This window comes from Bacteroides sp. AM41-16 (assembly GCF_003603495.1).
Lineage (GTDB): Bacteria > Bacteroidota > Bacteroidia > Bacteroidales > Bacteroidaceae > Bacteroides > Bacteroides uniformis.
The window spans coordinates 57,672-115,000 of record NZ_QTNE01000018.1 but is presented as its reverse complement, the minus strand read 5'-3'; the positions used below and the strand labels follow the sequence as shown (position 1 = coordinate 115,000).

Sequence of the window (57,329 nt, the reverse complement as noted above, 5' to 3'; positions counted from 1 at the left end):
CAAGCTTCGGGGTTTATCAACGACCATCTGACGGATTGCATTTGCCGAAATCAGAAACAATAAAACAAAGAAATATACAGAAGCAAGCAAAACATCAACACAAAGCGGTCACCCTCCCCCATCGGAAAGGCGACCGCTTCAGTGTTATAAAATCTGTTTCTCAGTATGTAATACACTGAGAAGAAATGTTATTCTATTCCGATACTATGGCATACGGGAAAAAGGATGAACGTAAACTCATAATCAGCGTATGGCACCAGGTATTCCGGACGGGCTATACGTCCCCAACTGTCTTCGCAACCCAGACCGGCTTGCACCTTGTCGATACAGAGATTAGTCAAATCAGCTTCATCCACCTCTTGCGAGTGTCCTTGCTCTTTGCTCCAGCCTTCATCTAAAGACTCGATGGTATAGTGCAAGGCAGATGCGGAGAAGGGAGCGGCTGCCACAATCTTGATGCCATTACCAGACTGATCCAACATCTTCCACCAACGAATATCGGTCTTTGTTCCATTTTCCTGCGGACGGATGTAGGGATAGAACTGCTCAGCCACACTTTGGCGATAAATGCCTAAGTCGGCGCAATGATTACGGTCAATATAGTTTTCAACCGGACCGCGTCCATAGTATTCAACGGTTTCAAAGCTGCGCGGCATAGGCATCTGCAGACCGAAACGGAACATGTTCGATACTTTGGCATTCTTGTCGGCAGTCAGCTTCTGGGTCACCTTGACGGCACCGGCATTGTTGATGACATAAACAAGGTTCAGCTTAGCTGAAACACCCGGCATGTCGTAAGCAGATTCTACAATCACCTGATTGTTCTCCGTGCGCTGTTTGAAAGAGGTCAGTTTGATTTCCGGATTCTTCCAAGCGATATATTTGCGTTGCAGATTGGCACCGTAGTCGTTGTCAACAGGCGCACGCCAGAAGTTTGGTTTTAAAGCCTCGCCGTCTTTAATCATATCCCGGCCATTCACTTCGTACTTAGTCAGATAACCGTTGTGCTTGTTGATTTCTACACGGAAAGCATCACCGGAGACGATGAGGTAGTTCCAATCGTTATCCTGTACTTGGGGAGCCGTCATCTCGATATTGCTCTGTTCGCAGTTCTTCAATTCCATGGAAGGAGCTTGGTAAGGATTGAGCGTCAACTGGTCTTTTGCCACTACATGTCCGGCGGAAAGCAATCCTTCACGGTTCTTCAGCTTATAGGAAACATTCAGCAACCACTCGGTGCATTGGCAAGTCTTGCCCAAGTCCAACTTGATTTTGGCTGTCTGTTGGGGAGCTACATTCAGATTATCCACACGACCGGTCCGTATCACCTTACCGCCTTTCAGTACCTCCCACTCCATATAATAGGCAGAAAGATCACGGAAGAAGTATTCATTGAACACATTGATTTCGCCGTTCTTCAAGTCGGCCGGAGTAGTCCAGATGTCCTGATAGATACGGCCTACCTCATACATGTGGGGATTGGGCACACGGTCGGGGCTGATAAGACCGTTATCGCAGAAGTTACCGTCGCTGGCATCAAAACGGTTAAAGTCACCGCCGTAGGCATAAATCATCTTACCGTTTTTTCCTGTCCAACGTACAGACTGATCAACAAAATCCCAAATAAAGCCACCTTGGAATTTGGAATATTTACGCACCAAATCCCAATATTCTTTAAAACCTCCTTGCGAGTTTCCCATCGCATGAGCATATTCGCACTGAATCAGGGGCTTTGTCATAGAATCATCCTCACTGTATTTCTTACATCCGTCATAGCCATAATACATCGGGCAATAGATGTCTGTCTTGCCTGTTTTACCGGCTTGTTCATATTGTACGGCACGGCTCGGGTCTTCAGCCTTTATCCAATCGTAGGCAGCTTCGAAATTAGCGCCATAGCCGGCTTCGTTGCCCAAAGACCAGAAAATGATGCTGGGATGATTGAAGCTACGCTGCACATTGCGCTGGTTACGCTCCATATGTGCTTTCCTATAGTCCTCACGTTTGGCAAGTGTCTCTTCCCCATAACCCATTCCGTGGGATTCGATATTGGCTTCGGCCACTACGTAAATACCATATTGGTCGCAGAGGTCGTACCAGAGATTATTGTCGGGATAGTGGCAGGTGCGCACGGCATTCAGGTTGAACTGCTTCATCACCTGAATATCCTGAATCATGCGTTCGCGAGAAATGACGTAACCACCGTCCGGATCCATCTCGTGGCGGTTGGCTCCCTTGAAGAGAACGGGCTGGCCGTTGACAAGTATCTGACTTCCTTTCAGCTCTATCTTTCGGAAGCCCACCTTTACGGGAATCACTTCACTGCTGCCTTGCAAAGTGGCACGCAGGGTATACAAGTAGGGCGTTTCTGCCGTCCACTTATGAGGATTCTCCACATTTATCAAGGCAGTAGCGTTACCTTTGGCGACAGCTGTAGCCACCTGTTTTCCGGCAGCGTCCAGCAGTTCAAGACTGATATTGCCGCCACCCTTCACATCAAGCTGTACTTTCAGGGAACCGTTCTTATAAGCAGTATCCAAATCGGGAGTGACACGGATGTCCTGAATGCGCTTTTTGTCACGGGCATACAAGTAGCAATCGCGCCCTACACCGCTATAACGGAAGAAGTCCTGGTCTTCCAGATACGTCCCGTCACACCAGCGGAATACCTGAAAGGCTATCAGATTCTTTTGTCCCGGCTTCAAGTAGGGTGTCAGGTTGAATTCAGCCTCCAGTTTGCTGTCCTCACTATAACCTACGTACTTGCCGTTTACCCACAAATACATATTGGAAGTCACGGAACCGAAATGAGCCATGATGTCCTTACTCTTCCAGTCGGCAGGTATTACAATCTCACGACGGTAGGAACCTACATTGTTATTCTCCGTTGGCACCTGCGGTGGATTGTTCTTGAACTGATTGCGCCAGGCATATCCGGTATTCACGTAGATAGGGTCGCCGAAACCGTTCAGTTCCCACATACCGGGAACGGCCATATCGCTCCATCCCTTGTCGTTGAACCCCACTTTCCAGAAATCCGTGGGACGGGCATCGGCATTCTTCACCCAGAAGAATTTCCAGATACCGTTCAGAGTCATGTAATTGGAAGAATGTTCTTTTGCTCCACGAGCCGCAGCATCTGCCGACTCATAGGCAAAATAGTTGGTGTGCATCGGAGCACGGTTCACGGCATTCACTTCAGGGTTTTGCCATTCAGTGAAGGACTGTGCGCTTGCGGCAATGGCAAAAGTCGCAAGCAGTCCGGTAATGAAATGTTTCTTCATGGTAAATAGTTTATAAAAATTAGCAACGGCATACAAGCAGAACCGGTATGCCGTCACAAAGATACGCCTATCCTATAATTAAAAGGAAGAATAATCGTTCAAAAAAGGCTGAATTTAATTCTTTAAATAAGTGTTCATAACTAGTTCACATAATTAAATTAGGTGACTAAATGGGAATTTATTTTGATTGAGTACTTATCCGCAAACGATAGACTCCGAACGAACGGGGCTGAAGCTCCAGGCTCAGAGAACGGGAAGCCACCTCCACCGGACGAATACGTGGAACAATAGCCTCCTGCTCCAGTGTATTCTTGGCTTTCCAGTCATCACTTTGCAAATAGGTGCAGGAACCCGAGACAAGCTGCCGCTTCTTCAATCCGCTGAACTCTATCTGTACCTTCTCCGATCTGCTGCCCGCATTGACAAGCTTCAGAATTACTTCTCCCGTAGGAGCATCCAGCACTGCCGATGCATAAAGGCTGTCCTGCCCCGTCACGGGTTTTCCGTCCATTTGCAGGTTCAGCACATCTGTTCCGGCATTCATACCGTACATCTGCTGTACGTAATAGTTGGGAGTCCGCATCATACGGAGATTGTCGAACCAAATCAAATCGGGATTCCACTGCCAGGCATCCACATGGGCAAACAACGGAGCATAGGTAGCCAGGCGCACCACATCAGCATTACGTTCCAGTCCCGTCATAAAAGCTGCTTCGGACAGTGCCGCCAAGAAATTATTGGCTTTCCCGGTGGGGTGGTCATGCGATGCATATTCACCGGCAAAGACTTTCGGTCCTTTACGGTCATAGTCATCATAGCGGGCAGCATTGGCAAAGAACCAGTCGGGAGCCATATAATAATGCTCGTCCACCAAATCCACCCCGATGCGTTTCATTTCGGGCCAGAGGTAATCGAACTTGTCCCCATCTGCACTCGGACCGGAAGAACCTACAATCTGCATATCGGGATATTCCGCACGGATGGCTTTCGTGAACACTTCCAGACGCTCGGGATAGACTTCCCCCCACTGTTCATTGCCGATGGCAATCATTTTCAGACCGAACGGTTCGGGATGTCCCATATCGGCACGCACCTTTCCCCACTTGGAGGTTGCAGCACCGTTGGCAAACTCGATGAGGTCGAGGGCATCCTGCACGTACGGGCCGAGTTCTCCAAGGGGAACCACTTCGTTGCTTTCGTATTGGCAGGACAGCCCGCAGCTCAGTACCGGCAGAGGCTCTGCACCGAGGTCTTCACTCAGCAGGAAATATTCGTAAAAGCCAAGTCCGTAACTCTGGAAATAATCCGGGAAAGCTTTATGCTTGAATGTATAGTTCCAGCGATTTTCGTTCAAAGGACGGTTCTCTACCGGACCCACGGAATTCTTCCATTGATAACGGGTGGCAAGGCTGTTGCCTTCGATGATACAACCGCCGGGAAAACGGAATACTCCGGGATTGAGGTCATAGAGGGCTTGTACCAAGTCGGCACGCAATCCATTCTCACGCTTCTTCCAAGTGTTCACCGGGAAGAGAGAGATGTGGTCCATATCTACCGTACCCTCCGTCTGCAACACAACACGCAGACGCGAGCGAACATCGGTAAAAGGAGCTTTCAGCACAGCCGTCAGCTTCTGCCATTCACTGCCTTTCACTTCCAGTTCCTTCTTCAGGAGATTCTCTCCGTTGGAATTCACCAGTTCGACGGAAAGCTTCATTGGTTTGGTATCCGGCGTACGGACATAGGCGGAGAAACGGTAATCTTCTCCTTTTTTCAGGCCGATGCCACGATAACCTTCATTATCCAGTCCGGCACGCAAAAGACAGCCGTCATTGGTAATGCGCACATAATGCGGATTGCGGTCGAAGCAGGGCCGCTCGTCCTGTACCGTCACCTCGCCGAAAGGTATCCACCCCACCAGCGGCTGCGGGAACTCAAAAGAGCGGTTCTTTACCAGTTCGGCATACAAACCACCGTCCGCACCGAAATTAATGTCTTCGAAGAAGATTCCATACATGGCAGGATTTATCCGAGCCGTCGGTTTTGATACATCAACAGTCATCACATGCTGTTGCGCCTGCATGCCAAGAACAACGAACAATGTCAATAGAAATAAAAGTCTTTTCATGGTTTTAATCTGTTTATAACGATAGCATAAGCTAAATTATGACGACATACTTACCTATTCTACATCAATCCTATTTACCGGCAACCATACATCCATCTTGCCCTCACCCCGGTGTGCCCATGCATAATAAGGTATCAGGGTCAGCGTCACATCTCTGGTTGCCAACTTTCCGGCAGCATCAAAACCAAGAGCCTGCACTTCTGTGGTAATTTCGTTGATGCCATACAGCAGTTCGGGCTTCTCCGTCACCTGGAATTTCGGATGACGGTTCAGGATGATATTCTGTATATTAAAATCATTATCGGCCCACTCGGCACAATAAACGATAGGACCACGCTCAACGGCCACCCGTCCACGGTCGGCAACCACTTTTTCATTGGCTTTCACCACACGGGGTTGCATGTCGAAATGCACCTCTACCACATCCCCTTTCTTCCACTTCCGGTCTATCCGGAGATAGCCTTTACGAAGTTCACCGGTCACCTCCTCGCCATTCACCAATACACGATAGCCCAACTTCAGGTCGTCGGCATACGAATAAAGGTCACTCGGAAGTACACTGCCGCGCACCCAACCCGGAATACGGATATTCATCGTAAACGGCAGGTTGCCCTGAGCCACCTTCACACGAATGTCTCCGTTCCAGGGGTATCCGGTTTCCTGCTCCAGCACCACTTTCTTTTCATTCAACTTCAGCTCGGCACGGTTGGACAAGAAAAGGTTGACGTACACCTGATTGTCTTTCACGGCATACACATATCCCGGCAAAGAAGGAATGAACCGGCTGATGTTGCTGGGACAGCAGGCACAACCAAACCACGGCTGACGTGTAATCGTATGGTCGGCATTAAAGTGATACTTACCATCGCAAGACAACGGATTGGGATAGAAGAACTTGCCTCCGTCCAATGAAACGCCGGAGATTAATCCGTTGTAAAGCGTACGTTCCAGCACGTCGAAATACTTGGAATCGCCATGCAGCAGAAAGAGGCGGTAATTCATGTAAACATTGCCGATGGCGGCACAGGTCTCATTGTAGGCAGTCAGATTCGGCAATTCATAGTTATCACCGAAAGCTTCGCCCGCATGACGCGCACCGATACCGCCGGTAATATATATCTTCTTGCCGACGATATTCTCCCATATCTTGTCGATAGCCTTGATGTAGGAGCTGTCACCCGTAATGGCAGCCACATCAGCCATACCGGAATACATGTAACCGGCACGTACGGCATGTCCCACTGCCTCTTCCTGCTCCAGTACAGGCTTGTGCGACTGCAAATAGATGTCCTTGCGTGCCGTAGTGCCGCGCGCGTCGAGGAAGAACTTGGCCTGGTCGAGATATTTCTTATCTCCTGTCACGGTATAGAGGCGTACCAATGCCATTTCGGCAATCTGATGTCCGGGAATCACACGCTTCTGTCCGGGGCCTTCACCGATATTCTTGCATACGCAGTCGGCATAACGGATAGCTATATCCAGGAAGTTCCGCTTGCCTGTAGCTTGATAATAAGCCACAGCCCCTTCCACCATGTGACCCAGATTATAGAACTCGTGGCTCAAATTCTCCACCTCCGACCAGCGTTCCGGCCCCGACCAATCGTGCGGATGCTTGGGATTCATGGCACGTGCGGTGTAAAGATACCCGTCCGGTTCTTGGGCGGCGGCCACTATGACCAATACGCTGTCGATATATTCTTCCAGTTTCTTGTCCGGGTAAGTCTGCAAGGAGTAACTTGCACCTTCAATCGTCTTATAGACATCCGTATCGTCAAAGGAGAAGCCTCCCACCTTATACTCATCACTGGGATGAGTAGCTTTCACAAAGTTTTCATAACGTCCCGTTTCCTCACACTTACTGAAAGCCAACGGGATGGTTACCTCGCGGCTTGCCTTCAAGCGTTGTCCCCAGAAACTGTCCGTCACCTTCACTGAAGTGAAAGGAACCGGGTCGATGGGATAACCGGAATGCAAAGTCTGTTGCTTTTGTGCCGACACACTGCCGGTCATGGCTGCAACAAGTGCCAAAGTCAATAATCGTTTCATATCTTTTAAATTTTTAAGTTCCCACGCACGGAATTACACGGATTTATCCTTATTTCCCCTTATTCTCATGGATACGTATCACCGTAAACGAATAGGCAGGCAAGGTATAAGGAAACTCCGTACCGCCGATGTCGAAGGTGGAAGTCACGGAACGTGCCTGCTTGTCTTTCGGGTCACCCGTCAGGAGCGTCTTCACTGCCGAGGGATTCTGCAAGTCGATGCCCTTCAGCTTCACTGTAGAGGAAACCTCTACCGGAAGCAGGTTCACCAGCTTTACGATATGGTCACCCGTGGCCTCATCCTTTACCACCGAAATGCCGACGCGCTTGCGGACAGCCTCTTGCCCATTACTCAGTGTGATGTGCGAGGTGATGTACTGCGTACCCGCATTCTGTCCGTACATCTGCTGTGTGTAGTAGCCCACGGTAGGCTTCACTTCCGTGTTATTGAAATAAATCAAGTCGGGATTCCACTGCGTATGGCCTTCCTTCGCCAGCAACGGGGCGTACGAGGTCATCTCCACCACATCGGCATTACGTTCCACCGAAGTCAGATAGAGAGCTTCTGCCAACGCTGTCTCTATGTTGTTGGGACGTCCGGGCAGGTGGGCGGCATATTCGCCCAGATAGACCTTGGACTTGGTGCGGTCATAACGGTCGTAGTAGTCCTGGTTGTGAATCATCCAGCCCGGATCCACGTAATAGTGTTCGTCCACCATGGGCACGCCCAGTTCCGTGGCAAGGCGCCAGCCCTCCGCATAGTCCGCGCCTTCGTAGAAGGGACCTACAGTGCCGACAACCGTAATTTCGGGATGCTTCTCCCTGACAGCCTTGTATATCATGGCAAAGCGCTCCTCAAACACTTCGGTAATCATATCCTCGTTGCCGATGCCGATATACTTCAGATTGAAAGGCTTGGGATGGCCTGCCTCAGCACGCTTCCTGCCCCACACGGTGCGGCGTGCATCGCCGTTGGCATACTCTATCAGGTCGAGCACATCCTGGATATAGGCAGGCATCTCTTCCATCGGGATGCCACCCTGCTGGCCGTAGCGCATCAGTTCCTTGTTGGCCCCCTGCGGACAGTTGTCGGCATAGTGCGAGTGTGTGCCCGAATTCTGGCACGGCACGCCCGCTGCCAATACCGGCAGAGGTTCGGCACCTATATCTTCGCAGAAGCGGAAGTACTCGAAGTAGCCCAGTCCGCGTGTCTGATGATACCCCCACAGATTGCGCAACGGCTTACGCGCTTCGAGCGGTCCGATAGAGCCTTTCCAGTCATAGATATTATCAATGCCGTCGCCATGAGCCACGCAGCCACCGGGGAAGCGGACGAAGCGCGGATGCAAGTCGGCAAGCGTCTGTGCCAGGTCGGCACGCAAGCCGTTCTTATGGCCCTTGAATGTATTTTGCGGAAAAAGGGAAATCATATCGAGATGCAGTGTCCCCACCGTCTGCGGCTGAAGCGAGAGCACGGCGGCACGCACATCGGCGTTTGCCGTCAGCACCGTCTGCTGTTTCTTCCACTCTTTGGAGGACACATTGACGGAAGAGCGGGCAATCTCACGGCCCGTCTGGTCGAGCAGGCAAACAACCACCTTGCCTCCCTTGCTGCCCGGTGCCACGCGGGCGAAGAGAGAGAAATCGTACTTCTCCCCTTTCTTCAAGCTGATGCCGTCGAAACCGTCGTTCTGCAATGTCACTCCGGGACGCGCCTCCAATACGGCATAATGAGGGTTATTGGGATGAATGGGGTCGGCAGCGGCAATGGTAACGGCAGCCGAAGTATTCCCCTCTTTCACCGCCCAGGCATATGTGCCGTCCCAACCTTGGTGTGAACCGTCCTTAGACGAATACTCGAAGTCGCGGTTCTGTACCAGCTCGGCATACAGTCCTCCATCCGCAGCATAGTTGATGTCTTCGAAGAAAATACCTATCAGATGCTTGCTGATGGGTTTTGCACATTCCGTCTCCACTTCGATAGTCGCCTCCACCGGTTTCAGTCCGGCAAAACGTACGGGGTCTTGCTCGGTACGTTCGGCATGGAGTGCCTGGCGGTACTTCTTATGCTCTGCAAAGGAGATGACACGCTGCACCGTGGCATACGGTACACGCTGCATCCAACCCTGCTGTACGGTACCGTTCAGCAGAACCTCCTTCCGCACGTTAGGATAGACCTCCGCCGGCCGGTATTCGGCAAGGCGAGAACGGTCAAAGTATTTCTGCGCTTTCCATTGCAGCAAGTCGGGAGACTCGACGTATGCAAGGGAGTTTCCGCTTTCCGTCAGTTCCCAGATACAGTGCCAACGGTCGTCGGCACGGGTCTGCATCAAGTGCGGTTTCAGCATCCGCTTCATTTGCCCCCAGGGGCCGAAGTCCGAGTTGACAAAGGAGCTGCCCTCTGCCACGCTGAACCATCGGTTGCCATTGGGACTCCAGGCTAGTTTCAGACCGCCACTGCCGTCGGCATGGGAGTAGGAAAAGAGATAGACTGAATCGGGTTCATTCGCCACTCCATTCGTTATAGCCTGCAAAGGAACGGTCAGTGTCAAGAACAGACACAAGGACAATAATTTCAAGAATCCATTCATGGTATTAAGTCGGTATTAATCATTTACATTTAGTTCGATAGTCACAATCAGCCGTATTCTGAATGCCATTCAGTCGTATAGTGAATAGGGTTCAGTCGTATAGTGAATGCCATTCAGTATACGACTGAATCAGGACAATTATAGACCTCTGATAATCAAAGATTTGCAAAAGGAGTAATCCGTTATGATATATCATTACAAAACAAGGGTTGCTCCATGCCTTCTTTATTCCACGATTACCGCCCCTCCCTGCGGCTGAACCGTGAGTTGCAGAGAGCCGTCAGTCTTTATCTTCTGCAGCTTTAATTGAGGCTGCATCTTCTTGTCATCACTATACAGAGACACCTCTTGTCCTGCCAGCACAGGAAGGTCAAGCTTCAGTTTCAATGGTTCCGCCGTTGCATTGACAGCGGCTATGTACCACGTGTTGCCATGACGACGGGCAAGAACAATATATCTCCCCGGATAGCCGTCAATGAAACGGGTCTCGTCCCAAGTAGTGGGCACTTGTTTCATAAAGTCGAGGCAGATTTGCGGAGCATCCGTCAAGTTATTAGGTGCCAAGGCGAAGTTCTGGATAGGATTTTGGAACAGCACTGCCGTTGCCAGCTGAAAGATGTCCGTGGTGCGGCGAATAGTTCCGCCATCGTTGCTGCGGTTCAAACGCTTGTTCAGGAACACACCGCCAAACTCCATGCATCCCACAGCATTGCGGATGAAAGGGTGCAGCGTGGCATTGAAGGCCTCGTTATCACAGAAATGCTGGCTAAATACCAGATTCTCGGAAGCCAGCACCGCCTCGCTGCCTACGTAATTGGGATACATCCGTTCCCAGCCGCGAGGCAAGGTACAGCCGTGGAAGATAACCATCAGACCGTGGTCGTCGGCATCGCTCAGAATCTCCTCGTACAAACGCAGGGTCTCCTGCTTGTCACCGCCGAAGAAGTCTACTTTGATACCCTTCACACCCAGACTTTGCAACCAGCGCATCTCTTGCTTGCGGGCAATGGAGTTATCCATCCGGTTGACGGGACTCTGCTCTATATCGTTCCAGTAACCACTGGAGCTATACCACAAGAATACCTCCACACCCTTGCTACGGGCATACTTGATAAACTGTTCCATGCGGTCGCGACCGATGTTGTTGTCCCACCAGTTGTCAATCAATACATATTCGTATCCCATGGCGGCTGCCAAGTCAACATAGCGCACCTGGTCGTCGTAGTTGATGCTGCCGTCCTGCCAGAGAATCCAGCTCCATGTGCCACGGCCCGGCTTGTAATCATGGGTGGTGGTATAGCGTGGTTCCACTACATCCCAGGGGACGGTGGTTTCCACAATCGGCTTCAAGGTTTCCCCCACCGTCACAGTACGCCACGGCGTGGAGCCCGGCAGGGAAAAGGCAGGTGACACCGTTCCGTTGCCGTTGTTCTCTTCCGGCATGGGGAAAGCAATGCGATACACGCCGTTATCCCAATCACTCAAACGCGAGCCACAATAACGGCTGTCCACTCCGGTTTCACTGAGCAGTACCCAGCCGTCATCCCCCACCTTGAACAAGCAGGGAAATGTATATCCATGTCCATAACCCGAACGTTCGTTCATCGGGGCATCTGCCTTATATTCTTCTTCGTAACTGGGTTTGGTACGCTTCCACCCTATCATGGCGTCGCTCTGCGGACAAAGGAAAGTGGTGGTCTGCGACGGGAAGCGGAAGCCGGTCCGTTCGCTGTTCACCGTGACGCTTCCTTTTCCCTGCTCCCTCGGCAGGGTGTAACGGAAAGCCACGTCATTGTTGCTGACGCGGAAAGTTATCTGCACATTCTTCCCCTCACCGTTGACGAATGAACAAAGCAATTCGTTTGCCCGGTAATGGATGTGCGAAGCTTTGATTCGGGATTGTTCATAAACCGTATCGAAAGCTGTGACTTTATGTTCCTTCAACTGCAATCCTCTATAGAAATCACCCACATTTGTCTCCATCCCCAAGGGAGAAGATTCCAGCATTTGCTTTCCATTGTAGGTGACGGCGTAAGACACTTCGCCGTTGGCTGACGGGCAGGATACCGTAAGCTGCAATTTTCCATCCGGACCATTGACAGATACACTCTGTGCTGCCAGCGGACCTGAGAGGGCAAACAACCAAACCAGTAATTTCAATCTATTCTTCATGGTATTAAATTATTATGTTATATCATTAAATCAAAAGGTAGGCATCACCGGCCTGATGGTTCCGTCTTCATTGAACTCCATCCGGTCTATGCAGACTTCACGATGAACGCCGGGGCCATCTTTCAAGTACCATTTATTAATACGGTGGTAAACGATTCTCCACTCATCTGTACCGGGAATCTGCAATACAGCGTTGTGTGCCGGACCGTAAATTTCCTTTTCCGGATTCTGAATCAGCACAACGGGTTGCTTGGCAACTTCGATAGGACCGAGCGGCGACTTGGATGTACCGTATGCCACATGGTAATTGGGCGAACCGGTATCGTCTACCGACCACATGAAATAGTAGAGCCCGTTGCGATAAAAGACATAGGCTGCTTCGCGGAAAGCATAGTCCTGCAAGGTGCCTCCCGCCGGTGTCATCACCGTAACGGTATTTTCCTTGATGGACACCATATCGTCGTTCAGCTCGGCACCTGCCATGTAGCCGTTGCCCCAGTAAAGATAGGATTTGCCCGAAACAGGGTCTGTAAACACATCCACATCAATCTGTTGCCCGCCACCGACGGGTGAAGCAGTAACGACAGGGCGTCCCAAATCGGTGAAAGGGCCGGCCGGAGAATCGCTCGTAGCCACTCCAATCTGCTTGCCGCCGCCATTCTTGGGGTTTCCACTGTAATAGAAGAAGTATTTATACTTACCGTCCACTTTTTTCTCTTCAATGCAAGGCGCCCAAGCATTGCCATCTGCCCAGGGCACTTGCTCCGACTTCAAGTCCAGCATGACGCCTTCATCCTGCCAGGTCTTCAAATCCGTGGAGGAGAATACGGTGAAATACCAGCCTCCCCAACCCGGCTGTCCGTCCGTAGTAGAATAGATGTAATACTTTTGGGTCTGATGGGAATAAAGGATTTCCGGGTCGGCATGGAAACCCGGCAATACGGGATTGTTGGGCAATGCGCCCAGTTCTGTCGGCTTGCCCCATTCATCGGTAATGCGCAACAGCTCATGGCGGGTAATGGGGATAATGGTCCCATGACGGGGATGGAAGTTCATCTTCACCTCGCTGTCTATCACCTTAAAATTCTTCAAGTCAGTGGTTTCCGTAAACTGATAGCTTCCTTTCATATAGACGTCGTACATCAGGATATACTTATCCTGCCCTATCAGTTTGAAAGTGCCCGCACCCTCTACGGCTTCCTTAGTCTGTTGCTTGTAATCGGGCTCTTCCGTCCATGCCCCGGAGGTCAGGGAACGGGTGGTGGCCACCTTTATGCCGTTTCCATGCCCTTCCGTCTTATAGAAAAGGTGGAAAACACCATCCTTATAGACAATGTCTCCATCGATGCACGATTTCCCGTTCTCCGGCAGAAACAATGGCTTGGGCTCTCCCTCCAAATCCGTAAACTCCGCATTGGCATAAGCATAATATACGACATCGGCTCCATCGCCATGCAGCATGGACCAATACACCATGTACTTTCCCGCCTCCGGGTCGTAGATAGTCTGCGGAGCCCATACACGCTTCAAATCCTCCTGACCTGAATAACGTTTCTGTATATTGATAACGGAGTGGGACCAGTTGACCAAGTCGGTAGATTTCAGCAAAACCATGGCACGGTTGGAACTCCATCCATTGGCTGAAACCATATCTGTCACTACCATATAGAAAGTCTTGCCATCCTCGCAACGAAGGATATGCGGGTCGCGGACTCCCCCGGTGGAGCTGATGACTTTCGAGTCGATTACCGGTTCATTATCATTCAATGCCCAGTAGGTATAACCGTCCATGCTTACAGCATAGCGCACAGCCTCTTCATCGCCACTATTCCCAGTGAAATAAGTGAACAAATAAGCTACATAATCTTTTTCGGGAAAGGATTTTTGCCAGGAATATCCCGGAAGTGCAAACAACGACAATAACATTGCTGCCAAAAGCATCCGGAAAGTGTTTTTCATCCGTACAATCATAATCTTTTTATATTAAACCTTTTAACGGGTGTAAAATTAACACTATATACATTATAATACAAAGAAAGTGTATATGTTGTGTAACATATACACTTATTTAATCTCTCCAATCAGTCGGCATTCAAAAAACGCACCATCTCACAAGCTGCCAGCAGAAATGCCCCTACCCCAAAGTTGGCAGTAGAGTTGGCATCAACCACTTGTCCGGGAATGGCTTTCTCGCCAATCGGCTGTACATACCCTATGCGGCCATCGGGCTGCAAGGCTACAGTAGTCAGATAATTCCACGCCTTCATCACTACGGGTTGATAAGCAGCCTTGTCCAGCAAGCCGTTGTTCATCCCCCATAATAGACCATAGGTAAAGAAAGCCGTACCGCTGGTTTCAGGACCGGGAGCATGCTCAGGGTCGAGCATACTGCGTGTCCAGTAGCCTTCCGGCTGCTGGCAGGCAGCCACGGATTTGGCCATCGTCTGGAAGCGGTCTATGTACTCCTGGCGGTATTGGTCTGTTTCGGGCAGGTCTTTCAGTACCTTTGCCAAAGCAGCCAGCACCCAACCGTCGCCACGTGCCCAGAAGTCTTTCTTACCATTCACACTTTTGTGTTTTGGATAAATATATTTGCCGTCGCGATAGTATAGGCCTTCCTCCGAATCGTACATGATACTGTTGGCATAGGTCCAGTATTCATGCAGTTTCTCCAGATATAACGGATTGCCGGTCAGCTTGTACATCTTTGTCATAACGGGCATTACCATGTAAAGTCCGTCCGCCCACCACCAATAATCGTTCTTGTCCGTACTCATCTGGTATTCCATCACTTCGCGCGCACGGGCTATCTTCCCGGAATCCGGCTTCACGGTATACAAATCCGCATAAGTCTGGAAACAAATCTGATAATCACCGAAAAGCACATAATCATCACTCTCCCCATAGCTGTACTTCCACTCTTCCTTGTTGTCACTCTTCGCGCCTTTCCATTCATTATGTTCTGCCCACGCCTCGGAATAGGCATAGCATTCCGGATTACCGGTCAGGAAGAACACCTCCATGTTTCCCGTATGATAGGCGGCATTGTCCCAGAAAGAGCGCCCATGTTGCGGATGGGTCTCCTGCCAATAGTTGTTCACCCGATTGATAATCTCAATCACTTCTTCCGGTTTCGGCTGCTGAGCGGTGCATGAGAACAGTCCCCAGCAAAAAGCCAAACCCAATAAAAATAAGCATGTCGTTTTCATATACTAATACTGTTCTTTTATCTTATCACTTCCAATACATATACCGGTTGCGGTGCAAACTCCACAACCCGCTCTCCGTCTCCTTGCTTGGCATGCTGCACAAACAGATGCAGCCGCTTCCTGCTCTTCCACAATTCCGTGTCATGAGACGGTTCCCAGGCACCGACAGTGAAGTCGGTCAAATCGCTGATGCTCCACTTACTGTTTGCCACATCCGTAGCGTGCGCCAAAGAGACTTTGCTCCCCCGTTCTTCATCCCTAAATACATAAAATATCTCCCCGCCATCTACTACGATGCGCGGACGGGCCATCGGAATCATCTTCGTGCCTCCACCTTTCAGGGAAAACGGAGTGGTACGCCCGGAGACCTGGCGGCTGTGCCACATCTGCCCGTCATGCCAGACAATCCGGTATTGCGGGACGTCGCTGTCCGGGTCGCGCCAATAGGAAGCAATGTACGGATTGCCGCCTGCATCGGCACTCATGCTGGTCTGGTTTATCAGTTCCGAATTCTGAGGAATGCGGCAGGCATACTCTGCATTACCCAGACGGATGGACAAATCATATTTCTTGCCATTTGCCTTATACCATGTTACGCCATTGTCAAAGGAACGGGCGTAGCATAGGTCATGGTTGGTTTCCACATGCCAAGTCTCGCGCCAGACCCACGACAGATGGATGGTTCCAAGCTCATCTACATATAGCTGCCAGTAAGCATTGCGCTTGTTCTCGCCATCAATCAGTACATCCTGCACACGGCTCCATTTCTTCTCCTTCAAGGAATAGCGGTTCATCACCAGGTTGCCCCGGCCGGAAGAACCGGAACGGTATGCAAACAGCAGGTCGCCTCCGGACAGCAGATAAAACTCCGGATAGGTTACATTGCCTTCATCCACGCCCGTCATGGGCTCCTTCTCACCCAATTCCAGTGAATGGGGTGCAATGCTGCGACAGTAGTTCAAGGGCTGTCCGTGATGGTCGAAGGCTACATGAATATACCCGTCACCATCCAGCATCATGCTGATGACGTTATGGGCATCCTTCACATTCCCTTTATACTGTGTGCGGTGCAGTGTCCACTGTCCGGCATGGAGGTTCCGTTTTCCAAGAGTCAGGAACCCTTCCGCATCATAGTAACTGATGTATTGCTCGTCACCTTGCGTCACCAGCGAATTATTACGGAATACGGCAGTGTTGACGGAAGTCTGGCTGTATCCTTTCCCCACTTCCACCAGATGCGTTTCGGGAAGGACACCGGCAGCACCCTGTGCACAGAGTGCCACCGGAAATCCACCAATCCCCCAAACAATTAATATAAATACTATAAAAAATGAATCAGTCTTACTCATAATAGGCATGGTCTTTGGGGAATTCTTCACCACCCCACGCCTTTTTCGAGGTCCATGCCTGCGGAGCATCTGTCCAGAACGGATGGTCGGCGGGCAAGCCCAGGGGCAAGAATGCCAGGGAAGCCATGTAAAGGCTGCCGTTGTTAGTATACCAGTCGGAGATATGAGGCTGGGAACCATTGAATCCCAATGTCAGAAAACCTTTCTCGTTGAAGTTCCGGTTGTCACCGAACATACGGTTGATGACAGCTGTCATGGCAGCACGTACCTGTCCGTTCGACAATTCCTTGGGCAACCATCCACGCCATGCCAACAAAGCCAATGGTTGGAGGGTACCGGTGCGGTAGGTAATGGAACGCCCGAATACGGGGAAGGCCCCCTCGGGAGAGATGAAACGTTCCAGAATCATGCCGAAACGCTGCATGCGCTTCTGGGCACGCTGGAAATTGCAATCCGGCGCATTCCATATCTTATTTTTTCCACTGTTCGTAAAGACTTCCAGACACTCCACATACATGGGATGGAGTACGAAGCTGTTGTAATAGTCAAAGGCAAATCCCGGTCCGTCGCTATAGAAGCCGTCACCTACATACCACTCTTCCACCTTGCGCAGAGCGGAGACAATACGGTAAGCATCACTCTTGGCACCAGCCTTGCGCAGGAAACATTCTACCGTAGACGAGAACAGCAGCCAGTTGGTATAAGGAGGGTCCACACGGCGCAACTGGGTGAACTCTTCAATGTAACGCCGTTTAGTCAAACTATCCAGAGGCACCCACAAAGCATCGTATCCTCGCAGGAAGCTTTCAGCAACATAAGCGGCATCGACCAGCGGCTGTCCCTCTTTCCGCCAAAGTAGGTAATCCTGACTTTCCGGGTCTACCGCCTGCGCATAACTTTTCAATGCCCACTCGCGGAGCTGCCTGCGCTGCTTGCCTTCGGCAGTGTCATCGTCCGGCAAAGAGAGCCAGGGTGCCAACCCCGCCATCAGACGTCCGAAACATTCCATATAGGTCACCCGTTTGTCGCGTCCATCCCAAGTGGGGCTAAGCTCCACCTGCATATTTTCCTGGAGCTTCCCTTCACTCATATTGCTCAGTACCGGAGCAGCCATTTGATACAACACCCCGGCCCAAAGTTCGCGGTCTGTCACTTCCTTCTCTTTTTTCTTCTTGGCAGCCATTTCCTGAGCGGGCAGCAATAAAACTGCCACCAGCAGCAGCCATAAGTAGTTACTTTTTCTCATGATATTATTTAAGTTTGTTTTTCAATACTGCAAAATTACCCCATTCCCGGTAATTTCGGGGGCACTATTGTTTCAAAAAGGGGTAAATATCGGTCATTAGTACCCCCAAAACTCAGAAATCACAAGAAAAAGCCTAAGATTAAACCGTGCTACGACGGGAGTGAATAAAGTATTTGCCGCTATATTTGTTTCTTCATGAACTGCACCAGTACGAGGGCAATGCAATAAGCTATAATCTGTTCAAACCAAAAGTCAAGTCCTTCAAACATATTACTCATTATTTTAATAGACACCTATTCCTTTTTCTGATAACAAAGAAAAGGAGTTTATTCGGAATAATGAATTTCCATACGACTCAAAAAATGTTCTATTTTTCCGGATTACAGACAAAACTGAGAATACACACCAAGACACTGACTACTTCCATATTACATTAAATGTCCCGAAAACCGATATATTCTCCTGCCAAAAGACTATTTTTGCAACAAATATCCATAAGCATACCATGGCAGGCATCTATATTCATATACCTTTTTGCAAGACGCGCTGTATCTATTGCGATTTCTATTCCACCACTCGCAGCGAATTGAAGCAGCAGTACATCCGTGCCTTGTGCACTGAACTGAAAACCCGCAAGGGTTATCTGAAGGAAGAACCGATAGAGACCATCTACTTTGGTGGAGGAACTCCCTCACAGCTCGCTCACGAAGATTTCGAGCAGATATTCCGGACTATCAAAGAGGTGTATGGAACAGAACATGCCGAAGAAATTACCCTCGAGGCCAATCCCGACGACCTGACGGAAGAATATGTGTCCATGCTGCGCACCCTCCCCTTCAACCGCATAAGCATGGGGATACAGACATTCGACGCCCCCACCCTGAAACTGTTGAACCGCCGGCACAATGCCGCGCAAGCCATCGCAGCCATACACCGCCTCCGCCAAGCCGGCTTCCGGAATATCAGCATCGACCTCATCTATGGACTACCGGATGAAACAGACCAACGGTGGGAACGCGACCTGCAACAAGCCGTCGGCCTTGATGTGGAGCATATCTCCGCTTATCATCTGACTTACGAAAAAGGCACCCGCATCTACGAAATGCTGCAGAGCCATCGTATCAGCGAAGTGGACGAAGAGAGTAGCCTGCGCTTCTTCTCGGTGCTCATGGACACCCTGGGAGCCGCGGGGTATGAGCATTACGAAATATCCAACTTCTGCAAGCCCGGCATGTACTCACGCCACAACACTGCTTACTGGAAAGGCATTCCGTATTTGGGCTGCGGCCCTTCCGCCCACTCCTTCAATGCGGAGACAAGGGAATGGAACACAGCTTCTCTGGAAGGATACATAAAGTCCATTGAAGAGGGGCACCGTTCCTCCGAAACAGAAATTCTGGATAAAGTGACCCGTTACAATGAATACATCATGACTTCCCTGCGTACCATGTGGGGAATCTCCCTGACATATACGGAAGAAGCCTTCGGCACAGAGTTGTGCCAATATTGCACGAAAATGGCAGCCCCCTACCTCCAAAGCCACAAACTGGAGATGCAGGCAGACCGCCTGCGCCTGACCCGGGAAGGTATCTTTGTTTCGGACGGCATAATAAGCGACCTGATGTTCATTGATTAACAGCAAAACCGGGAGACTGCATGACCGAACAAGAAGTCAGACGCTACTTGCGCCAAATGAAGGAAGAAGACTCGGAACGGGCTTTCCACAGTTTCTACAATCTGTGCTACGACCGCTTGTTCCGTATTGCCTGCTATTTCGTGAAGCACGAAGAATGGGCGCAAGAAATTGTGCTCGACGTCTTCATGAAGCTTTGGGAACAACGCGCCCTGTTGCCGGAAGTGAACAACATAGAGGATTACTGCTTTATCCTTACCAAAAATGCCTCCCTCAATTACCTGGAAAAAGAGAACCGGCACCCTACACTCTCGTCCGAACAGCTTCCCGAAGTTTCCGGCCAGGCCGATTCCCCCGAAGACACTCTTATCAGCGAAGAACTGTTTGCCCGATATGTCAAGGCGCTCGACCGCCTGCCGGAGCGTTGCCGTAAAGTATTCATCCGCCTGCGCGAAGAGAAACAAAGCTATGCACAAGTGGCGGAGGAGCTGAACATCAGCACAAAGACAGTAGACGCGCAACTGCAAAAAGCACTCACAAGACTCAAGGAAGCATTGCTGACGGAGTGAACTCTGCTTCATCTTCCTTGCAAGAAGCCGCGTATGCATGTATGAGATGTACATCTCGAGCTGCATGAGATACACATCTCGCACAACATGAGATGCACATCTCGAGCACACCTTCCCTATTGATTGAAACAGAGAAACAAGGAAGTCATACGTAGGCAGGACGGACTTTCACGGACAAAGAGCTTTAGATTAACATTATTTCAGGATATAGGCATAGGGAATTCCTGAAAAGGAGCTGTCTTTACATGCAGAAAAGGAGTCATAGGCTCTTAATAAATTGCCAAAAATGAAAGTGAATAACGAGAATTTCGACAAGGTACTGAACAAACTGGTTGCTTCTACCCGTTCCCCACGAGGACGCTTTACGGCAGAGAACAGCTGGAGGCTGCTGGAAAGCCGTTTGCTAAAGCGCCGCAGCATGAAGCGGTTCTGGATGCGTACAGCCAGTGCCGCAGCCGTAGTCCTGCTCTGTGTAACGAGCTGGGCAGCCTATCAGTTCTTATACGTAGCACCACCACGGGAAGCCATTCCCACAGAAGCCATACATACTACCGAGGAAACCCAAGTAATTCATAGCGTACTGACATTCGATCAGCAACCCTTGCAGGAAATCGTCCGTCAACTTTCCGAAACGTTCCGTACCGATATACGTATCGAAGGAGACAGCCTGAAGAACTATCATATGACAGCTACCTTCCGCGAAGGGGAGAGTCTTACAGAAATCCTCGACCTACTGAAGGACGCCGGCAACTTTACCTATAAAAAAGAAAACAACACTATTATCCTTACTACTAAACTTAACTGACAATGACCAGCTCTACTATCTGTTCGCACCACCGCATCAGAACCGTACTTCTGATGTGTGTGGTTCTTTTAAGCGCCTCACTCCATGCACAGGCACAAAACAAGGAAACACGTATAAACCTGAATATCCGTAACGCAACTTTAGAGAGTTTCGTGAAGCAACTGGAAAATGTAACCGGATTCTCCTTCATCTATGGGGAAGAAGTAAAGCTCACGCACCGCATCACACTGGAGATGAAACAAAAGAACATCAGTGAGATATTGCAACGTGCCTTTGAAAACGAACCCATCACGTTCGAAATATCCGGAAAGCACATTCTACTCCATAAGCGGCCCGTGCCGCAGAAACCCGTTAGCCGTAAGTTCACCATCAGCGGATACGTGACCGACGGAGCGTCTTCCGAGACGCTGATTGGTGCCAATATCCTTGAGAGTCGTCGTTCCACAGGTACTGCCACCAATCCTTTCGGTTTCTATTCCCTCACCCTGCCGGAAGGGGAAACGGAACTGGTTTTCTCCTACCTGGGCTACGAAAGCCGGCATAGCCGGTTCGAACTGACGAAAGACACCTTACTCAACGTCAGGCTGGACAGCAATAACCAGCTGGCAGAGGTCGTGGTGCTCTCGGACAAGCGGGAGGCCGGCATAGAAAGCACAGCCATGGGAGCGCATGAGATACCGATGACACAAATCAGGCATACCCCGTCCATATTGGGAGAAGCCGACCTGCTGAAGACCATTCAGCTGATGCCGGGTGTGCAAGCCGGTATGGAAGGTTTTGCAGGCATGTATGTGCGAGGGGGAGGTCCCGACCAAAACCTGGTTATGCTGGACGGAATTCCTGTTTACAACGCAGACCACCTGCTGGGAGTATTCTCCATCTTTACGCCCGAAGCGGTAAAGAACACCACACTCTTCAAAAGTTCTTTTCCTGCCCGCTACGGCGGGCGTCTTTCGTCTATAGTAGATGTACGGACCAACGACGGGGACATGCATAAATACCACGGCGCATTCAGCATAGGCCTGCTGACGGACAAACTGCATATCGAAGGCCCTATCTGGAAAGAACGGACCTCCTTCAGTTTCAGCGCACGAGCCATCCCCACCCTATTCTTCAAAAATCTCATTGTAGACAAAGACGACACCTATTCCGACAAATACAACTACTATTTTTACGACGTCAATGCAAAGGTCAACCATAAGTTCAGCGACCGTAGCCGCATCTTCCTCAGTTTCTACAAGGGGAAAGACCACTATCATTATGACAGTTACTACCACGGTGACAATTACGACAACAGCATTAAGAATTATTCCAAGGACAACAGCCATCTGAATTGGGGAAACACCATCGCCTACGGCCGCTGGAACTATGTATTCAACAGCAAGCTGTTTTGCAACACCACCGTCTCATACAACAAATATGAGATGGGGCTGGACGGAAACATGGAAGATACCTATACTGTCGCCAATAAAGTACAAGACAGATACTATTACTCCTCCAAGTTCAACTCCGGTATCCGTGACTGGAGTGCGCGTATGGACTTTGACTACACCCCCATGCCGCAGCACCACATCAAGTTCGGTGCAGAGTACATCCACCATACGTTCCGTCCGGGAATAGCTACCTCGAAAATACAAGATATAGATAATGGCGCCCTCCAGGAAGATACGGTTTACAATACCAGCAACAGCCATGCCATACGCGGACAAGAAATCTCCCTTTACGCCGAAGACAATTTCAATGTAAACGCCAGGCTCAGTCTGAATGCAGGTGTACGCACATCGCTGTTCCACACACAAGGGAAAAGCTACTATTCGCTGCAGCCCCGCCTTTCCGCCCGCTATGACCTCGGACAAGGATATTCTGCCAAAGCATCCTATACGTGCATGGCACAGTATGTGCATCTGCTGTCCTCTACTCCGCTGTCTATGCCTACCGACCTCTGGGTACCCATTACCAAAGACATCAGTCCGATGTATGCCAACCAGTTCTCCATAGGAGGCTACTATTCCGGACTGCCGGGTTGGGAGTTCTCCGTCGAGGGATATTATAAACAGATGAAACACATACTTGAATATCAAGACGGTGTATCCTTCTTCGGCACCTCTACCAACTGGGAAGAAAAAGTGGAAATGGGCGAAGGCCGCTCCTTCGGTCTGGAACTGATGGTACAGAAAACATTGGGCAAGACTACCGGCTGGCTGGCATATACCCTATCCAAGACCGATCACCGTTTTAAGAACGGTACCATCAACCAAGGCCGATGGTTCCCCTACAAATATGACCGCCGCCACAGCATCAGCCTCAATCTCAGCCATAAGTTCAGTGACCGCATTGATGCAGGAGCTTCCTGGATATTCAATACCGGTGGATGTATCACTATCCCCGAAAAGGCAACAATCATCATCCGGCCCGATGGCTCTATTGAGGAAACCGGTTACATCTCCCGGCGTAACAATTACCGCCTTCCCGCCAGCCATCGTTTGAATCTCGGCGTCAACTTCAACAAGAAGACCAAACATGGTATGCGTACCTGGAATATCAGTATCTACAATGCATACAATGCCATGAATCCGAACATCGTTTACAGCAAATACAAAAATGGATACAACGTATACTACGATGATTTCTACGAAAGTATTTATCATGGAAATACCGGGCAGAAGAAAGCTCAAACTGTCATCAAGAAAATAACAATACTGCCTTGTATTCCTTCTGTTACCTATACTTATAGATTTTAAAAACAAATCCGGCATATGAAAACAAAAATGAAATTACACCTTATTATATACATAACTATTGTAGGCTTCCTAACAGCCTGCGAAAACGAGATTCCTTACAATCCCGGACAACAAGATCCGCAAATCATCATGAACGCCTTGCTCGAAACCGGACAAGCTGAGAATGATGTCTATCTCCATTTAGGCGAGGGCTATAGTATTGAACATTTGAACGAAGCAACTCTTTTCCTCTACATCAATGGCAAAATAGCAGAAACTCCGAAAGCGGTTTCCCCGGAAGAAATTTATGGGCATCTGGAAGGAGAACTTGATAAGGACATTTATGAATCATTACTGAAAAGTATACGTTTCAAGAAATATCGTCTGACCAGCACACTGCATCCCGGCGACAACATACGTCTGGAAGCCACTGCCGAAAACGGGAAATACCATGCCAGTGCCGAGGTCACCGTGCCACAACCGATAGAGAGCCTGCACGTGGACACTTGCTTGGCCTACCTGCGCGAGTACAGCGGACAAACCCTTTACCGCCAATACAAAATTACATTGCAAGACCGCCCCAACGAGAAGAACTACTACCGGCTGGACATTTGGAATGACCGTAGTTACTATTGCAAATGGAAAGAATACCTGGAAGATGAAAACGGCAGCCTCATCAAAGTGGAAGACGAGGACGGCTCTTGGCATTGGGCCTCCATACCCAGAGACACTACCATCCTTGCTCCCCGACAGAACGAAATCATCAACCGGGAAGATGTTATACTGACTGACGGCCACCCTGGCAACTATGATGATGAAGAAAATGAATTGTTTCCCACCATAAATAACAAATACAACATATTCAATGATAACACTTTCCGTAACTCTTATGCCACATTGAAAGTATACACCCCTCTCTACCAAGATTATTATCCGATAGAGGGACACTACTACGACCATATATCCCGCAAACAAACCATCACCGTACGGTTGCTTAGCATCACTGAAGCCGAATACCGCTATCTAAAAGCCTTAAACTGCCTGGATGATGGGGATTACGACGATGCTTTAATGGAACCTATCAGTCTGCCTTGCAACGTCATAGGCGGATTAGGCTTTGTGGGAGTCTGCTCTGAAAGCAGAGTAATCATAGAATTACCCGAAACTATTTGGCAATAACATTTTGACTAATAAAAATCCTTTTATCCATTACTACAAATATAAATTCAGTTAGTCCACATTACATTCGTATTACAAAAAGCATCTAAACAAAGCATTTTCACACTATAAAATTGATTTAAGTCAAGAAATGAAGGTATAAACTACACTTTTTTACGTATTCATTTTTGTGTTATAAAACATATACCTATATTTGCATAGGTAAAAAGAAAAAGCTAAGCGCTTAGAGAGTTTTCAATAGGTATTAGATTGAGATTAGTTTTTAGGAATAACAATTAAAAAGTAGGTATTATGAAACGTTTAGGATTAACATTAGTGGCAGCAGTCTGCCTGACTGCTACAACATTTGCAGCAGGAAACCAACCTACAACTGCAAAATGGGAAGGTAATATCAACATAACAAAGTTGAGCAAGTATTTGAATCTGGATTCCAACCAGCATGAAGAAGTGGCAAACATCTGCGAATATTTTACAGAACAGATGGAACGCGCTACAAATTCCAAGAAGAATCAGGAGAAGTTACTCCGTAATGCAGTTTATGGTAATCTGAAGTTGATGAAAAAGACTCTGAATGAAAAGCAGTATGCTGATTATGCCAGAGTATTGAACGTCACACTGCAGAACAAAGGTATCGAAGTGAAATAAACTTCGCTTCTGATAAATACGAAAATAGTATTTGATAAATAAAAAGGCATTGGACTTTAGAGGTTCAATGCCTTTTCTTTACGTCAACGCCACCAAAACCTGCGGCGTCAACTCCCTAACCAAATAATTCTTATCACTTTACAAGCAGAATCTGTCTTGCAGCTCTTTCTTATACTTTCTGGAAACCAGCAGTTCCGTCACTTTGTCAAATGGTGGATAAAGCATGCATTTGCTATCCTTTATAATCATCAGATAATCAATATTGATAATATACGATTGATGTATCTGCACGAAACTGGATGAATATTGAGTAATCTGCTCAGCAGTCATTCCGCGACGCAACACCAACGGCGGCTGGTTGTTTAGTATCACCTCCCATTGTTTACGCTCGGAACAATAGCGAAAAAAGCCGATTTCAGCCGGACGCAACGCACGCATATCATTAGTTGGCGTAAATACGATAAATGTCTGTCCGGTATGCAACGGTGCACCAATGGGATATGACATTCTCTGCCCGGCCTCTGCCTGCTCTACAAAACGCGCAAGAATATCCCGCAACTCCTGCTCTTCAAAAGGTTTCAGCAGATAGTCGAACGCAGCCTCCCGGATAGCCTGAATCATGTACTTATCATAAGCCGTATAGAAAACAATCCGCATATTCCACGAAACACTGTCACGTATTTCCTGCAGTAATTCCATTCCAGTCATGTCCGGCAGTTCCACATCCAAGAACAACAAATCCGGCTGTACCTTGGCAATGAGTTTTTTCCCTTGTTTACCATTACGGGCAGTTCCTTTCAAAAAGAAGCGTGCATCCTTTCCCAATTCAAAACTCAGATTCTCAAGAGCCACCTCATCGTCGTCAACTATTGCAACCTTATATTTATCCATGTTCCTTTTATGTTTTTCTTCTCGCGAATATATACATAATCCTACTCCCATACAAAGCAATAGAAGGTCATTTACGGACTATTTGTCTGTAAATATGCCTATCCTTGCAAAAAACGAGATTAAACGGTTCTTTTAAATCCTGTAATCGTAGTTGTCTGGCAACCAGAAAGTCACCTCACATCCCATCTCACCACTCTGTAGAGAGACATTGTGCACTGAAACATCAATGGCCTCCTTATTCTTATTGTTGAGAATCTGAATGGTCTGCATAATGACTTTCATTCCCGTCCCCGTGCCCCGGTTCCGACTGTCCGGACGATAACCGCCACCATTATCCGTTATCTTTATACAGATACCGTTTCCCCGGCGGCAGACCGAAACCCAAAGATTACGTTCACCTTCCTTCTCGCGCAACGCATGCTTCACTGCATTTTCAACCGGAATTTGAATCATCATAGACGGAATCCTTATTTGCTCCGGCTGCACATCCTTTTCTATCTTCAGTTCCGAATGAAAATCCGGACCTAAAGAACGGCGTTCCAGATTAATATATGTTTTCACAAAATCCAGCTCCTCTGCCAAGGTTACACACAGTTGTTCCGCCAATTCCAGATTGCAACGCATCAGTTTTACCAGCGACGAAAGCTCTTGCTTTTCTTCTACATTCCGCTCCGCCATCTCCCTGTTCAGCACATTGAAGATGAAATGAGGGGACAAGCGGTTACGGATATTCTCCAGACGAAGTGTAGAGACTGTGCGATGATTCCGTGCAAGCAACAAAGCACGTTTCTTTTTGCTGTACAGATAAAGGAAAACCGCCGTCAATATAGATACAACAGCTACAGCAAACACGACAAACTGTGTCTGCCTCAGCACCAGCACCTCGTTTTTCTGCTCCTGAAGCAAAACCCGATGTGCCATCAAGGTAGAATCCTGCTGATAACGCAAAGTCAAGTCTGCCGTACGCATCCGGACACGCTCATTCCTGATAGAATCATCAAGCAGGTTGTTCCTCTGCAGATAGTGATAAGCCCTCTTGTAGTTGCCGGTTTCCTCGTAAAACTGCTGAAGGTATTTATTACGGATATGTACCATATCAGGGTCGATGCCCGGAGGGACTACACTCTCGGACAATAAACGACGTGCCTCTTGAAAGTCTTTCTGAAGCAGAGCCAATTCTATTTTCTGCGTATCGATATAATATAGTGCAGTACTTACCCCCATTTCCTCAAAAAAAAGTTGGCATTCATTTATATATTTAACAGCCAAATCAACCATATTCAGTTGAAGATAACAGTCTCCTAAATTCAACCTCCCCAGATTAAGTTCAAAACTCATATCATCATATCCTTCGACTAAATCAATAACCTTTTGGAAATATTTTATCGCTGTCTGGTAATCCTCCCTATAATAGTAAGAAGTCCCTCTATTATTCAAATAAATATATTTTTCATAAGGCAGCATATTGTCATAGCTTTCCCCTGCAAGATTGTAATAGTAATCACACTGTTCAAAATCACGCATGGTAACATATACTTGTGCCAAACCATAATAAATGGGAGGTTTCTTGGTAGAAGCCATATGCAAAGAGTCGCACATCAACAAAGCTCTCCTATACCAAGCTGCCCCTATGTCCAATTTTCCTAAACGGTTATTCGCATCAGCAAGATTCATCAAAATATCCGGCACCACTTCAATCCTAGTCCCTCTCATCCGTAATTCATAAGCCTTCCGGAAGCAAATTTCGGCAGAATCCATATTCCCAACGCGTGCAAAGATATTTCCCTTCATATTGAAACATTCGGATTCCAAATCTGCCATTTGAGAGGAACTATGCTGCCTTTCTATAAAGGCATGTATCTGTTGGATTACAATTTGCGCCGAATCAAGTTGTGAAGTAATCAAATATGTTTTCAGTGTCATTGCCAGATAATTATATTTGACCAAGCTATCCTTTGCCTCTTCCATCTTTTGAAGAGCCTTCAACCTTACCTTGCGGGGCACAATGGCCACAGAATCTCCATTTATACGGGAAAAATCCTCAAAAGCTCTCATCTCTGTGTATACGTCCTCTTTATCTCCGGGCGCACAAGCCCCTAGAAACACAAGCCCTAATATCCAATAAATGTAAAATCGAATTCGCTTATCCATCCTCTCTCCCATGTTTCCCGTAATTAGATTATTTATTCAATACATCTACAAACTTAAAATATTTTTGCGAAATACCATCAAGTATAAGGCGTATTTCTCAGCCATAAAAGAGCATACGTTACCGCTTTATTAAAATGAAACAAAAAAATCACATCATAGTACAATATTTAGCTATATAAGCCATCAAAAATAATGAATAGGGCATTCCAACGTTTGAACTGCCCTATTCACTATTCAAATACTTGATTTTATTTAATCGTCACCATCGTCGCCCCAAATCCATACTCCTGGAACGAAGCATCCTGGTGGCGGCAATTGGAATATTTACGTTTCAACTCATCCAATAACGCTTTACGAAGTACACCATCCCCCTTGCCATGAATAAAGACGATGCGTTGTTCGCGCTTTTTCTTGTATTGTTCCATCACTTCACGAAACTTGTCCAGCTGGTAATTCAATATTTCACTGTTGCTCATGCCGCAGGTGTCATCCAGCAACTCGCCGATATGCAGGTCAATCTCGACAATCCCATTCTTGCCCCCACGTTTGATGACCGTCTGCAGTTTGGATGGAGTATCTGCCGTTTTTTTCTGTATCAAAGCCTCCTTCAGTTCCTCTGCCGAAACATACACCTGCTTGGCAGGCTGGTCATTCCGGACAATATCATACACCAAGGCCGGTGTTTCAAAGAAAACCGTCTGCTGGAATGTATGCAGTTTATAGAACTTTACCATATCTATGCGGACTTCCACACTGACAGCCGGTTTCATTGTGAACGCACGGTTATCTTTGAATGCCACCAGCTGTACCATCACACGTTCACGGTCGTTCAACTCGGACTTTTCGAACTCCTCCAGCAGAAGTTTCGTATTCGGCTCTATCAAACCATGCGAACGGACTGTCCAGGACTTTCCTTCAGCACTCGAATAGGTATAATACATATAATAATTACTGTCGTTCACCAAATATGCCTCGAAAGGTGTAGTGCTGACAGCCTTGATATCCTCCGGAACAAAAGCCAGAAAAACATTCAGGATATCTCCGCCTTTCATCTCGGGCTGACGATAAACAGATATCTGCGGTTTCTCCAAACGGACCGTTTGAGGCTCTGAAACCTGAGACTCCATAGCAGACGGCCTTGCCGCAGTAGCGGTCGTACGCAATTGTTGCTCTTCTTCCCGCTTCTTCTTGGCAGCCGCTTTGGCTGCCGGAGTGGGGATATTATAATCATCGGTCTCTATCACCACACATTCGTTTATGGGCATCGGTATGTCAAAACCGTCGGCATCTTCCACCAACACGATGTTTTTCCCTTGAAATCCTGTCACAACACCACCCCCAACTTCGCTGAGGAAACGAACTTTATCTCCTATCTTCATAGTAACTTATCTTTTAGTTTGTCTTTTCCTACTTTCTTCCTGCAAAGTTAGGAATTATTTCCCTTATTCTTCAAATCTTCCCAAATATCCGTACCTTTGCAGCCGATATAATAAAGAGAAAGCCATCATGAAAGAAGACCCCAGACATATCAGAATCAGCGAATTCAACTACCCGTTGCCGGACGAACGCATTGCAAAGTTCCCATTGTCCGTACGTGACCAGTCCAAACTGTTATTGTATCGCCACGGAGAAGTTTCAGAAGACAGATTCACTTCACTGCCGGAGTATCTGCCATCGGGAAGCCTGATGATATTCAACAATACCAAAGTCATCCAAGCACGCCTGCATTTCCGGAAAGAAACGGGAGCACTGATTGAAGTATTCTGCCTAGAACCTATACAGCCGAACGACTATGCCCTCAACTTCCAGCAAACCGAGCATACCGCTTGGCTCTGCATGGTCGGCAACCTGAAAAAATGGAAAGAAGGCATGCTGAGACGTGAGATGACCGTGAAAGGCAAACCACTCACCCTGACCGCCGAACGGGGCGAATGCCACGGAACCAGCCATTGGGTAAACTTCCGCTGGAATAATCCGGAAGTGACTTTTGCCGACATTCTCGAGGTCTTCGGTGAATTGCCCATCCCTCCCTACTTGAACCGGGAAACCCAGGAAAGTGACAAGGAGACTTACCAGACTGTCTATTCCAAAATCAAAGGTTCGGTGGCTGCCCCTACAGCGGGACTGCATTTCACCCCACGCGTATTGGACGCATTGCGCAATAAAGGAGTAGAATTGGAAGAGCTGACACTCCATGTGGGAGCCGGAACCTTCAAACCGGTGAAAAGTGAAGAAATAGAAGGGCACGAAATGCATACGGAATACATCTCTGTCTCGCGCAACACATTGGAAAAACTCATAGTACACGGCGGCAAGGCAGTGGCCGTAGGAACAACTTCAGTGCGCACATTGGAAAGCCTTTATCACATCGGAGTCACTTTACTGAATAATCCAGAAGCCACAGAGGAAGACTTGCACGTCCACCAATGGCAACCTTATGAAATGTCTGCCAAGGCCACCGCCACCTCTGCAGTAGAAGCCCTGCAAGCCATTGTTGCCTATCTGGACAGACATAGCATGGAGGCTCTGCATACCAGCACTCAAATCATTATCGCTCCGGGATATGAATACAAAATCGTGAAGGCTATGGTGACTAATTTCCACCAACCGCAAAGTACCTTGCTGCTGCTCGTATCAGCTTTCGTACACGGTGATTGGCCGAAGATTTACAACTATGCACTGGCACATGATTTCCGCTTCCTGAGCTATGGAGATTCATCATTATTAATACCCTAAGCACAATGAACCACGATAACAATCAAGAGATGTTCCCCCTTGTCGACGAACAAGGCAACATCACAGGTGCCGCCACCCGTGGCGAATGCCATAACGGTAGCAAACTGCTTCATCCGGTAATCCATCTTCATGTATTCAATTCCAAAGGTGAGTTGTATCTACAGAAACGTCCCGAATGGAAAGACATACAACCGGGGAAGTGGGACACCTCCGTAGGCGGACACGTCGATTTAGGTGAAAGTGTAGAGATGGCGCTAAAACGCGAAGTACGCGAAGAGCTCGGCATTACCGACTTTATTCCCGAAACCGTCATGCATTACGTCTTCGAGTCTGCCCGCGAAAAGGAACTGGTCTTCGTACACAAAACTGTCTACGACGGTGAAATACATCCCAGTGACGAGCTGGACGGAGGACGTTTTTGGAGCCCCGATGAAATCAAGGCAAATATCGGCAAAGGTGTATTCACCCCGAATTTTGAAGGAGAGATAGGAAAGGTCATCAACTTGTAGTGGAAGCTGCTTTCTATCAGTTCGCAAAATATTCCTTCATCTTTCTCCTGACCCGTGGAGCAAGTAACAGCAGTGACGTCATCGTAGGCAATGCCATCAAGGCAAAAGCCAAATCCATGATGGCAACCACTGCTCCCAACGGAATCATGGCAGCCACAACAATCATCACCAAATAGAAGTAGTTATAATACTTGGCATTCTCCGCACCAAACAAGAAGTTGGTGCACTTCAGTCCATAATACGAATAAGAGAACATGGTAGAAAAGGCAAAGAAAAAGACCATCACCATCAACAGATAATGCCCATAGCCGGGAAGGAGCTGCTCAAAAGAATTCAAAGCAATATAAAGGCCTTTTATGCCTCCTTCCGACGCATAGTTTCCAGCTATAAGAATAGGGAAGGCCGTCAATGTACAAACAAGCCCCGAGTCGATGGCCGGTCCAATCATGGCTACCAGCCCCTCACGAATGGGATTGTCATTACGGGAGGCGCCATGCATCATAGAGGCCGTACCTACGCCTGCTTCATTGACGTAGGCAGCACGGCGGGCACCAGTCAGTGCAGTTCCCAAAATTCCACCGATACCGGCTTCCAGGCTGAAGGCAGACTGGAAAATGGAAGCCAACACTCCCGGCAACTTATCAAAATTCAAACAAAGAATAACGAAGACAAGCAGCATATAGCAAGTAACCATCACCGGCACTATTTTAGCCGAGATAACCGAAATACGCCGGATGCCACCGATAATGACCGCCCCTACCACCAGGCTGATGACAATACCCATCACAAAACGCAGGCCGAGTGTATTCTCTATTCCTGCCGGAGTAGTAAATACCGTAGTGACAGACTCGACCAACTGATTGGCTTGCATTACACACAACGTACCTATCAACCCCACCACCGCAAAGAAATAAGCAAACGGTTTCCAGCGTTCGCCCAACCCATGAAGAATGATATACATCGTCCCCCCTTGCGGTTCTCCGGCAGAATCGTGTCCTTTGTACATAATGGCAAGAGCCCCTTCAAAGAATTTGGTGGACATACCCACAACGGCACTTACCCACATCCAGAAAATGGCTCCGGGCCCTCCTACTGTAATAGCGATAGCCACCCCCGCAATATTCCCCATACCCACTGTTGACGCTATGGCGCTCATCAAGGCCTGGAAAGAACTGATTTGTCCTTCGCCCGCCACTTCCGATTTATAGCGCAAGGCCTTTATCGAATATCCGATGCGGCGGAGGGACACAGCTCCGGAATAAAAGAACAAGAAAAGTCCTCCCCCTATCAGAAGGATAAATAAGGGATACCCGCAGACAAAGTCACTGACAGTGGTTATTGCTGAGCCTATAGAATCTAAAATGCCATTCATAGTAGTAGTTTGATGGAGGAGTGCATGGGAAGGTTTAAAAAAAGTCCCACTTCTCTTTCACGGGAAAGTGGGACATTCATTATAACATTTCGTTCGGCCTTATTTAGCCAGGTCTTCAATCACCTTCATAATCTGCTGGCCGATTTCCTCGGCAGCCTCCGGTGTGGCAGCCTCACTATAGACACGGATAATCGGTTCCGTATTGCTCTTACGCAGATGAACCCATTTGTCGGGGAAGTCAATCTTCACACCGTCTATATCATTGATTTCTTCATTCTTATACAGCTCCTTCACCTTGGCAAGAATAGCATCTACATCTGTTTCAGGAGTCAAGTCTACACGATTCTTTGCCATGAAGTATGCAGGATAGGATGCACGGAGTTCGCTCACCTTCTTGCCTTCGTGTGCCAGATGGCTCAAGAACAAGGCAATACCTACCAAGGCATCACGTCCATAGTGACTGGCCGGATAAATTACCCCACCGTTTCCTTCGCCACCGATAACGGCACCTACCTCCTTCATTTTGGTAGTTACATTCACTTCACCTACGGCGGAAGCGTAATATCCTTGCCCATACTTGCGAGTTACATCGCGCAAGGCACGGGTCGAACTCAAATTGGATACCGTATTGCCCGGAGTATGTTTCAATACGTAGTCGGCAACAGTAACCAGTGTATATTCTTCACCGTACATCTTGCCGTCTTCGCAAATCATTGCCAGGCGGTCTACATCAGGGTCTACAACAAATGCAACATCTGCCTTCCCTCCTTTCATCAGGTTCATGATGTCACCCAAGTTCTTTTCCAGAGGCTCGGGATTATGCTGGAAGTTACCGGTCGGTTCGCAATAGAGCTTCTCTACGTGCTGAACACCAAGTTGTTCAAGTAGTTGCGGCAGAATAATACCACCTACAGAGTTTACACAATCGATGGCTACACGGAAGTTTGCCTTTCGGATAGCTTCCACGTCTACAAGGTCAAGCGCCAATACGCTGTCGATATGTTTCTGGTTGTAGCTTAAATCCTGACGGTACGAGCCAAGTTGGTCCACTTCGGCATAATCGAATTCTTCGGCAGCTGCAATGCGGAGTACTTCCTGACCTTCGGCAGCGTTCAGAAATTCGCCCTTTTCATTCAACAGTTTCAACGCATTCCACTGCTTGGGATTGTGTGAGGCAGTCAGGATAATACCTCCACTGGCACCTTCCATGGTTACAGCCAGCTCGGTAGTCGGAGTAGAAGCCAAATCAATGTCCACTACATCCCAGCCCATACCCATCAAGGTACCGACTACTACGTTCTTGACCATCTCGCCAGAGATGCGGGCATCACGCCCTACCACGATTTTGTTACTTTTTACAGTACACGTCTTACGAATCAGGGTAGCATAAGCTGAAGTGAACTTCACAATGTCGAGCGGATTCAATCCCTCGCCAGCACCACCGCCAATAGTTCCGCGGATTCCAGAAATAGATTTGATTAGAGTCATAGGTTAATGATTTAAAATTTATAGGTTAGTTCCAAATTTGGAATTTATGAATATCATAGTAACAAGGATAAACCCTCTCCATAGCTTGTTGTTGCCCCATTTTAGAAGGAACGATTAATTTCACATGCGCCCTATCACGAACGTACTTCAAAGCCACCAGCCAGCCAGCAGGCACAGACGTACCATAGGCAAGACGCATAGAACCCTTTATGAAAATTCCGGCAATAGATGACGAGGTAACTGTATATTTGAATTCATCCAAATAATCTGGTATCGGTATATCCAGATTAGACATTAAATATCCAGACTGCAAGTTCAGCTCTTCATAACGCACCAAAACCAAATCATTCGGTTTTATTGTATCCGCAGGATTCGTCGAACCTTTATCCACAATCTGCATATACACCCCGCTTGCCAGCTGCACATACTCATTCCTGCTTACATCCGTTGTCGAATCTTGCGCATAGAATTCACTTTGAGAAATAACGACAATACTACTGTCTTTGATAAACGCTTTGATGGCATCTTTTTCTTCCTCAAGCATTTCGGCATAAGTTTTAGAATTATCGCATGCCTGGAAGGCTAAACAAACTGCAAGTAAGGCAAAAAAGAATAAAGTAAGTTTCTTCATTTCTGTTATTTAGTAATTTCGTACAAAAATATCTGATTTCCTTGAAAGTTGAAAGCTGCAGATAGAAAGTTCGTAACTTTTAACCTTTACAACTGAACTTTTTTTATCCTTTGGCATTCAGCAGCGGTTTGTATTTCTCCAAAGCCTGCTCAAAGACCTTGCGGGCCTCATCCATCGTTCCATAAAATTCACCGCCGGAAGCATTCAAATGACCGCCGCCGCCAAAGAACTCGGCAGCCAGCTGATTGCAGGGGAATGTACCGACCGAACGTAAAGAAATCTTTATCATCGGCTTCTCCGTATCTTCACGCAGGAAGCAAGAGAAAATCACCCCTTTGATGCTTAAAGGAATGTTCACAAACCCCTCACTATCTCCACGCACATAGTCGAACTGGCTTTGTTCGGCTTTAGTCAGAGAAATTAAGGCTGCATGATAGTCCGGATAGACCTTCATTTGTGACAAGACATATCCCATTAGGCGCAAACGGCTTTCTGAATAAGTATTGAACACCTTGCGGTAAATCTCGTCCTTGTCAATACCTTTCGACAACAGTTCGCTGATGATGAAATAGATTTCCCGGTTATTGGAATTATAGGTGAACCCGCCGGTATCCGTCATCATACCCGTATAGATGCACTCCGCTCCTTCCCTTGAAATGTCACTGAAATAGCCCATACGGCAAATCAGGCGGAAAACCAGTTCCGAAGTGGAAGATATCTCCGGATGGGAAATGATAATCTTGCAGAAATCCTCCGGATGGAGATGATGGTCTATCAGTATTTTTCTTGCCGGGGATGCAAGAACAGCGTCACCCATGGCATCTATACGATGGATAGCATTAAAGTCCAGACAACAAATGACATCTGCCTCGGCAATCAGCTTGTCGGCAAACTCCTTGTAGCGGTCGTACAGAAGGACGTCCTTGCTCCCGGGCATCCATTTCAAGAAGTCGGGAAAGGCGTTCGGCACAATAACATTCGCCGTCTTTCCCTGCGAGCTGAAGAAGTGCCACAAGCCCAGAGAAGAGCCGATGGCGTCCCCGTCGGGACCCACATGTGAAACGATTACTATCTTGTCTGCACGGTCAAACCATTTGGTGAAATGGTCTATCTTGGATTGTTCTATTACTTTGGTCAACATATTTTTATTTACTATTTGACGATTGACTATTTACTATTTGGCGTTTATAACAAATTGAAGGGGCAAAAGTACGAAAAGTTTGTGATTTATAACAATATGCGGTAAGAACCTTTTTGAGAAAGAAGAAGATAGGGAATACCTAAGCGAACGCAATCATTGGCAATCTTATTCTGATAATAGTCTGAAAGAGAAGCGTCAAGCACCACCATGCCCATGGAAAAGAGCGAAGTAAGTTCCTCTATCCCACCTTGATACCCCTTGGAGACATACAAATAATCAACTGAAAGGGGATGGGAAGAGTTCTTGTTTCTCCAACGGTTGTCGGAAAGAAGACAGATGCGCTTACCGGCGTAAGAGACAATCTGGTTACGCATGGATAAGCCGGAAGTGGTATAATCTCCGGCAACCAATCGGGGAGTCTCCAGACGCAGGCGGTTCCAATGCGGAGAAAGGGCACGGCACAGACGCGGCATATCCGGCAAGCTATCGGCACATGCCAACCAAGAATGACGGTTGTCTGCCATACAATGGACAACGGGACAACCTCTCACGCTATAAAAAGCAATCCCCTGCCGGGGAGCATTGGACATGATGGAAAGGGAATGCCAGGAAATCACTGCCAACAATGCCAGCAACGCAAAGCAGACTCTACGTACCGTAAGGCGTAGAAAGCCATAATATGCCATCCCCAAGAACAGATAGACGAGCAAAACACCCCATATATCCAGCCAAATATCATCAACAGCAGCGCCGGGAAGATGCTCTATCCAGCGGAGCACTTCATTCTGGACATGTACCAATGCCTCTACTACCCTTGCAAACAGATGTTGTACAAAAGGCAGCGGCGTAAGCATCAACAGAAAGACAGCAGAATACAGAACGAGTGACACCATGGGAATTACCCAAAGATTAGTCAACAGAAAATGAGTGGAAAAACGGGAGAAATAGAAAATGACCAAAGGGGCCGTGCCCAGCTGAGCAGCCACAGACACTGTCATAAGTCCCCACAAATATCGCAGGAAACGATTGTCAACCTTCCAAAGGGCATATAACTTAGGCTGTACAAGTACAATAGCTGCAACCGCCGAGAATGACAACTGAAAACCGACATCAAACAACCAGACCGGCTTGCACAGCAGCATCAGGAAAGCAGTTGCCGCCAGCGTATTCAGAGTCAGCGGCTTTTCCAGCTGCAAACCGGCAAACGCCAACAAAGAGAACATGACGACCGACCGCACCACCGAGGAAGACAATCCCGTGAAAAAAGCAAAACTCACCAAGAAAAGGACCAGAAGCAAAAGCAACAAAGGTTTTAACCGCCGCCATCGCCTCCACAAAGGACGAAGCACAAACAAGAGCAAAGCATACAGAAAACCTATGTGCAACCCCGAAAGTGCCAGTACATGGCTGGCTCCCGAAACGGAATAGGTCTCCACAATATCATCGCTCAGTTCCTCTTTATCCCCCACCGTCAACGCAGAAAGCACGGCCAATTCATCAGCTTCAAAGCCCAAACTCCGGTATAAGCCAACCACTTTCGCCCTATAATCCAGTGCCACCTGGCTGACAGTGCGAGAGGCATCATGCCCCGTCTTCCGCCAATGTCCGTCAGCCACGTAAGCCGTGCCGCTATAGCCTTTCCGCCTCAGGTAGCGGGCATAGTCAAACTCGTCGGGATTACCATTGTTTGCCGGAGGAACAAGCCGGGTAGATACCAGCAACTCATCACCACGGCGCAAAGTGGCCGTAGCAGAATCTTTCGGAAAATAAGCCAGAAAAAGATGATTCCGGGGGCAACCCGTAACTGTATCCTTCTCTACCTCTCCCAGCAGGGCAACCCTGCACAATATGCTGCGCTCCCTCTCTTCTGGATGCTCACGGATACAAACCCTATAAACAGCAGGTTTGCCCGAAAAGGGAAATACCCTCTTTCCCTGCTGCCAACTCATCAAGCAGCACCCCGTACCACCCAAGAAAAGGTATACCGCCGCTCCATACACCCATCCGGTATGCTTGTATCTACCTATAATAAAAAGAAAAAGCAGAAAACCTGCCACATACTCCCATGCAGAAAGCACGTGTGGAAACGCATCTCCACACAAAATACCAACTACCAACGGCATCAACAGTCGAAGGAAAGGATGCCGTTGCCAGCTGTCGATTATCAATCCAGAAGACGGATTACAGATTCCTTAATGCACGGATGGCCTCCTTCGGATCGGGAGCCGAGAAAACGGCATTGCCTGCCACCAGTACATCTGCTCCAGCTTCTACCAGACGCGAACCGGTTTCCAAGTTTACGCCACCGTCCACTTCTATCAAGGCCTGCGAACCGGTAACCGTAATCAATTCACGCAACTCGCGCACTTTATCAAGAGAATGCTCTATGAACTTTTGTCCGCCGAAGCCAGGATTTACGCTCATTATCAGCACCATGTATACATCATTAATAATATCCTTCAACAAGGATACGGGAGTTGCCGGATTAATTGTTACCGCCGGCTGCATCCCTGCTTCGCGGATTTGCTGCACCACACGGTGCAGATGCGGACAAGCCTCGTAATGCACATTCATGACATGTGCCCCCAGAGCCTTCACCTCCGGAATAAACTTCTCCGGCTGTACAATCATCAGATGCACATCCAAAGGTTTCTGCGACAGTTTTGCCACATACTTCAGTACCGGGAATCCGAAAGAAATATTGGGGACAAACACACCGTCCATGATGTCGATATGTACCCACTCAGCCTCACTTTCGTTAATCATTTCAATGTCTCGTGCCAGATAACCAAAATCGGCAGAGAGAATAGAAGGGGATATGATTGGTTTCATAATGTTATGTTCTAAAGTTTACGAACTTTGTTATGTACAAATATAGAGAAAAGATTTAATTCAGCCTAACATTGGAAATCAAAACTCTCACTGCAAACTTACTGCATACCTTTTGCAGCGTCACTGCAAACGTGTTGCAGTAGCACTGCAAAGCAGTTGCAGTCACACTGCATATTAGTTGCAGCAACACTGCAAAGCGGTTTGCAGTGACGCTGCAAAACGAGTGCAGTAGTTTTGCAGTAGGAAGTCATTGAATGACAATCAGTTATTTCATCACGTATCCTTCCGTCAACCGGAAGCCGCGCAACAGTTCATCCGTTTTCAGTTTCTTCTTGCCCGGAAGCTGGAGGGAGCAGATGCCGACAAAGCCATCTTCGGCAGCAACGCGGATATAGGTCTTCCCGTCTGTCTGCAAGGTTCCGGGAACCAGTTGATGGGATTCCCCTATTTTCTCCGTCTCGAAGATTTTTACCACAACAGATTCTCCACCGGGTTGGACCAGCTCCGTCCAAGCGGCAGGATAGGGAGAAAGACCGCGTATAAAATCGTAAATACGCTTCACCGGGCGGTTCCAGTCAATACGACAAGTATCTTTGAAGATTTTCGGTGCCGGACGCAGTTCACCCACGACGGCCATTTCTTCTTGAGGAATACTTTTCACTGTACCGGCAAGAATGGCATCTACGGTTTCTACCACCAGGCGACCGCCCAACAGCATCAGTTTGTCGTGGACGATACCCACGTTGTCCGTATCGGCAATGGGTACCCGTACCTGCTGGATAACCTCACCGGTGTCAATCTCATGTTTCAGGAAGAAAGTGGTGATGCCCGTTTCCGTATCACCATTAATCACCGCCCAGTTGATGGGGGCTGCGCCGCGATACTGCGGAAGCAGGGAAGCATGCAGGTTGAAGGTGCCCAATCGCGGCATGTTCCATACCACCTCCGGCAACATGCGGAAGGCAACGACTATCTGCAAATCGGCCTTCCATGCACGCAACGCCTCCACAAAAACCTCATCCTTCAGCTTCTCCGGCTGAAGAAGCGGAAGATTATGTTCCAGTGCATACTGTTTCACCGGAGAGAATTGGAGCTTATGTCCCCGTCCGGCAGGCTTGTCGGGCATCGTAATGACACCCACCACATTGTAACCTCCTTCTACCAGACAACGAAGAGCCTCCACCGCAAAGTCGGGAGTACCCATATATACAATCCTCAAATTCTTCTTTTCCACCATTTCATTTACAATTTACCATTTACAATGTACCATTTGCGAGGCAACTCATTTGCCCATTTACAATTTACCATTTACAATGTACGAAGCATCTTCTTTGCGATTTACAATGCCCCATCACCCCGAACGGCAAATAGTAACTTGTAAATAGTAAAATAGTAAATACCAAAAAGTCCTCAGTCTTCTGAAAAATGTACCAATACTTCACGGTACGAGTTGAATATCTTCGACTTGGACACGAAGCCCAAGTATTTGTTTTCCGCATCCACCACCGGCAGATTCCACGCCTTCGTATCATCAAAGGTGCGCATCACCTGCTCCATACTGTCCGTATCATACAGACGTGCCGGAGCCGAAGTCATCAGTTTTCCCACCGTGAAGCGATGATATAACTCCTGGCGGAACATAATGTTCCGGATATCGTCCAACAAGACAATGCCAATCAGCACCCCTTCCTTATCCGTCACGGGAAAGACATTGCGATGCGAGGCAGAAATGGCCTTTACCAGTTCGCCCAAATCCATTTCGGGATGCACGGTCACAAAATCCTTTTCCACCACATTCTCCATCTTCATCAAAGTAAGGATGGCCTTGTCCTTATGGTGCGTCAACAGTTCTCCTTTCTTGGCCAAACGCATGGAATAGATACTATGAGGCTCGAACATGATGATGGTAAGATAGGAACTGACGGAAACAATCATCAGTGGCAGAAACAGGTCGTATCCTCCCGTAAGCTCGGCTATGAGGAACACGCCGGTCAGCGGAGCGTGCATGACCCCACTCATGACCCCCGCCATTCCCATCAAGGCAAAGTTCTTCTCGGGCAGATAAGCCGTCATCTCTATTTCATTGCTGAAATGTGAAAAGACAAAACCGGCAATACAACCCAGATACAACGAAGGTGCGAAGATACCGCCGCAACCGCCCCCGCCATTCGTGGCACTCGAGGCAAAAACCTTGAACAGAATAATCAGTATGAGGTATATCAGCAACAGATTGCCGTGCCCGTAGAAGAAGGAATTATTCATCACCGTGTCCCATTCGGCATTGCTCATCCCATTCAGCAACAATTCTATCGTATCGTAACCTTCGCCATACAACGGTGGGAAAAGGAATATCAGGATACTCAGCATGGCACCGCCCATTATCAGTTTCTTATAGGGAGTTCTCAACCTTCCGAACACGCCTTCCACAGAGTTCATGGCCCGGGTAAAATAAAGGGAAACCAATCCGCAGAAGATACCCAGCATAATGACATACGGAATACGCTCCAGTTCGAAAGCTTGGTCCAGATGGAATTTGAACATGGCATCCGTACCCGTCACGATATAGGAAACAGTTGCAGCCGTCACCGCAGATATCAGCAACGGCAACAAGGAGGACATTGTCAAATCTATCATCAGTACCTCCAGCGTAAATACCAGACCGGCAATCGGCGCCTTGAAAATGCCTGCAACCGCACCGGCAGCACCACATCCCACCAATAGCATCAGCGTACGATGCTCCATCTTGAAGATGGTTCCCAGATTGGAACCGATAGCCGAACCCGTCAGCACAATAGGCGCCTCTGCCCCGACCGAACCACCGAAACCGATGGTAATGGAACTGGCTATGATGGACGACCAAGTGTTATGCCGTTTGATGCGTCCCTGCCGCCGCGAGATGGCGTATAGGATTTTGGTAACACCATGACTGATGTCGTCCTTCACCACGTAGCGGACAAACAATCCGGTCAGGAAGATACCCACTACCGGATAGACCAGATAAAGGTAGTTGGCTTCCGTCGCATTGAAATTATCCGTCAGGAAGTTCTGTATCCAGTGTATGATGACTTTCAGTATCAGTGCGGCGAATGCCGTAAAGATACCTACAAGAAAACTGAGAATCAGTATGAACCGCTTTTCCTTGATATTCTTTTCGCGCCATATGATGAAGCGCTGCAACAAACTCCTCTTGTCCTCTGCCATTTTTCCTTTTATTCGCGAATAATCTTAATGACTCCGCCCTTGCCCAACTTGATGATACTGGACGGTTTCGGGCGTCCCGTTTCCTCCTGGCGGTATCCTACTATATAATCCACCGCAGACTTGATGTCTTCACTTATTTCACTGAAGTTACCGGGAGACGGTTGCCCGCTGACATTGGCAGAAGTAGAGACTATCGCCTTGCGGAACTGCTGACAAAGCCGTTTTGAAAATGCCTCACTGGTGACACGGATACCTACACTACCATCTTCGGCAAGCAAGTTAGGAGCCAGATTACGCGCTCCGGAATAAATTATGGTAAGGGGCTTGTCAGCCAGTTCTATCAAATCCCAGGCAACCTCCGGAACATCCTGCACATAGAAATCCACCTTTACCGGAGAATCTACCAATACCAGCATCGCCTTACTGTCAGAGCGTTGCTTGATTTCATATACACGGCGCACCGCTTCTTCATTGGTAGCGTCACAACCTATACCCCAAATCGTATCTGTCGGATACAGAATTACCCCGCCCTCGCTCATTACCTGGCAGGCTTTTTTGATGTCTTCTATCATTTCTTGATATATAAGTTCACGGATTAACACGCAAAAATAGTATTTTTGCAGCGATTATAAACAAAGTTTAAGAGAAAACAATGGAAGAAATTCAATTTAACCACACCCTGCCCATACAACTACGCTTCAATGACGTCGACAAATTCGGCCATGTAAACAACACTGTTTACTTCTCTTTTTATGATTTAGGAAAAACGGAATATTTCGCTTCCGTATGCCCGGATGTAGATTGGGAAAAGGATGGTATCGTTGTCGTCCATATTGAAGCAAACTTCCTCGCACAGATTTATGGTTCGGACCATATCGCCGTGCAAACTGCCGTCACTGAGATAGGAACCAAAAGCTTCCACCTCGCCCAACGGGTCATTGATACGGAAACCCAAGAAGTAAAATGCGTATGTACCTCCGTCATGGTAGCCTTCGACCTCGCCAAACACGAGTCCAAGCCACTGGAAGAAAAATGGATTGAAGCAATCTGCAAATATGAGGGAAAAGATTTGAAGAAAAAGAAATAAAATCCTATATTTGTCAATTAAGCTAACATTTGTATAAGTAACAATCAGTTACATTTAGTCAACTGCTATGATTCGATTGATATTATTGACCGATTTTACAGAGTCCTTTTCGTACAATCTGCTAAAGGGGGTATTGGCCTATTCCAAAAGCCATGAGCCATGGGTAGTATGCCGTATGCCACCCTCCTACAAAAACAGTCATGGTATAGAAGGAGTCTTGAAATGGGCAAAGACATGGCATGCAGATGCAATCATCGGCAGATTTGACAATGATGACAACGTGGAGCTATTCCGTGAAAACGGAATTATCGCATTGGCCCAGGATTATAAATCAAGGTTCAGCAATATTCCAAACATCACCGGCGATTACCGCAAGACCGGCAGAATGGCAGCAGAGTTTTTTCTGAGTAAAGGCTTTCAGAACTTCGCATTCTATGGTTATCGCGATACGGTATGGTCACAAGAACGTTGCGAGGGTTTCTATGAATGTATAGCAGCCCAAGGGTTTGGAAACAATTTCTATTCTTATCAGGACCAATCCCTTGATGACTTATGGTTTTATGAAGCACCGCCCCTGCTCAACTGGTTAAAGTCATTGCCACAACCTACGGCACTCATGGCTTGCGATGACAATCAAGGTAACCGCATTACGGAAATCTGTAAAGTCAACAACATCAGAGTGCCCGACAAGATAGCAATATTAGGAGTCGACAATGATGAGATTATATGCAATCTTTCAGACCCTCCCCTATCCAGTATCAGCCAAAACATTGTAAGAGGCGGATTTGAGGCAGCTGCCCTCATAGAACATCTATTGAATGATGAGGAGGCCACTTATCAGGACGTAGTGCTCCAACCAGTTAATATAATCAACCGGCTTTCAACCGACTTCTATTCTACCACCGATGCCCATATCCAAACCGCTCTGAAATATATCCATCAGAATATAGCGGCTGATATCACCGTATCGGATATAGTGAAACAAGTACCATTATCACGCCGTTTATTGGAGATTCGTTTCAAGCAAGTCACTCAGCAATCCATCCACAAATACATCTTCAACCTTAGGATGGAACGTTTTGCCCAATTGCTGTTGGCCAGTGATGCTCCGATTGCAGATGTGGCGGAACAAGTCGGAATAAACAATCTGAAGAACTTGTCCCGCCAATTCAAAGCTTTGAAGAAAGTCTCTCCCAATGAATATCGGAAAGAGTACCAGACAAAGAGTTACCAGCGCTGATTTAATCCGGTACAAACAACATGGTATCAGGTAACACGGTTTCCAGAACATTCCGTCCCGAATACCCGACTTCCAATTCCTGGCCCATGTAATCTTCGAAATACAGCAGATGCAACTCGTGGTACCCTGCTTCGAGAGCGACTTTCCCTTCGGCACGGCGTCCGCTGTGTCCACCGTCGTTATCAACAATCAATTTACCGTCTATGTATAGTTTAGAACCATCATCGGAAAAAGTATAGAAACGGTATACTCCCCTTTCTGGAATTTTCACCAACGTACGGAAATCATAAGCAAAATGATCAGGGACGGCTACTTCTTCAATCGAGAAGTTCTTCATCACCCCTTCCTTCACTTTATTGCAGGCGGCAATATCGGCAACACGTTTACATTTGCCTTCATAATAGGTATATGCCACGCCCTGCTTCTTGGGAGAAGTTCCCGTAGCCGGCAAATAAGCCATACTCTGCTCCTCATCCGAATTCAGACCTGAAGGGTAATAGTAGGCAGCCTCCCTTCCCGAAGGAGTGGAAATCCATGTGTCAAATTTGAATTGGTCTTCGTACAGTTCAATGATACGGGCTCCTCTCGTCAACTCTCCATACGCATCCGCACCGGTCACCCGTCCGTATCCCAATGCAATACCTTTATCTATTCCTATAAAATCGTTATCATGGTCATGTCCTACAAATACTCCCATTACATCCCTCATGTCAAGGAAGGAAGCAAACATACCAGAATTGATATTAGCAGAGGCAACTCCACCTTCTTTGTCATTGCCATAAGTTTTCCCGTCACCTCTGATTTCGTTGTATTCAATCAGCGGAATATGGAAAAAGGCCAAAGCAGGAACGGGATTACCACCGTTCTTCTCTGCAAAGTGTTTACTTTGCTTTCTGTACCATTCTATTTGGTCGAAATGAATCCAGTCGTAAGCACCATAGATTTTATTAGGCTGATAGTCGTTGGAATCCATGCAATAGAGCAATGCCTCTACCTGGTCCTTCTTCTCCGGACTATAAATAGAAATCACACAATTACCACATCCCATAATATCTTCAGGGCCTTTTGCCCCCACATAGTAGGGAGACTTCAAGAGGAAATCATAGATTTCATTGCGCGTCAAGTATTCTGCATCATGGTTTCCCATCATCACCACAAAAGGCATCTTGGCTTCATTGAAAATATCCACTACACTTTTCCATCCATCCATAGCAGGGTCATCGGTCACCACATCCCCACTCAGTATAGCAATGTCCGGATGTTCGGCTGCCAGGACAGCACGGATAGTAGCTGCCGTTTCGGCACACTTTGCAGAACCCGGCATCCAGTGCAAATCTGTAAACTGTGCTACTACAAACCTGCCATCCTTAAAAAAGAATTGCTTCTGCGCAAAAGCCGTTACCGGCATACAGCCCAACAGTACAACTAAAAGAACAACTATTTTCTTCATAATTTCTTGAGATTAATATATTTCTATTTCATCTATTGCCAACTCACTCTGCACCCCTTCATGAAAATATCCTTTCGGGCACAAGCCACCACTCAATAATTCCAAGCGGACAAATGTAGCTTCCGTTTCGGCAAATGAAAGAGATGCCGGAAAACGGGTGCCTTCCGTCAAGCTAAAATCATAAGTCAGCCGTTTAGTGCCCACCGGAATAAAAGTCTGACCATCCATTGAAACAGAAACACTCATCGCCCTTGCCGGCCATATCTCATTTACCGGCCGCCATAAAGAAGAAAAGGCCACTTCCTTGACTTTTTGAGGTTTCTTCAGTTCCACTACAATCTGTACAGTATCCTGGTAGAAGCTAATCCAGCGACGCATGTCGCGGGCATAGCCACGTCGTCCATCAGTCAGCCCGAAGCCTTTATTCAAGTGTTCCCATCCTGCTTCAGGATTACAAGTATAGTCACATCCGGTTGCCTTGTTTACAGCAAAACTCTTGCGGGTCACTTTCCCTAGCGGCTTACCGCTTCTGTAAACTGCCGAATAAATAGTTGCATCCTCGTCCAACGGTATCGGAGTCTCATAAAGGGAAGATGAAGTGTTGACCGTTGAATCATTTACCGCATAGTAAATATCGGCATCCGGACAGAAGGTTTTCAAAGTCACCTCATAAGTTTGCTGCGACTTGTTCCATGCACCAATCTGATTGACTTCATAGAAGTTGCGGCAAGCATTCACTCCGCAATAATCCAATCGTTCAAACTCCTTATCCAGCCTACGGGCAAACGACTCGAAGTCCTTATGTTCCGGCTGTGTCCATTGCACCTCTGACATAGCCAGCAAACGAGGGAAAGCCATATATTCAAAATACTCGGGAGTCTGTATGTACTCTCCCCAGATATTGGCTTGTACACCTATTATATAAGCTTGTTCTTCCGGAGTCAGTTCAGCAGGAAGCGGGTTATAATTGTACACCGTATCCAACGGAAGAAAACCGCCGATAGCCAACGGGGCAAATTCCGGACTTTCCTGGTAGTAATCCAAATAACACTTTTTGCCGGGTGTCATAATGACTTTATGCCGTTGGTGAGCCGCTTCGATACCTCCTTTTTCGCCACGCCATGACATGACGGTAGCATTAGGAGCAAGCCCTCCTTCCAGAATCTCATCCCACCCGATGATGTCACGCCCTTTACTGTTCACAAATTGCTCAATCCGATGGATAAACCAACTTTGCAGAGCTTCTTCGTTGGGCAGACCTTCCCGCTTCATCAAATGCTGGCAATGGACACACTTCTTCCATGCTTTCTTGGGACACTCATCTCCACCAATGTGGATATAATGGCTGGGGAAGAGTTCCATAACTTCGGTCAGCACATTTTGTAAAAATTCAAATGTATGCTCTTTGGGACAATAGACCTCATCAAAAACATCAAAATAATCACGCACCACATAAGTCTTTCCCAATCCGCAAGAAAGTTCCGGATAGGAAGCCAATGCTGCGGATGCATGTCCCGGCATTTCTATTTCGGGAATGACCGTAATGAAACGGTCGGATGCGTACTTCACAATTTCCTTTATTTCTTCCTGCATATAATAGCCTCTCTTTTCTTTTCCATCGTAACGCCGTGGAAAATAATAATCAGAGTGTCCTATCTGAGTCTGTTTACGATAAGAACCTATTTCAGTCAGTTTCGGGTATTTCTTTATTTCTATTCTCCATCCTTGGTCATCTGTCAGATGAAAATGGAATTTATTCAATTTATAGAATGCCATCAAATCAAGAAACTTCAGCACTTCCTCTTTTGGCAGAAAATTACGCCCTACATCCATCATAGCCCCACGATGAGGGAAACGGGGAGCATCCGTAATGCTGACAGCAGGAATCCTAATCTTTCCTTCGTATTTCCGGTCACCATCATAAATGGCTGCCGGCATGAGCTGCAGCAAAGACTGGACACCATAAAAAAATCCGGCGGCAGTTTCATTGGAAGATATATTTATCCTATCGGAAGAAACCTCCAATGTATAGGCCTCATCGGGCAAGGAATTATCTATAGATAAGCAAATATCAGCCTTTCCCGTTTCCGAAATATCCTTCAGCGTTACAGAAGTGTTTTTCAACGCATCCTCCAAATAATGAAAAACTTTCATCGCGGCTTCCCCGGAAGGGACAGCCACTGTTTTTTTCCCTTGCAAGACATACACTCCCTGCATTGGAGCAAGTTCATTCGGCATGGGTATAATACCATAGTTTGCCGCTACATCATCAGCCACTCTCCCACAAGAGAGAAAAATGAATGACATAGCCAGTAACCAATATCTTATCTTCATAGTATTTGGGATAATAAGTTGGGATATTCCTTGATTGTATTCAGTATCAGTTCACCGAACAAAGTATTTGTCCAGGCAAACCAGGAACGAGTAAAGTCCGCGGCATCCTCCGAATGGAAAGACTCATGCATAAAGCCCGTCCCTCCATCCGTATCACGAAGTTGCTTCAGACAAGCACGTATTTCTTCGGAATCATCCGTTGTAAAAGCCTTCATAATGATGCTCATCGGCCAGATATAATTCAATCCCACATGAGGGCCTCCTACCCCTTCACCGGCTTTTCCTTTAAAGAAATAAGGATTATTGCCGCTCCATATCATTTTACGGGTATTCTGATAAATCGCATCTTTAAAAGAACAATAACCCAGATAAGGCGCAGCCAGCAAACTGGGTACATTGGCATCGTCCATACAAAGCGCGTTACCAAAACCGTCGACCTCAAAGGCATAAATACGTCCACAAACCGGATGATTGAAAGTACCATACCTACGGATAGCTGCATCCACTTCATCTGCCAATGTTATACATTCTCCGGAGAAGTCCTTGTTTCCATAAACTTTATCCTCTATCTCAGCCAATTGGCGCAATGACACAACCGCAAACATATTAGAAGGAATCAGAAAACCGTATTGTGTAGCATCATCTGACGGACGGAAAGAAGAAACGATTAAGCCGACCGGCTTTACCGGTGCTCCCCATCCGTTGTTAATCTGCGAATCTGTAGGGCGGTCGCAATCGCGCGTAAAGCTATAAGGTCCTAAGCCTTGTTTCCTCTGTTGCTCTTTAAAGGTCTTGACCACCAGCAGCATAGCTTTATGCCAATTTTCATCGAACACAGACGTGTCTTCCGTGTATTGCCAATAATGATAAGCCAGACGAATGGGATAGCACAAAGAATCTATCTCCCATTTGCGTTCATGCAGTTCCTTAACCATATGTTGTGTATGGTCGGTTTCCCAATAGCTGCCCAACGGCCCGTCGTTGAAGGCATTGGCATACGGGTCTATCAAGATACATTCAGTCTGTCTGTTGACAAGTCCTGCCACCATCAACTGCAAGTCCTTATCTTTCTTCATCAACGGCAGATAGGGCCATACTTGCGCTGAAGAGTCGCGCAGCCACATGGCATCTATATCACCTGTAATGACGAAAGTATCTGGTCTGCCATTCTTCACTCTATATCTGACAGTAGTGTCAAGCGTATTGGGAAAACAGTTCTCGAACATCCAACGCAACTTCTCGTCCTTTATTTTAGGCTTTGCTTCTTCAATGGCAGCATCTACTGCCTTCGAAATGAAGCTCCTTTTGCTTGCAGAAGGACGCAACGAAACATATCTCTGGCTGAAAGTCCCGGATGAAGATAATACGGAAGCGGGCTGAAAGGTCATTGCAGCCAAGGCAAGCCCGCCAGTCTTCAGAAATTGGCGTCTTGACATATTGTTTTTCATGATTGATTTCTTCTTTAATAGGTATGCTTACCGGATGTCACATTTATCTTTTTCTCTTTTCCACCATAGAGTACACACAGTTCAAAATCAATATTAGAATCTACTGTGATACGGGGTTCATCACTTGCAGAACGGCGTGCTTCAGCTTTTAAGGAGATAAGCCCTTCGGGACCAAAAGGATAGCGTTCTATGCCGTTAATCTCCGTCAAATTCATATCCCAGATAATCTGCTTTTTGGCATAATCTCCCCGAATACCGATAATAAATTCTATCAATTCAGCAATAGGAGGAAGTCCTGCCCAACCCACAAAATTATCCCTTGCCATAAATCCCGGCTCAGCACTTTCCGGAGCATAATATTCCCAAAAAGTTCCAGTCTTCTTATAGACCTCAAACACCTGGGCATAATGATTCAAACAAATCTCCCGTGCCAGTTTACCATAACCTTTCTGCACAAGGCCCTGCATCACCATGTAATTAGTTCCCGGCCATACGCCACCCTGCCAATAACGGCCATTCTCCTTGTACTTGGGATTATCGGCAGACAAAGAAGGAATACGGTGTTTCCGGTTGAATGTGGCAGGATTATCCAATTCCTTCACCATGCGGTCCAACTGTACAGAATCCAATACATCAGTAAACAGAGCCCAATAGGCACCTATTCCCTTGGTTGTACAGAGCGTACCGTCAGCATACTGGTCATAAAGGAAACCGGTCTTTTCATCCCAAAGATTGTCATGGATATATTTTCCCAGCATTTTGGCTTCGTCTTCAAACTCTTCTATCTCTTGCCAACGTTCCAGATAAAAGCCCATCTCAAGTAGTAAATTGGCAGTAAATAATTGCTGTAGGTTTGTATCTAACCAAATCATATGCCCGTGACTGTAGATAGGGCTGTATTCCGACGGAACACGGGGCATATTATCCATGCCGGTCCCCCATCCGCTTGACCAGTAGGTTCCATTTCTCCAAGTATGGTTCAATTTCAACCACTTATAATAAGCACAAAGTACCGGAAATATCTTGTGCAGGCGTTCCGTATCACCAAACTGATGGAAATAGACCATCTCACACCAAGGCATCAAATTCGGTCCGGTACTCACCGGATCATAGCGTTCAAAGCAATCGGCACCATCTGCCTTTATTTCACGGCAAATGAAACCGTCGGGATGCTGCTTGGCGTAAAAGTTGTTCAGCGTATTCTGGAAAGGAAAGAAACGGGTACCATAACGGGCAAACATCAGAATGAAAGAGGAATCCCACATAAAGATATTACCATTATAAGCTGTATCCAAATAGCTTGAGACAAAACCCGAGCCTGCTTGAGGAGCACGAATATTGCCGATAGCTATTTCCCATGCCTTCCAATACATTTCAAGTTCCTTGTCATGTCCACCCCAAATGGGATTGGGAAGAATCTGCCGAGCTTCTTCGAAGCTTTTCGGCACAATCGTCTCAGGTTTTGCCACACGATACTCATTTTCAGTGACCAGCGGTTCCTTTACATATGTATTTTTATAAGGCAAATGATACTTTTCATCATTGCCACAGCTCTGAGCTTTCAGCAAAGGGAGAGTGGAAAAAGAAAGCAAGCCTACCAATAAAATGTGTTTCAACATAGGAAATAGTTATTTTTTAAATTACAAATTGAGCAGTTTTTTTATCTTGTCAAAGATAGCAGTATTTTCAAAAATCCCTGTAAACTCCTCTGCACCGGGACCAAAAGCATACACTGGTACCATTACACCGCTATGACCACCGGTAGAGAACTTACATACGATTCTGCCTTCTGCCAAATCTCCATCAACCAACGTAAGTCCACCAGTCTCATGGTCTGCAGTAACTACTACCAATGTTTCTCCATCCTTGGCAGCCCATTCATAAATGGCACCGATAGTACGGTCAAAGTCATGTGTTTCCTGCATCAGCAAATCAATGTCATTGAAGTGTCCGTAGTCATCCAGCTGCGAACCTTCTATCATCATAAAGAAACCGTTTTTATTTTGGTCCAGCAATTCGATACCTTTCAATGAAGCACGTGCCAAAAGGTCGCCACGTTCAGCAGGAAGAGGAGTATCGACGGGATAAGGTACGGCAAATACCTTACCACTCTTTATGCCAGCCAATTCATCCCAACTGCGAGGAGTCTGAAATCCTTTATCGCGTAGTTCCTTAAACAAGTCACGTCCATCTTCACGGTTTTCGAAAAGCTTGGCACCTCCACCGAATACATAATCGGCACTGCAATTAACGTAATCTGCTACGATTTCAGCTTCCGCATCCCTATCCTTGTTATGGCAACAAAAATCAGCAGGAGTGGCATCCCACAGACGGCAAGTCACCGCTATACCGGTCGATTTACCTTTAGCAGCAGCCAGGTCTACCAATGATTTCAAAGGACGTCCTTCGGTATCTACACCCACAGAATGATAGTTTGTCTTCTGCCCCGTAGCTATGGCTGTTCCACCCGCTCCCGAGTCTGTAATCAGCTTGTTGGCACAATAGGTTTTAGACAAACCCACTACCTGGCAGTTATCCAAAAACAACTTGCCTCGATTGGCTGTCCAGGCAGAATATACGTGCATAAGACTCATGCCATCACCAATCATCAAGATGACATTCTTTATCTTCTTGCCCTGGGGAGGGGTAATCTTTGTCACCTCATAAGGTTGGTCCAAAACATAGGTCTGTTCTTTATCACGGCGGCTTTGTGCCGATAACTCTACCGGCAGTAGCAAGACTGCCAAGAGCATAACGATACATATTCTTAATATCTTAGTCATAATTATTGTTTTATTATTCAACTGTTACTAAAATAGGGGCATGGTCGGAGAGGAAAGCATTATTCTCTGTTTCAGCCAATACACCATACCTCAAAACTTTCAGTCCATTACGTACAAAAACGTAATCAATCAGCGGACGTTTATCGTAAGGAATCTTTCCGAAATCATGGAAACTCCATGCCGGACCATAAACAATTGCCGATGCCTGGCGTGCATCTGTCAAGTGTTCCGGATTGGAAGGGTCAGTCACGTGTTTGATGACATCCGATTCCGGACTAGCATTAAAGTCGCCCGTTACTACTACGGGTAAGTTACCACTCAACTCATTTACTTTATCCAGCATAAGGCTTATACCTTCACGACGTGCAGCAACACCTACATGATCCAAGTGGGTATTCAATGCGAAGAACTCCTTGCCACTTACTTTATCTTGCAGTTTTGCCCATGAAGCGATACGCTCACAAGCTCCATCCCAGCCCTTGGAACCGGCAACTTCAGGAGTCTCGCTCAACCAGAAATAGCCAGAATCCAGCAAGTTGAAACGATCTTTCTTATACCAGAGTGCACTATATTCACCCTTTTCCTTTCCATCTTCACGACCTACACCGATGACTCCGTATTCCGGCAATCGTTGTTTAAGGTCTTCCAACTGATTATGAAGTACTTCTTGCGTACCCAATATATCCACATCATAAAAACGGATGGCATTTGCCGCGCGGTCTTTACGGTATTGCCAGTTGTCCAAGCTATCTTCCGGATTGTCATAGCGAATATTGAAACTCATGACATTAACGGGCTCTGGTGCAGGTGCCTGCTGCTTCACCTGTCCGCATGATGCAGCGAACAAAGGTAAAAATAACAAAAATAACTTTCTCATAGCATATATATTAAACTATTATTTCACAAATAAAGCCGATGCAGGGATGGGTGCCAACTTCTCGGCAGAAGGCAGTTTCCAAGCCCAGCTCAAATACTCACCTTCATAATCTTCAAAGTAATAGAGCTTGTAAGGATGAAAACCTTTCTTCAGCGCGACCATTCCGGTAGCAGGAATTGCAGCATGGGAAGCATCATTATTGACTACCTGCTCATCGTGAATGTACAAGACACTGCCATCGTCCGAACGGGTCTGGAAAGTATAGACCCCATCTTCGGGAACATTTATCAATCCAGAAAAGATATAACCGAAATGATCCTCCTGCTTAGCACCCTTAATAGAAGGTTCGGGCATGACACCAGACTCCAGCAACGGTGACTTTTCTACATCAGCCACTTTCTGGGAAGTGCCTTCAAAGTACTTATAAGATGTACCATTCTGAGTAGGATTTACAGAAAGAGCAGCCTTTAATTCAGCTTTCGTTGCCGATATGGATAATGTTCTGCTTGAGCGGAGACCTTCCTTGAATCCTTTGGCTTTTATTAAAGTGGTCTTGTCCAGTTCAAAAGGCTGCTCGTACAATGCCGACTGCTCTGTGGGCTCGCTGCCATCCAATGTATATCTGATTTCGGCATCCTTGGTTGTTGTGGCCAATGCAACCGTTACCTTATCCATAAACAAGTTCAAATCCTTATCCACATAGGGAATGGAAACGACTTCATCTTTAGTATAGGAATAAGGGGATGCTTCAGAGGAAACACCTCTCTCCATATTCGGCTTGTCGGACAAAGTAAAACGAAGTTCTCCACCTTCCATCAACTGTGCATAAGTAATAAAATTTACATCTATCGGTTGTCCGTTCAATTCTACTTTTGTGATATAGACATTCTTCTTCGGATTGTTGGCAAGGATGGTCAAAGTCTTTCTATTTGCCAGGTTGACAACCGCTTTCTCAAATAGAGGAGTAGTCAGTGCAAATTCATTGCTTCCCGGACAAACTGAATAAATACCCAAGCTGGATAATATATACCAACCGGACATCTGTCCACAATCTTCATTACCAATGATTCCTTCAGGCGTAGGAGCGTACATTTCATGGAGCAGACGGCGTGTCATTTCCTGCGTCTTCCAAGGCTGTCCGACGTAATCGTACAGATAGGCGATATGATGGCTCGGCTCATTGCCATGAACATATTGACCTATCAGTCCGGTAATATCCACTAAATCGCCATGTACATCCGACTCTACTGTAAAGATAGAATCGAGTGCGGTAATAAACTCTTTCTTACCACCAAACAGTTGTGCCATACCGCTTACATCGTGAGGTACAAAGAAACGATACTGCCAGGCTGTGGCTTCCGTATAGGCACGACCTATCTCAATAGGATTGAAGGGAGTTTCCCAGTTCCCATCCATCCGCTTGGGGCGGAAGAATTTTGTATTACCATCAAAAACATTGATATAGTTCTGGGAACGTTGAATATACTTTTGATAAATATCATCCTTACCCATTTCCTGAGCCATACGTGCAATACACCAGTCATCATAGGCAAACTCCAGCAAACAAGAGATGGACTCTTTCTTTATATTAGAAGGAATAAAGCCATTCTGAATATAGTAATCAGCTCCCTTTTTGTTCTTTTCAGAAGAAACTACCATAGCTTCCAACGCCTTTTCCGCGTCAAATCCTCTAATACCCTTCATATAAGCATCTGCTATAACGGACACTGCATGATAACCAATCATAGTTCCCGTCTCTCCGGCAGAAAGCGGCCAGATAGGAAGTTCACCCGAAGATTCGTAAATGTCCAGAAAGGAATTTATCATATTATTGACCAAAGTTGTATCAATCAAAGTCATCAACGGATTCCATGCACGGAAAGTATCCCAAAGCGAAAATGTAGAATATTGCACTTTGCCTTTTGGCAATTGCCCAATTTCCATATTATGACGGCGGTACTCACCATTGACATCACTCACGACATTGGGTACAACCATAGAATGATACATGGCTGTATAGAAATTCTTCAAGTCGTCCGTATTGCCGCCTTTTACCGTAATAGCAGAGAGAGCTTGTTCCCAAGCGGAACGGGCAGCACTACGCACGGCATCAAAATCGAAACCTATCACCTCGGTTTCCAAATTCTCACGTGCATTCTTTTCACTGACAATGGATAATCCAACTTTGGCTATAACCGGCTCTCCATTACTATTATCGAAGGACAAGCAAGCCTGCAAATCGGTACCGTTCAACTTAACTCCTGCAGAAACCATCTTTTTATTCTGTATAAAGTCTATGGCCTGAAAAGGTTTCGAGAACTGGGCTACAAAATAAACGTACTGATTGTCCGTCCATCCCCTGGTTCTGCGCATACCTGTTATTTCGTTGGCGGCAGTCTGTTCAAGTTCAGCCTCATAAATATATTCGTTATCAAGCAAATGAGTCAAATCTATAATAATAGATGCTTCTTTGCCGGAAGAAAACGTATAGCGGTGCATACCGGCGTGTGCCGTTACCGTCAATTCAGCTTTTATTCCTTCTTCTTTCAGAACAACCGAATAATATCCGGCAGAAGCATCTTCGTCTTTATGGGAAAAAGCCGCTGGCTGGTAAATGCTTTCCGTAGTCAAATCCGGTTTCAGCGTAGTAGGACGAAACAGTATATCCCCAAGATCAATGCATCCGGTCCCACTTAAATGTGTGTGTGAAAAACCTTTTAGAGTCGTATCATTATAATGATACCCCGAACAAGCATCCCAGTTTCCGGCACGCGTGTCAGGGCTTAACTGTACCGCCCCGAACGGAACGGTTGCCCCCGGATAAGTATGCCCATGAAAGCCGGTACCTATAAAAGGGTCTACATAGTCTACGGGAGATAGTTCACCGGATGTACAAGAGCAGCAAGCCCAAAAGGCAGTAGTTGCACATATAAGAGTTTTTAATTTCATCAGACTGTATATTTGAAGAGCGCTGCAGACTGTCGGGAATGCCGTCTCTCCGTATATTAAAATGATTTTATGAATAGCCTTTGCAAATGAAAGAAAAAGAAGAAATATCTGCAAGGATCAATACCCGAAAATACCAACCCCTGCAGATTAGACCAATGGCAATGAGGTCTTTTTTTATATTTTATCTCTTTCAGAGAAAATATCAATCATAATGAGGATTCTGTTTTAACTTACCATCAGATTTGGTAATCTGAACCGAAGGATAAGGGAATACGATCATGTAATCCTGATAAGCAATCTTATCCGTATAATCCTCATACTCACCTACAACGAATGTGGAAGCAGGGTCCTGGCGGTTGGCATAATGACGTACGCGCGGACGGGCATTCAATTCGGCAGCAGCCAAAGCCTTTATTTCAGTATTGCCTGAGCGATACCAGCGTTTCAAATCATATAAATGGTCTGTAAACTCAAATGCCAATTCACAACGGCGTTCATGATATAGGTCAGCCATAGTAGCAGTGCCCGTCAATAATGCAACATTGGCACGTTTACGAATGCGATTCAAATCAGCCGTAGCCAAGTCCGCTTTATTAGTCATCAAATAAGCTTCCGCACGGAAAAGTAACATTTC

39 protein-coding genes (1 of these 39 only partly in view) are annotated in these 57,329 nt (G+C 47.1%); 10 read left to right on the top strand and 29 right to left on the bottom strand.

The window, feature by feature from the left end:
- Positions 1-188: 188 nt before the first annotated feature.
- The 9 genes from DW896_RS15480 to DW896_RS15440 all read right to left on the bottom strand — a co-directional run bounded on the left by DW896_RS15480 (position 189) and on the right by DW896_RS15440 (position 18,024).
- A complete protein-coding gene (locus DW896_RS15480; RefSeq protein WP_061411260.1) occupies positions 189-3,284 on the bottom strand; it encodes a glycoside hydrolase family 2 TIM barrel-domain containing protein in 3,096 nt (1,031 codons plus the stop codon).
- 178 nt (positions 3,285-3,462) lie between these two features.
- Positions 3,463-5,412, bottom strand: a complete 1,950-nt coding sequence (locus DW896_RS15475) for an alpha-L-arabinofuranosidase C-terminal domain-containing protein (RefSeq protein WP_005830131.1) — start codon at positions 5,410-5,412, stop codon at positions 3,463-3,465.
- Between the two features lie 54 nt (positions 5,413-5,466).
- Entirely contained in the window at positions 5,467-7,458 is a 1,992-nt protein-coding gene (locus tag DW896_RS15470; RefSeq protein WP_119993528.1) for a glycoside hydrolase family 127 protein, read from the bottom strand.
- A 49-nt stretch (positions 7,459-7,507) separates the two neighbouring features.
- Complete coding sequence (locus DW896_RS15465; RefSeq protein WP_098032140.1) at positions 7,508-10,048, bottom strand: alpha-L-arabinofuranosidase C-terminal domain-containing protein; 2,541 nt, start codon at positions 10,046-10,048, stop codon at positions 7,508-7,510.
- A gap of 225 nt (positions 10,049-10,273) precedes the next feature.
- On the bottom strand, positions 10,274-12,220 hold the full coding sequence (locus DW896_RS15460) for a glycoside hydrolase family 97 protein (protein WP_009037914.1): 1,947 nt from the start codon (positions 12,218-12,220) through the stop codon (positions 10,274-10,276).
- Positions 12,221-12,250: 30 nt separating this feature from the next.
- A complete protein-coding gene (locus DW896_RS15455; protein ID WP_119993526.1) occupies positions 12,251-14,191 on the bottom strand; it encodes a family 43 glycosylhydrolase in 1,941 nt (646 codons plus the stop codon).
- A gap of 110 nt (positions 14,192-14,301) precedes the next feature.
- Entirely contained in the window at positions 14,302-15,429 is a 1,128-nt protein-coding gene (locus DW896_RS15450) for a glycoside hydrolase family 88 protein (RefSeq protein WP_009037912.1), read from the bottom strand.
- Between the two features lie 17 nt (positions 15,430-15,446).
- On the bottom strand, positions 15,447-16,778 hold the full coding sequence (locus tag DW896_RS15445) for a BNR repeat-containing protein (RefSeq protein WP_119993533.1): 1,332 nt from the start codon (positions 16,776-16,778) through the stop codon (positions 15,447-15,449).
- Positions 16,771-18,024 carry a DUF2264 domain-containing protein gene (locus DW896_RS15440; RefSeq protein WP_005830116.1) on the bottom strand — a complete coding sequence of 418 codons (1,254 nt, stop codon included), beginning with the start codon at positions 18,022-18,024 and terminating at the stop codon, positions 16,771-16,773. Before DW896_RS15440 ends, DW896_RS15445 begins: the two co-directional genes overlap by 8 nt.
- Positions 18,025-18,529: 505 nt before the next feature.
- On the opposite strand from DW896_RS15440, the gene hemW reads away from it, so the two are divergent.
- The 6 genes from hemW (at position 18,530) to DW896_RS15410 (ending at position 25,575) form a co-directional block, all read left to right on the top strand.
- Complete coding sequence (hemW, locus tag DW896_RS15435) at positions 18,530-19,660, top strand: radical SAM family heme chaperone HemW (RefSeq protein ID WP_119993524.1); 1,131 nt, start codon at positions 18,530-18,532, stop codon at positions 19,658-19,660.
- A 20-nt stretch (positions 19,661-19,680) separates the two neighbouring features.
- The gene (locus tag DW896_RS15430; RefSeq protein WP_119993522.1) at positions 19,681-20,226 is read left to right on the top strand and encodes an RNA polymerase sigma-70 factor; all 546 of its coding nucleotides are present in this window, start codon (positions 19,681-19,683) and stop codon (positions 20,224-20,226) included.
- Between the two features lie 286 nt (positions 20,227-20,512).
- Positions 20,513-21,031: a DUF4974 domain-containing protein gene (locus DW896_RS15425; RefSeq protein WP_005833280.1), complete on the top strand. Its 519-nt coding sequence runs from the start codon at positions 20,513-20,515 to the stop codon at positions 21,029-21,031.
- Between the two features lie 2 nt (positions 21,032-21,033).
- Positions 21,034-23,772, top strand: coding sequence for a TonB-dependent receptor domain-containing protein (locus DW896_RS15420; protein ID WP_234130847.1), 2,739 nt, complete (start codon positions 21,034-21,036; stop codon positions 23,770-23,772).
- Between the two features lie 15 nt (positions 23,773-23,787).
- On the top strand, positions 23,788-24,930 hold the full coding sequence (locus DW896_RS15415; protein ID WP_005830104.1) for a DUF4249 domain-containing protein: 1,143 nt from the start codon (positions 23,788-23,790) through the stop codon (positions 24,928-24,930).
- A 291-nt stretch (positions 24,931-25,221) separates the two neighbouring features.
- The gene (locus tag DW896_RS15410; RefSeq protein WP_005830102.1) at positions 25,222-25,575 is read left to right on the top strand and encodes a hypothetical protein; all 354 of its coding nucleotides are present in this window, start codon (positions 25,222-25,224) and stop codon (positions 25,573-25,575) included.
- A gap of 138 nt (positions 25,576-25,713) precedes the next feature.
- Here DW896_RS15410 and DW896_RS15405 read toward each other — a convergent pair whose 3' ends face one another.
- The 3 genes from DW896_RS15405 to DW896_RS15395 all read right to left on the bottom strand — a co-directional run bounded on the left by DW896_RS15405 (position 25,714) and on the right by DW896_RS15395 (position 29,996).
- On the bottom strand, positions 25,714-26,466 hold the full coding sequence (locus DW896_RS15405; protein WP_005833286.1) for a LytTR family DNA-binding domain-containing protein: 753 nt from the start codon (positions 26,464-26,466) through the stop codon (positions 25,714-25,716).
- Positions 26,467-26,598: 132 nt separating this feature from the next.
- On the bottom strand, positions 26,599-28,629 hold the full coding sequence (locus DW896_RS15400; protein ID WP_009037905.1) for a histidine kinase: 2,031 nt from the start codon (positions 28,627-28,629) through the stop codon (positions 26,599-26,601).
- A 236-nt stretch (positions 28,630-28,865) separates the two neighbouring features.
- Positions 28,866-29,996 carry a DUF2027 domain-containing protein gene (locus tag DW896_RS15395; RefSeq protein ID WP_009037904.1) on the bottom strand — a complete coding sequence of 377 codons (1,131 nt, stop codon included), beginning with the start codon at positions 29,994-29,996 and terminating at the stop codon, positions 28,866-28,868.
- Positions 29,997-30,123: 127 nt separating this feature from the next.
- On the opposite strand from DW896_RS15395, the gene DW896_RS15390 reads away from it, so the two are divergent.
- Both DW896_RS15390 and DW896_RS15385 read left to right on the top strand, forming a co-directional pair.
- Positions 30,124-31,353 carry an S-adenosylmethionine:tRNA ribosyltransferase-isomerase gene (locus DW896_RS15390; protein WP_009037903.1) on the top strand — a complete coding sequence of 410 codons (1,230 nt, stop codon included), beginning with the start codon at positions 30,124-30,126 and terminating at the stop codon, positions 31,351-31,353.
- Between the two features lie 5 nt (positions 31,354-31,358).
- Positions 31,359-31,862: an NUDIX domain-containing protein gene (locus DW896_RS15385; RefSeq protein WP_005830075.1), complete on the top strand. Its 504-nt coding sequence runs from the start codon at positions 31,359-31,361 to the stop codon at positions 31,860-31,862.
- 16 nt (positions 31,863-31,878) lie between these two features.
- Here DW896_RS15385 and DW896_RS15380 read toward each other — a convergent pair whose 3' ends face one another.
- The 9 genes from DW896_RS15380 to DW896_RS15340 all read right to left on the bottom strand — a co-directional run bounded on the left by DW896_RS15380 (position 31,879) and on the right by DW896_RS15340 (position 43,099).
- Entirely contained in the window at positions 31,879-33,234 is a 1,356-nt protein-coding gene (locus tag DW896_RS15380) for a sodium:alanine symporter family protein (RefSeq protein ID WP_009037902.1), read from the bottom strand.
- A gap of 99 nt (positions 33,235-33,333) precedes the next feature.
- Positions 33,334-34,722, bottom strand: coding sequence for a phosphoglucosamine mutase (gene glmM / locus DW896_RS15375; protein WP_119993519.1), 1,389 nt, complete (start codon positions 34,720-34,722; stop codon positions 33,334-33,336).
- Between the two features lie 25 nt (positions 34,723-34,747).
- Positions 34,748-35,353 carry a DUF4827 domain-containing protein gene (locus tag DW896_RS15370; RefSeq protein WP_005833312.1) on the bottom strand — a complete coding sequence of 202 codons (606 nt, stop codon included), beginning with the start codon at positions 35,351-35,353 and terminating at the stop codon, positions 34,748-34,750.
- A 103-nt stretch (positions 35,354-35,456) separates the two neighbouring features.
- Complete coding sequence (locus DW896_RS15365) at positions 35,457-36,494, bottom strand: bifunctional oligoribonuclease/PAP phosphatase NrnA (protein ID WP_005830066.1); 1,038 nt, start codon at positions 36,492-36,494, stop codon at positions 35,457-35,459.
- A gap of 86 nt (positions 36,495-36,580) precedes the next feature.
- The gene (locus DW896_RS15360; protein WP_119993517.1) at positions 36,581-38,617 is read right to left on the bottom strand and encodes a ComEC/Rec2 family competence protein; all 2,037 of its coding nucleotides are present in this window, start codon (positions 38,615-38,617) and stop codon (positions 36,581-36,583) included.
- Positions 38,618-38,675: 58 nt separating this feature from the next.
- Positions 38,676-39,326, bottom strand: coding sequence for a ribulose-phosphate 3-epimerase (gene rpe, locus DW896_RS15355; protein ID WP_005830060.1), 651 nt, complete (start codon positions 39,324-39,326; stop codon positions 38,676-38,678).
- A gap of 265 nt (positions 39,327-39,591) precedes the next feature.
- Positions 39,592-40,563 carry a methionyl-tRNA formyltransferase gene (gene fmt, locus DW896_RS15350; protein WP_119993514.1) on the bottom strand — a complete coding sequence of 324 codons (972 nt, stop codon included), beginning with the start codon at positions 40,561-40,563 and terminating at the stop codon, positions 39,592-39,594.
- A gap of 173 nt (positions 40,564-40,736) precedes the next feature.
- Positions 40,737-42,527 (bottom strand): chloride channel protein, encoded by a 1,791-nt coding sequence (locus DW896_RS15345; RefSeq protein WP_016273078.1) that lies wholly within the window; start codon positions 42,525-42,527, stop codon positions 40,737-40,739.
- A gap of 8 nt (positions 42,528-42,535) precedes the next feature.
- Positions 42,536-43,099: an L-threonylcarbamoyladenylate synthase gene (locus DW896_RS15340; RefSeq protein ID WP_005830050.1), complete on the bottom strand. Its 564-nt coding sequence runs from the start codon at positions 43,097-43,099 to the stop codon at positions 42,536-42,538.
- 80 nt (positions 43,100-43,179) lie between these two features.
- Here DW896_RS15340 and DW896_RS15335 point away from each other — a divergent pair, with 80 nt between their 5' ends.
- Together DW896_RS15335 and DW896_RS15330 are read left to right on the top strand one after the other, a co-directional pair.
- Positions 43,180-43,614, top strand: coding sequence for a thioesterase family protein (locus DW896_RS15335; RefSeq protein ID WP_005830048.1), 435 nt, complete (start codon positions 43,180-43,182; stop codon positions 43,612-43,614).
- Positions 43,615-43,681: 67 nt separating this feature from the next.
- Positions 43,682-44,854, top strand: coding sequence for a DNA-binding transcriptional regulator (locus DW896_RS15330; RefSeq protein WP_005830046.1), 1,173 nt, complete (start codon positions 43,682-43,684; stop codon positions 44,852-44,854).
- A gap of 1 nt (position 44,855) precedes the next feature.
- Here the strand turns inward: DW896_RS15330 and DW896_RS15325 are convergent, their stop codons facing one another.
- The 8 genes from DW896_RS15325 to DW896_RS15290 all read right to left on the bottom strand — a co-directional run.
- A complete protein-coding gene (locus tag DW896_RS15325) occupies positions 44,856-46,304 on the bottom strand; it encodes a PA14 domain-containing protein (protein WP_005830044.1) in 1,449 nt (482 codons plus the stop codon).
- Between the two features lie 12 nt (positions 46,305-46,316).
- Entirely contained in the window at positions 46,317-48,638 is a 2,322-nt protein-coding gene (locus DW896_RS15320; RefSeq protein ID WP_119993512.1) for a glycoside hydrolase family 20 protein, read from the bottom strand.
- On the bottom strand, positions 48,635-50,086 hold the full coding sequence (locus DW896_RS15315; protein ID WP_119993509.1) for a glycoside hydrolase family 125 protein: 1,452 nt from the start codon (positions 50,084-50,086) through the stop codon (positions 48,635-48,637). Before DW896_RS15315 ends, DW896_RS15320 begins: the two co-directional genes overlap by 4 nt.
- Positions 50,087-50,100: 14 nt before the next feature.
- A complete protein-coding gene (locus tag DW896_RS15310) occupies positions 50,101-51,705 on the bottom strand; it encodes a trehalase family glycosidase (RefSeq protein ID WP_044468242.1) in 1,605 nt (534 codons plus the stop codon).
- Positions 51,706-51,726: 21 nt separating this feature from the next.
- On the bottom strand, positions 51,727-52,869 hold the full coding sequence (locus tag DW896_RS15305; protein ID WP_008664179.1) for an alkaline phosphatase: 1,143 nt from the start codon (positions 52,867-52,869) through the stop codon (positions 51,727-51,729).
- Between the two features lie 13 nt (positions 52,870-52,882).
- Positions 52,883-53,746 (bottom strand): endonuclease/exonuclease/phosphatase family protein, encoded by an 864-nt coding sequence (locus DW896_RS15300; RefSeq protein WP_005830032.1) that lies wholly within the window; start codon positions 53,744-53,746, stop codon positions 52,883-52,885.
- Between the two features lie 18 nt (positions 53,747-53,764).
- On the bottom strand, positions 53,765-56,695 hold the full coding sequence (locus DW896_RS15295) for a GH92 family glycosyl hydrolase (protein ID WP_119993507.1): 2,931 nt from the start codon (positions 56,693-56,695) through the stop codon (positions 53,765-53,767).
- Positions 56,696-56,897: 202 nt separating this feature from the next.
- A protein-coding gene (locus tag DW896_RS15290) for a RagB/SusD family nutrient uptake outer membrane protein (protein WP_005833325.1) crosses the window boundary here: on the bottom strand, positions 56,898-57,329 show its 3' end. It continues 1,206 nt past the right edge of the window; only the last 432 of its 1,638 coding nucleotides appear in the window; the start codon falls outside the window, past its right edge — the gene reads right to left on this strand; it ends in the stop codon at positions 56,898-56,900.

Bases quoted from the DNA above. Each gene is read 5' to 3' on its own strand.
- DW896_RS15480 (WP_061411260.1), bottom strand. From the start codon at position 3,284: ATGAAGAAACATTTCATTACCGGACTGCTTGCGACTTTTGCCATTGCC.
- DW896_RS15475 (WP_005830131.1), bottom strand. From the start codon at position 5,412: ATGAAAAGACTTTTATTTCTATTGACATTGTTCGTTGTTCTTGGCATG.
- DW896_RS15470 (WP_119993528.1), bottom strand. From the start codon at position 7,458: ATGAAACGATTATTGACTTTGGCACTTGTTGCAGCCATGACCGGCAGT.
- DW896_RS15465 (WP_098032140.1), bottom strand. From the start codon at position 10,048: ATGAATGGATTCTTGAAATTATTGTCCTTGTGTCTGTTCTTGACACTG.
- DW896_RS15460 (WP_009037914.1), bottom strand. From the start codon at position 12,220: ATGAAGAATAGATTGAAATTACTGGTTTGGTTGTTTGCCCTCTCAGGT.
- DW896_RS15455 (WP_119993526.1), bottom strand. From the start codon at position 14,191: ATGATTGTACGGATGAAAAACACTTTCCGGATGCTTTTGGCAGCAATG.
- DW896_RS15450 (WP_009037912.1), bottom strand. From the start codon at position 15,429: ATGAAAACGACATGCTTATTTTTATTGGGTTTGGCTTTTTGCTGGGGA.
- DW896_RS15445 (WP_119993533.1), bottom strand. From the start codon at position 16,778: ATGAGTAAGACTGATTCATTTTTTATAGTATTTATATTAATTGTTTGG.
- DW896_RS15440 (WP_005830116.1), bottom strand. From the start codon at position 18,024: ATGAGAAAAAGTAACTACTTATGGCTGCTGCTGGTGGCAGTTTTATTG.
- hemW (WP_119993524.1), top strand. From the start codon at position 18,530: ATGGCAGGCATCTATATTCATATACCTTTTTGCAAGACGCGCTGTATC.
- DW896_RS15430 (WP_119993522.1), top strand. From the start codon at position 19,681: ATGACCGAACAAGAAGTCAGACGCTACTTGCGCCAAATGAAGGAAGAA.
- DW896_RS15425 (WP_005833280.1), top strand. From the start codon at position 20,513: ATGAAAGTGAATAACGAGAATTTCGACAAGGTACTGAACAAACTGGTT.
- DW896_RS15420 (WP_234130847.1), top strand. From the start codon at position 21,034: ATGACCAGCTCTACTATCTGTTCGCACCACCGCATCAGAACCGTACTT.
- DW896_RS15415 (WP_005830104.1), top strand. From the start codon at position 23,788: ATGAAAACAAAAATGAAATTACACCTTATTATATACATAACTATTGTA.
- DW896_RS15410 (WP_005830102.1), top strand. From the start codon at position 25,222: ATGAAACGTTTAGGATTAACATTAGTGGCAGCAGTCTGCCTGACTGCT.
- DW896_RS15405 (WP_005833286.1), bottom strand. From the start codon at position 26,466: ATGGATAAATATAAGGTTGCAATAGTTGACGACGATGAGGTGGCTCTT.
- DW896_RS15400 (WP_009037905.1), bottom strand. From the start codon at position 28,629: ATGGGAGAGAGGATGGATAAGCGAATTCGATTTTACATTTATTGGATA.
- DW896_RS15395 (WP_009037904.1), bottom strand. From the start codon at position 29,996: ATGAAGATAGGAGATAAAGTTCGTTTCCTCAGCGAAGTTGGGGGTGGT.
- DW896_RS15390 (WP_009037903.1), top strand. From the start codon at position 30,124: ATGAAAGAAGACCCCAGACATATCAGAATCAGCGAATTCAACTACCCG.
- DW896_RS15385 (WP_005830075.1), top strand. From the start codon at position 31,359: ATGAACCACGATAACAATCAAGAGATGTTCCCCCTTGTCGACGAACAA.
- DW896_RS15380 (WP_009037902.1), bottom strand. From the start codon at position 33,234: ATGAATGGCATTTTAGATTCTATAGGCTCAGCAATAACCACTGTCAGT.
- glmM (WP_119993519.1), bottom strand. From the start codon at position 34,722: ATGACTCTAATCAAATCTATTTCTGGAATCCGCGGAACTATTGGCGGT.
- DW896_RS15370 (WP_005833312.1), bottom strand. From the start codon at position 35,353: ATGAAGAAACTTACTTTATTCTTTTTTGCCTTACTTGCAGTTTGTTTA.
- DW896_RS15365 (WP_005830066.1), bottom strand. From the start codon at position 36,494: ATGTTGACCAAAGTAATAGAACAATCCAAGATAGACCATTTCACCAAA.
- DW896_RS15360 (WP_119993517.1), bottom strand. From the start codon at position 38,617: ATGCCGTTGGTAGTTGGTATTTTGTGTGGAGATGCGTTTCCACACGTG.
- rpe (WP_005830060.1), bottom strand. From the start codon at position 39,326: ATGAAACCAATCATATCCCCTTCTATTCTCTCTGCCGATTTTGGTTAT.
- fmt (WP_119993514.1), bottom strand. From the start codon at position 40,563: ATGGTGGAAAAGAAGAATTTGAGGATTGTATATATGGGTACTCCCGAC.
- DW896_RS15345 (WP_016273078.1), bottom strand. From the start codon at position 42,527: ATGGCAGAGGACAAGAGGAGTTTGTTGCAGCGCTTCATCATATGGCGC.
- DW896_RS15340 (WP_005830050.1), bottom strand. From the start codon at position 43,099: ATGATAGAAGACATCAAAAAAGCCTGCCAGGTAATGAGCGAGGGCGGG.
- DW896_RS15335 (WP_005830048.1), top strand. From the start codon at position 43,180: ATGGAAGAAATTCAATTTAACCACACCCTGCCCATACAACTACGCTTC.
- DW896_RS15330 (WP_005830046.1), top strand. From the start codon at position 43,682: ATGATTCGATTGATATTATTGACCGATTTTACAGAGTCCTTTTCGTAC.
- DW896_RS15325 (WP_005830044.1), bottom strand. From the start codon at position 46,304: ATGAAGAAAATAGTTGTTCTTTTAGTTGTACTGTTGGGCTGTATGCCG.
- DW896_RS15320 (WP_119993512.1), bottom strand. From the start codon at position 48,638: ATGAAGATAAGATATTGGTTACTGGCTATGTCATTCATTTTTCTCTCT.
- DW896_RS15315 (WP_119993509.1), bottom strand. From the start codon at position 50,086: ATGAAAAACAATATGTCAAGACGCCAATTTCTGAAGACTGGCGGGCTT.
- DW896_RS15310 (WP_044468242.1), bottom strand. From the start codon at position 51,705: ATGTTGAAACACATTTTATTGGTAGGCTTGCTTTCTTTTTCCACTCTC.
- DW896_RS15305 (WP_008664179.1), bottom strand. From the start codon at position 52,869: ATGACTAAGATATTAAGAATATGTATCGTTATGCTCTTGGCAGTCTTG.
- DW896_RS15300 (WP_005830032.1), bottom strand. From the start codon at position 53,746: ATGAGAAAGTTATTTTTGTTATTTTTACCTTTGTTCGCTGCATCATGC.
- DW896_RS15295 (WP_119993507.1), bottom strand. From the start codon at position 56,695: ATGAAATTAAAAACTCTTATATGTGCAACTACTGCCTTTTGGGCTTGC.